Source organism: Kitasatospora sp. NPDC001159 (assembly GCF_053598235.1).
Window position 1 is genome coordinate 1 of the sequence record NZ_JBSFJV010000069.1, and the last position, 44,938, is coordinate 44,938.

General features: G+C 73.9%; 36 protein-coding genes and 1 rRNA gene. 30 read left to right on the plus strand and 7 right to left on the minus strand.

The features are described 5' to 3' along the window. The 10 genes from rrf to ACWC9T_RS28795 form a co-directional block, all read left to right on the plus strand. Window positions 1-70, plus strand: a 5S ribosomal RNA gene (rrf, locus tag ACWC9T_RS28750); the annotation flags it as partial. A gap of 197 nt (window positions 71-267) precedes the next feature. Next, the gene (locus ACWC9T_RS28755) at window positions 268-1,677 is read left to right on the plus strand and encodes a sensor histidine kinase (protein WP_449823958.1); all 1,410 of its coding nucleotides are present in this window, start codon (window positions 268-270) and stop codon (window positions 1,675-1,677) included. Further along, window positions 1,629-2,294, plus strand: coding sequence for a response regulator transcription factor (locus ACWC9T_RS28760; RefSeq protein WP_449823959.1), 666 nt, complete (start codon window positions 1,629-1,631; stop codon window positions 2,292-2,294). Before ACWC9T_RS28755 ends, ACWC9T_RS28760 begins: the two co-directional genes overlap by 49 nt. A 195-nt stretch (window positions 2,295-2,489) precedes the next feature. Then, complete coding sequence (locus ACWC9T_RS28765; RefSeq protein WP_449823960.1) at window positions 2,490-4,043, plus strand: DUF2637 domain-containing protein; 1,554 nt, start codon at window positions 2,490-2,492, stop codon at window positions 4,041-4,043. Window positions 4,044-4,157: 114 nt separating this feature from the next. After that, window positions 4,158-5,447 carry a DUF6986 family protein gene (locus ACWC9T_RS28770; RefSeq protein WP_449823961.1) on the plus strand — a complete coding sequence of 430 codons (1,290 nt, stop codon included), beginning with the start codon at window positions 4,158-4,160 and terminating at the stop codon, window positions 5,445-5,447. 157 nt (window positions 5,448-5,604) lie between these two features. Beyond that, complete coding sequence (locus ACWC9T_RS28775) at window positions 5,605-6,261, plus strand: YigZ family protein (RefSeq protein ID WP_449823962.1); 657 nt, start codon at window positions 5,605-5,607, stop codon at window positions 6,259-6,261. Between the two features lie 151 nt (window positions 6,262-6,412). After that, window positions 6,413-6,727, plus strand: coding sequence for a cupin domain-containing protein (locus tag ACWC9T_RS28780; protein WP_449823963.1), 315 nt, complete (start codon window positions 6,413-6,415; stop codon window positions 6,725-6,727). Between the two features lie 219 nt (window positions 6,728-6,946). Further along, a complete protein-coding gene (locus ACWC9T_RS28785; RefSeq protein WP_449823964.1) occupies window positions 6,947-8,731 on the plus strand; it encodes a hypothetical protein in 1,785 nt (594 codons plus the stop codon). A gap of 113 nt (window positions 8,732-8,844) precedes the next feature. Next, window positions 8,845-10,587 (plus strand): restriction endonuclease, encoded by a 1,743-nt coding sequence (locus ACWC9T_RS28790; RefSeq protein WP_449823965.1) that lies wholly within the window; start codon window positions 8,845-8,847, stop codon window positions 10,585-10,587. A 292-nt stretch (window positions 10,588-10,879) separates the two neighbouring features. Beyond that, entirely contained in the window at window positions 10,880-11,644 is a 765-nt protein-coding gene (locus ACWC9T_RS28795; RefSeq protein WP_449823966.1) for a ZIP family metal transporter, read from the plus strand. Here ACWC9T_RS28795 and ACWC9T_RS28800 read toward each other — a convergent pair. Continuing rightward, the gene (locus ACWC9T_RS28800; RefSeq protein ID WP_449823967.1) at window positions 11,641-12,546 is read right to left on the minus strand and encodes a LysR family transcriptional regulator; all 906 of its coding nucleotides are present in this window, start codon (window positions 12,544-12,546) and stop codon (window positions 11,641-11,643) included. The genes ACWC9T_RS28795 and ACWC9T_RS28800 overlap by 4 nt on opposite strands. Window positions 12,547-12,649: 103 nt before the next feature. Between ACWC9T_RS28800 and ACWC9T_RS28805 the strand changes: the two genes are divergently transcribed. Further along, entirely contained in the window at window positions 12,650-13,591 is a 942-nt protein-coding gene (locus ACWC9T_RS28805) for an EamA family transporter (protein ID WP_449823990.1), read from the plus strand. Here the strand turns inward: ACWC9T_RS28805 and ACWC9T_RS28810 are convergent. Next, window positions 13,482-14,027: a MarR family winged helix-turn-helix transcriptional regulator gene (locus ACWC9T_RS28810; protein ID WP_449823968.1), complete on the minus strand. Its 546-nt coding sequence runs from the start codon at window positions 14,025-14,027 to the stop codon at window positions 13,482-13,484. The two genes, ACWC9T_RS28805 and ACWC9T_RS28810, sit on opposite strands and share 110 nt — an antisense overlap. A gap of 166 nt (window positions 14,028-14,193) precedes the next feature. On the opposite strand from ACWC9T_RS28810, the gene ACWC9T_RS28815 reads away from it, so the two are divergent. After that, window positions 14,194-14,526, plus strand: a complete 333-nt coding sequence (locus ACWC9T_RS28815) for a DUF2218 domain-containing protein (RefSeq protein WP_449823969.1) — start codon at window positions 14,194-14,196, stop codon at window positions 14,524-14,526. Here the strand turns inward: ACWC9T_RS28815 and ACWC9T_RS28820 are convergent. Further along, entirely contained in the window at window positions 14,499-15,137 is a 639-nt protein-coding gene (locus tag ACWC9T_RS28820) for a phosphatase PAP2 family protein (protein WP_449823970.1), read from the minus strand. The two genes, ACWC9T_RS28815 and ACWC9T_RS28820, sit on opposite strands and share 28 nt — an antisense overlap. Window positions 15,138-15,619: 482 nt before the next feature. Continuing rightward, window positions 15,620-16,975, minus strand: a complete 1,356-nt coding sequence (gene gabT / locus ACWC9T_RS28825) for a 4-aminobutyrate--2-oxoglutarate transaminase (RefSeq protein WP_449823971.1) — start codon at window positions 16,973-16,975, stop codon at window positions 15,620-15,622. 245 nt (window positions 16,976-17,220) lie between these two features. Here gabT and ACWC9T_RS28830 point away from each other — a divergent pair, with 245 nt between their 5' ends. The 3 genes from ACWC9T_RS28830 to ACWC9T_RS28840 all read left to right on the plus strand — a co-directional run bounded on the left by ACWC9T_RS28830 (window position 17,221) and on the right by ACWC9T_RS28840 (window position 22,602). Further along, complete coding sequence (locus ACWC9T_RS28830; RefSeq protein ID WP_449823972.1) at window positions 17,221-19,284, plus strand: ATP-binding protein; 2,064 nt, start codon at window positions 17,221-17,223, stop codon at window positions 19,282-19,284. 165 nt (window positions 19,285-19,449) lie between these two features. After that, window positions 19,450-21,015, plus strand: coding sequence for a PucR family transcriptional regulator (locus tag ACWC9T_RS28835; protein WP_449823973.1), 1,566 nt, complete (start codon window positions 19,450-19,452; stop codon window positions 21,013-21,015). 144 nt (window positions 21,016-21,159) lie between these two features. Continuing rightward, the gene (locus tag ACWC9T_RS28840) at window positions 21,160-22,602 is read left to right on the plus strand and encodes an aldehyde dehydrogenase family protein (RefSeq protein ID WP_449823974.1); all 1,443 of its coding nucleotides are present in this window, start codon (window positions 21,160-21,162) and stop codon (window positions 22,600-22,602) included. Window positions 22,603-22,703: 101 nt separating this feature from the next. Here ACWC9T_RS28840 and ACWC9T_RS28845 read toward each other — a convergent pair whose 3' ends face one another. After that, window positions 22,704-23,372: an NAD(P)-binding oxidoreductase gene (locus ACWC9T_RS28845; protein WP_449823975.1), complete on the minus strand. Its 669-nt coding sequence runs from the start codon at window positions 23,370-23,372 to the stop codon at window positions 22,704-22,706. 69 nt (window positions 23,373-23,441) lie between these two features. On the opposite strand from ACWC9T_RS28845, the gene dxr reads away from it, so the two are divergent. The 5 genes from dxr (at window position 23,442) to ACWC9T_RS28870 (ending at window position 29,108) form a co-directional block, all read left to right on the plus strand. After that, complete coding sequence (dxr, locus tag ACWC9T_RS28850; RefSeq protein WP_449823976.1) at window positions 23,442-24,671, plus strand: 1-deoxy-D-xylulose-5-phosphate reductoisomerase; 1,230 nt, start codon at window positions 23,442-23,444, stop codon at window positions 24,669-24,671. A gap of 93 nt (window positions 24,672-24,764) precedes the next feature. Then, window positions 24,765-26,069, plus strand: a complete 1,305-nt coding sequence (locus ACWC9T_RS28855) for a M50 family metallopeptidase (RefSeq protein WP_449823977.1) — start codon at window positions 24,765-24,767, stop codon at window positions 26,067-26,069. Window positions 26,070-26,213: 144 nt separating this feature from the next. Next, a complete protein-coding gene (gene ispG / locus ACWC9T_RS28860; RefSeq protein WP_449823978.1) occupies window positions 26,214-27,374 on the plus strand; it encodes a flavodoxin-dependent (E)-4-hydroxy-3-methylbut-2-enyl-diphosphate synthase in 1,161 nt (386 codons plus the stop codon). A 151-nt stretch (window positions 27,375-27,525) separates the two neighbouring features. Continuing rightward, on the plus strand, window positions 27,526-28,419 hold the full coding sequence (locus tag ACWC9T_RS28865; RefSeq protein ID WP_449823979.1) for a GNAT family N-acetyltransferase: 894 nt from the start codon (window positions 27,526-27,528) through the stop codon (window positions 28,417-28,419). A gap of 131 nt (window positions 28,420-28,550) precedes the next feature. Beyond that, window positions 28,551-29,108, plus strand: coding sequence for a GNAT family N-acetyltransferase (locus ACWC9T_RS28870; RefSeq protein WP_449823980.1), 558 nt, complete (start codon window positions 28,551-28,553; stop codon window positions 29,106-29,108). Window positions 29,109-29,147: 39 nt separating this feature from the next. Here ACWC9T_RS28870 and ACWC9T_RS28875 read toward each other — a convergent pair whose 3' ends face one another. Continuing rightward, on the minus strand, window positions 29,148-30,074 hold the full coding sequence (locus ACWC9T_RS28875) for an aminoglycoside phosphotransferase family protein (protein WP_449823981.1): 927 nt from the start codon (window positions 30,072-30,074) through the stop codon (window positions 29,148-29,150). Window positions 30,075-30,269: 195 nt separating this feature from the next. Continuing rightward, window positions 30,270-31,274: a ferritin-like domain-containing protein gene (locus ACWC9T_RS28880; RefSeq protein ID WP_449823982.1), complete on the minus strand. Its 1,005-nt coding sequence runs from the start codon at window positions 31,272-31,274 to the stop codon at window positions 30,270-30,272. Between the two features lie 284 nt (window positions 31,275-31,558). On the opposite strand from ACWC9T_RS28880, the gene rimP reads away from it, so the two are divergent. The 10 genes from rimP to ACWC9T_RS28930 all read left to right on the plus strand — a co-directional run bounded on the left by rimP (window position 31,559) and on the right by ACWC9T_RS28930 (window position 44,866). Further along, on the plus strand, window positions 31,559-32,098 hold the full coding sequence (rimP, locus tag ACWC9T_RS28885) for a ribosome maturation factor RimP (RefSeq protein ID WP_449823983.1): 540 nt from the start codon (window positions 31,559-31,561) through the stop codon (window positions 32,096-32,098). A gap of 53 nt (window positions 32,099-32,151) precedes the next feature. Next, window positions 32,152-33,156 carry a transcription termination factor NusA gene (nusA, locus tag ACWC9T_RS28890; protein ID WP_355674583.1) on the plus strand — a complete coding sequence of 335 codons (1,005 nt, stop codon included), beginning with the start codon at window positions 32,152-32,154 and terminating at the stop codon, window positions 33,154-33,156. Between the two features lie 102 nt (window positions 33,157-33,258). Then, complete coding sequence (locus ACWC9T_RS28895; RefSeq protein WP_449823984.1) at window positions 33,259-33,552, plus strand: YlxR family protein; 294 nt, start codon at window positions 33,259-33,261, stop codon at window positions 33,550-33,552. Between the two features lie 230 nt (window positions 33,553-33,782). Further along, window positions 33,783-36,911: a translation initiation factor IF-2 gene (infB, locus tag ACWC9T_RS28900; protein WP_449823985.1), complete on the plus strand. Its 3,129-nt coding sequence runs from the start codon at window positions 33,783-33,785 to the stop codon at window positions 36,909-36,911. A gap of 153 nt (window positions 36,912-37,064) precedes the next feature. Then, window positions 37,065-37,361, plus strand: a complete 297-nt coding sequence (locus tag ACWC9T_RS28905; protein WP_196949803.1) for a DUF503 domain-containing protein — start codon at window positions 37,065-37,067, stop codon at window positions 37,359-37,361. 153 nt (window positions 37,362-37,514) lie between these two features. After that, window positions 37,515-37,958 carry a 30S ribosome-binding factor RbfA gene (rbfA, locus tag ACWC9T_RS28910; protein WP_396253426.1) on the plus strand — a complete coding sequence of 148 codons (444 nt, stop codon included), beginning with the start codon at window positions 37,515-37,517 and terminating at the stop codon, window positions 37,956-37,958. A 2-nt stretch (window positions 37,959-37,960) separates the two neighbouring features. After that, window positions 37,961-39,064: a DHH family phosphoesterase gene (locus ACWC9T_RS28915; protein WP_449823986.1), complete on the plus strand. Its 1,104-nt coding sequence runs from the start codon at window positions 37,961-37,963 to the stop codon at window positions 39,062-39,064. A 78-nt stretch (window positions 39,065-39,142) separates the two neighbouring features. Continuing rightward, a complete protein-coding gene (gene truB, locus ACWC9T_RS28920) occupies window positions 39,143-40,072 on the plus strand; it encodes a tRNA pseudouridine(55) synthase TruB (protein ID WP_449823987.1) in 930 nt (309 codons plus the stop codon). 211 nt (window positions 40,073-40,283) lie between these two features. Further along, complete coding sequence (locus ACWC9T_RS28925) at window positions 40,284-43,856, plus strand: serine protease (protein ID WP_449823988.1); 3,573 nt, start codon at window positions 40,284-40,286, stop codon at window positions 43,854-43,856. A gap of 65 nt (window positions 43,857-43,921) precedes the next feature. Next, on the plus strand, window positions 43,922-44,866 hold the full coding sequence (locus ACWC9T_RS28930) for a bifunctional riboflavin kinase/FAD synthetase (RefSeq protein WP_449823989.1): 945 nt from the start codon (window positions 43,922-43,924) through the stop codon (window positions 44,864-44,866). The last annotated feature ends 72 nt before the right edge of the window (window positions 44,867-44,938 follow it).

Below are 44,938 nucleotides of genomic sequence, written 5' to 3' on the forward strand. Positions count from 1 at the left end.
GGAAGCTAAGCCTCACAGCGCCGATGGTACTGCAGGGGGGACCCTGTGGGAGAGTAGGACGCCGCCGAACAATTCTTCAGAAAAGCCCCTGATCCTCGGATCAGGGGCTTTTCGTATTTCCGGACTCTCCCGATCGGCAGGTGTCGCTCAGACCACCGGCAGGTAGTCCTAGGTCCACCTCGGATTTGGGGTGCCATGGCCAGTGTCCCGAGCGGGTCGTTCGTGAACACTGATGAAGGACGATCGGTACCGGCATCAGGAGCTTGCGTGACCACAGTGACTCGTACGAGCGGCACGTCCGTACGTGCGCAGACCCGGGCGGCCTTCGAGGCCGGTGGCCAGGGGCTGGCCCGGCTGGCTCAGGTGGTGCTGGCCGCGATCCCGGGGTTCGTGCTGCCGGTCGCGGCGGCCATCCTCACCGGGGTGCTCACGGCCCAGTTCCTGGAGTACTACTACGCGGTGTCGCTGGTCGCGCTCGCGGCCGGCGCGGTGGCCGGCTCGGTGGTGGCCACCGTCTACGTCCGCAGGACCGCGGACCGTACGCGCGGGTTCCTGGAGCGCTGGTACGGCATACGCCTTCCGGTGGCCTACGAGCCGCGGCCGGAGCTCGAGTTGGACGACCGCGGCCACTGGTGGACGGGGTACTCGTATCACCGCTCACGGGTGGTCGCGAAGTACGCGCAGCTGGTCCACTGGGGCCTGCGGGACCGCACCACCCGCGCTGAGCTGGCCTGGCTGGTGGTGAACCCCGTCCTCGCCGTCGCTCTGGCCGGCCCGGTGGCCCTGCTGCTGGTGCTGGGTACGGCCTACACCCTGGCGGGGCCGGTTCCGGGGGGCGGCTACGGCCCGCTGAGCCCGCGCATCACGTCGATCCTGCTGAGCAGCGTGGTCGGCATCGGCGTGATCGTCGCGGGGATACTCGTGGCACCGTACGCGGTGCGCGGGTACGCGGAGGCGGCCCGCCGCGTGCTGGACCAGGACGGCCGGGCGACGCACGCCCAGCTGACCAAGCGGGTGGCCGAGTTGACCGAGACCCGGGCGGACGCGGTGGGCGACCAGGCGGCCGAGTTGCGGCGGATCGAGCGCGACCTGCACGACGGCGCCCAGGCTCGGTTGGTCGCGATCGGGATGACGTTGGGCACCATCGAGCACCTGATGGACACCGACCAGGTGGCCGCACGGGAACTCCTCTCCGAGGCGCGGCAGTCCTCGGCCCGGGCGCTGCAGGAACTGCGCGACCTCGTCCGCGGTATTCACCCGCCGGTGCTCGCCGAGCGCGGACTGGGCGACGCCGTCCGGGCGTTGGCGCTGGACAGCGCGTTGCCGACCGAGGTGTTCGTCAGCCTGCCGGACCGGCCGGCGGCCCCGGTGGAGGCGGCCGTGTACTTCAGCATCTGCGAGCTGCTGGCCAATGCGGCCAAGCACTCGGGGGCGGACCAGGTGTGGGTGGACATCCTGTACCGGGCCGGGTTCCTGCGGGTCACGGTGACGGACGACGGCGTGGGCGTGGCGGACCCTTCGCGGGGCACGGGCCTGCGCGGGATCGAGCGTCGATTGGGTACCTTCGACGGTGTTCTCGCCATCGACAGCACGTTCGGCGGTCCGACCACCATCACCTTGGAGTTGCCGTGCGAGTTGTCCTCGCCGAGGACCTCTACCTCCTTCGCGAAGGCCTGATCCGTCTGCTGGAAGCGCACGGCTTCACCATCGCGGCTGCCGTGGAGACCGGCCCCGAACTGCTGGAGGCGCTGCTGATCCACCGCCCGGACGTCGCCGTGGTCGACGTCCGGCTGCCCCCGACGCTCACCGACGAGGGACTGCAGGCCGCGCTCAAGGCACGCCAGGAGATTCGGGGCCTGCCGGTGCTGGTGCTGTCCCAGCACGTCCAGCAGCTGTACGCGCGGGAGTTGCTGGCCGACGGCACGGGCGGGATCGGCTACCTGCTGAAGGACCGGGTGTTCAATGCCGGGCAGTTCATTGACGCGGTCCGCCGGGTGGCGGCGGGCGGGACGGCGATGGACCCGGACGTGATCGCCAAGCTGATGCAGACCACCTCGCGCCGACCCGGCCCGCTGCTCGGGCTGTCCCCGCGCGAGCGCGAGGTGCTGGAGCTGATGGCCGAGGGCTGTTCCAACTCGGCGATCGCCGCCCGGCTCTCGGTGAGCGACGGCGCCGTGGCCAAGCACATCGCCAACATCTTCAGCAAGCTCGAGCTCGCCCCGGACGAGGACGCCAACCGCCGGGTGATGGCCGTGCTTGCCTACCTCAACGGTACGGCGGGACAGAGTCACTGACGGTCCGCCCGACCCCGGTGGGCGGGGTGCTCCACACAGTGACACTCCAGCCTGCGGAAACGCTGAAACATGCGTACGAGTAAACTCCGATGGGCCGAGCCCGGAGGTTGCTCAGCCGTCCGGCGGCCCGACTGGCGGGACCCGGCAGCCGAGGCGCGTACGGCAGCAGCCGACATCCAGGGGTTGATAGACGTAATGGCACGCCCAACGCTCACCAAGGCCCATCGCGGCCTGCTCGGCCTGGTCGCGGCCGGCGCCTGCATCATCTCGGGCATCGGTTTCGCTGGCTCGTACAACGCGGTGCGCGAGCTGGCCCAGGAGAAAGGTTTCGGTGCCTTCGCCTACGCCTTCCCGATCGGCGTCGACGCGGGCATCGTGGTGCTCCTCGCCCTCGACCTGGTGCTGACCTGGCTGCGGATCCCCTTCCCGATGCTGCGTCAGACGGCGTGGCTGCTGACCGTCGCCACCATCGCCTTCAACGCGGCCGCCTCCTGGGGCGACCCGCTCGGCATGGGGATGCACGCCGTCATCCCGGTGCTGTTCGTCGTCGTGGTCGAGGCCTCCCGGCATGCGGTCGGCCGGATCGCGGCGATCACGGCGGACCGCCACATGGAGTCGGTCCGGGTGATGCGCTGGCTGCTCTCCCCGGTGCCGACCTTCCGGCTCTGGCGGCGGATGAAGCTCTGGGAGCTCCGCTCCTACGAGGAGGTCATCAGGCTGGAGCAGAACCGCCTGGTCTACCGCGCGCAGCTGCGCTTCCGGTACGGCCGCGGCTGGCGCCGCTCGGCGCCGATCCAGGCGCTGCTGCCGCTCAAGCTCGCCAAGTTCGGCGTTCCGCTGGACCCGTCGCTGCTCGATCGGTTGGACGAGGAGGCCCGCGAGCGCGAGGCCGAGGAGGTCCAGGCGGAGAAGGAGGCCAAGGAGCTCGAACTCCAGCTCCGGCAGAGCCGCACCGCCGCGGCGATCGCCCCGGTGGTCCCCGCCGTCGGCACCCCGGCTCCGGCCCCCGCCGCCACCGCGAGCTCGCGGCAGCGACCCCAGCACCCGCAGCAGGCTCAGCATCCTCAGCCCGAACCGGCCCAGGCTCAGGCCCAGCCGCAGGCCTCCGCCGAGGCCCCCGCGCCTGCCGCGCCGATGTCGCCCGATGTCGCCGCGCCGATGTCGCCCGAGGTCGCCGCGCCGATGCTGGCCAAGCTGCACGCCGTCCGGCTGCGTGCCGCCCAGGAGCCGGAGGAGGCGGCCGAGGCTGCCCCGCAGCCGCGCGGCGAGGAGCTGAACGTCTGGACCGAGCGCCCGGTCCGCACCACCGGCCATTCGGCCGACCCCGCCCCGGGCGGGCGGGTGCCCGGCCAGGCATCGCCGTGGTTCAAGCCGCCGCGCCCGGTCGCCGAGGAGCCCGTGCCCGCCCCGGCGCCCCGGCCGCAGGCCCAGCGCCCGGCCACCCAGCACGCCCAGGCCGAGCGGTCGACCCAGCCCGAGCAGCCCGCTGCGGCCGAGGAGCCTGTCCAAGCCGAGCAGCCCGAACACCGCCCGGCGACCGCGCCCCTCGACCAGGACATCGCCTACGACGCGCTGGTCTCGTACATGGACAACCACGGCCACCAGCCCGACCCGCAGCGCCTCGCCGCCTGGCTGACCACCGAGTACGGCATCACCGGCAAGGGGCCGAACGGCTCTGTCCACCCCAAGGAGGTCGCCGAGCTCTACCCGCTGCTGCGCGACCGTTACGCCGCCGCCGGGAGGGACTGAGCCCGCGCCGACACGGCCCGTCCACCGCTCGGTTGGCCATTGACGCCCGACCCCGCCGGAGCTACCTTCGCGTCAACAAATTGTTGAAGCGCTGGTTCGTGCGGAGGAGTGCGGATGTCGCAGGTCGAGGTCGACGGAACCGGGCCGACGGGCGGGGCCTCCTTCTCCGCCGCCGCCCGCGCCGCCGTAGAGGCGCTGCTCGCCCCGGTGGACGCCGATCTGGCGCGCCGCTACCCGGGCGACATCGGCACCCGGCAGCCGGTGCACACCGTCTACGTCCCGGCCGACGCCTTCGGCGCCGACACCGTACGGGACTGGGGCCGTCAGGCTCTGGAGGCCTTCGACATCCACGCCGGCACCCCCGCCGAGCTGGCCCTCGCCCTCGGAGTCGCCGACGACGAACTGCTCGCCGACGTGCACGCCCGGGTCCGCGCCAAGCTGCAGCGCGAGCCGATCGAGGACCTGCGGATCGACTTCGAGGACGGCTACGGCCCCCGCCCGGACGCCGAGGAGGACACCGCCGCCGTCCGCGCCGCCGAACTGGTCGCCGCCGCGGTGGCCGAGGGCAGCGCGCCGCCGTACATCGGCATCCGGGTCAAGTGCATGGAGGCGCCCGTCCGCGCCCGCGGCATCCGCACCCTGGAACTCTTCCTCGCCACCCTGCTGGCGAACGGCGGCCTGCCGGACGGCCTGGTGCTGACGCTACCCAAGGTCACCTACGCCGAGCAGGTCACCGCCCTGGTCCGGCTGCTGGAGGACTTCGAGCGCCGTGCCGGGCTGCCGGCCAACCGGATCGGCTTCGAGATCCAGATCGAGACCACCCAGGCCGTCCTCGGCCCGGACGGCCGGGCCACCGTCGCACTGATGATCGAGGCCGCCAAGGGCCGCGCCACCGGCCTGCACTACGGCACCTTCGACTACAGCGCCTCCTGCGGGGTCAGCGCGGCCTACCAGAGCATGGACCACCCGGCCGCCGACCACGCCAAGGCGGTCATGCAGGTGGCTGCGGCCGGTACCGGGGTCCGGCTCTCCGACGGCTCGACCAACATCATCCCCACCGGCTCCACCGAGCAGGTGCACGCCGCCTGGAAGCTCCACCACGACCTGGTCCGCCGCTCGCTGGCCCGCGCCTACTACCAGGGCTGGGACATGCACCCGGCGCACCTGCCGACGCGCTACGTCGCGGTGTACTCCTTCTACCGCGAGGGCCTGGCGGCCGCCGCCGCCCGGCTGGCCGCGTACGTCACCAAGGCGGGCGGGGACGTGATGGACGAGCCGGCCACCGCCCGGGCGCTCAGCGGCTACCTGCTGCGCGGCCTGGACTGCGGCGCCGTCGACCCGTCCGAGGTCACCGCGCTGACCGGCCTCGACCGCGCGCAGCTGGACGCCCTGGCCGGCCGCTGACCCCCGGGCCACCAACCCTTCGGCCACTGACTCACTGGCCACCGGACTCACTGGCCACTGACCCTTCAGCCGTGCGCCAACTAGGCTTGCGGTGCCGCCCCGGACGCCCGGGGTGCGCGCCGCCAGCCGTCGCCGTTCCCGGGAGAACCACCGCGCCATGTCCGCCACGCCGGAACCGACCACCAGGCCGTACCTCACCATCCGGCGGGCCGGCAGCCACGAGATCGAGATCAAGAAGTCGCGCTTCATCTGCCACCTGGCCCGGGTCGCCGACGAGGACGAGGCGCAGGCCTTCATCGCCGGCATCCGCAAGCAGTACTGGGACGCCCGGCACAACTGCACCGCCTTCGTGGTCGGCGACGAGCAGCGCCGCGAGCGCTCCAACGACGACGGCGAGCCCGGCGGCACGGCCGGCGTGCCGATGCTGGAGGTGCTGCGTCGGCGCGGTCTGACCGACACCGTCGCCGTGGTGACCAGGTACTTCGGCGGGATCAAGCTCGGCGCCGGCGGCCTGGTGCGGGCGTACGGGAACGCGGTGTCGGAGGCGGTCGACGAGATCGGCCTGCTGGAGCGGCGGCCGGTGGCGCTGCTCGCGGTGACGACGGACCACGTGCGGGCCGGGCGGGTGGAGAACGACCTGCGGGCCGCTGGGTACGCGGTGAGCGACCTCGCCTACGAGGCCGCCGGCGTGCGGATCGAGGTGGGCGTGCCGGAGCCGGAGGTGGCCGGTTTCCACACCTGGCTGGCCGAGGCGACCGGCGGTACCTCGGTGGCGGTCCCGGCCGGCCGGACCTATGTCGAGGTGCCGGTCTGACCCATGGCTCCCGCAGGTCCCACAGGTCCCACGGATCCCATCGGGTGCACTGCCTTCCGGACACATATTCGGCCAGATCGCGCCCGGTCCGTTTCGGTGCCCGGACGGCCTGCCTAGCCTGATCCGGCCGTCGATCAGGAAGCCGCCCTCGATGCCCCTCGTCCGGACCATCACCCTGCCCCCAGGCGCCAGCACCGGCTGGCACTACCACCCGGGCCGTGTCGAGGTGGTGGTGCTTTCCGGGACGCTGACCCGCACCCTGCACGACGGGCGGGTCGAGGTCAGCCGGGCCGGGGACTCGCTGGTCGAGGAGGGCGGACCGGTCCACATCCACGAAGGCCGCAACCTCGGCACCGAACCCGTGGTACTGATCGCGAGCTACGCCGCCCCCGAGGGCCGCCCGCTGGCCGTACCGGTCGCGGAGCCCGCCTGGAACCGCAGCGGCGCCGGAACCGCCGAGGCCTGAGGCCGCCCCGGACACCCCCTTCCCCGTCGCCTCCCGTAGCCGAGCAGTCGCGCCACGCGGAAGGCGGCTTGAGCAGATTCACTCGAACGTAGTGTCGTGTCCCGGAGTTGGAACTTCCGCTCCGGGCCGTGGCGTTTCCTGGGCTAGGATCCGGCCGAACCGGACGAAAACCATCGATGGAGGACACCAGACCCCACCCCGCACCACGGAGGTATGCGCATGACCTCAGACCGCTCGCTGTCGCCCGCCGGTGCCGACCTACCCGGCCCCCGCGGCCCGGCGACGCCCTACCGGATGACCGTCACCACCGCTCTCCCGCACGCCGAGGCCGTCGCCCTGGCCGACGAGCAGCTCGCCTCCTGGTTGAAGCAGGAGGGCTGCGAGGAACCCCCGTCGGCCCTCCGCGCCCTCGGCGGGCCGGACTCCGACGGAAGGCCCCCCGTCGGGACATCCCTCGCCGCCGAACGCCTCCGCCTGGGCGACCGCGTCCTGCTGGACCGGGACCACGGCCCGCTGCGCGGCCCGTCGAGCGCTGGCCGCTACGACCGCCGCCGCCTGCGCACCCCGGCCCCGCACGGCACCCGGCAGCTCACCCTCACCGTCGCCACCGGTGCAGAGGGCCGCACCTGGTTCCGGCTGGAGGCCGAAACCCACAGCACCGGCAGCGGTGTCCGCACCCCCTGCCGGGTGCCGGTGCCCGAACTCGCCCGCACCCTGCTCCCGCTGCTCGACGCCACCGACGGCCCGGCCGCCGTCCACCCCGCACCCCGGGTGATCACGGCCGACGAGGTCGACGGCCTGATCGACGAGCTGTGCGACCCGGAGCGCCGACTGCCCACCGTGGTCGCCACCGTGCCGGTGAACCTCCCGCTCGACCGCTGGGTCGAGGACGTGGTCCGTCCGCTCTGCCAGCAGCTTCCCGGCCTCGCCACCGCCTACGTACTGGACCCCGGAGCCCGCACCGGCTTCAACGTCGCGCTGGAGTACCACACCGTGTACGGCGGGGCGGTGCGCACCTACCTGCCCGAGGTCGACCCGGCCTCCCGGCAGGACGGCGTCCGACATCCGGTACTCGCCCGGGGCCGAATAGAACAGGACCTCCGCCGCGCCGCCGGCCTGCTCGCCCGCGAGCCGCGCCGCCTCGCTGCCGACCAGCCGTTGCCGCCGCCGCTCGCGGCCGTCCCGGTGCTGCGGGTCCCGTTGCCGCAGTTCTGCCCGGCCGCCGACCAGTCCATGGCCGCGACCGCCGATGTCACCGCCGACACAGTCGCCGAACTGTCCGCGCTCGCCCGCGAGGAGCAGCAGGACCGCGCCGAGCAGCAGGCCAGGGCCGACGAACTGGAGCGGGTCCGGCACACCCTGCGCCTGGAGCGCCGCGACCGCGGCCAGCCCCGGGACAGCCACGAGGGCCGCCTCCGCACCGGCGCCCGCGGCCTGACCGGCCGCCACTGCACCACCGCGGGCACCGGCCCGGCCGTCGGCCGGCGCCCCGCCCAGCCCACCGGGCGGATCGGCAAGCCCGAGACCTTCACCGAACTCATGGCCAGGCTCGGCGAGTTCCCGCTGCTCACCTTCACCGGCGACCAGAAGTCCGCGCTCGCCCTGGACGGCCTCCAGTGCGCCGGCGCCGGCTGGGCCCGGCTCGCCTGGGACGGTCTGACGGCCCTGCAGGAGTACGCCGAGGCGGCCGTGCGCGGCGCGGCCGGCGGGGACTTCAAGCAGTGGTGCGAGCACACCCCGGACGGCTGCCACCGCTTCCCGCCCCGCAAGGCGGTGCGCGGGGAGTCCCGGACGGTGTTCAGCCACACCAAGTGGAAACGCGAACGGATGCTGCCGGTCCCGGAATGCGTGGACGCCTCCCGGCGCGCGTTCATGGGCGCGCACCTGCGGATCGGCGGCGGCCGCACCGCGCCCCGGCTGCACTACCTGGACGACTGCTCCGGCAGTGGCCGGATCTACGTCGGCTACATCGGCCTGCACCTGACCAACACCCGGACCAACTGACCGGCTTGGCTGACCGCTGCGTCCGTTCGGTGGACAATGTCCGGCAGGGGGCGGCCGAGGGCCGGCAGTGCGCCCCGGGCAGGTGCCGGACGAGCATGGGGGAACGACGACCGATGCAGTACTCAGCAGACGGCCAGTCCGACGGCGCCGCCACCGTCCAGTTCCCCCAACCGGGCTTCCTTGCTTCGGTCTTCCGCGACCTCGGCGCCGACCAGGGCCCGGAGCCGGACGACGCCGCCTCCCCGCCCGGCCCCGGCCGTCCGGGTGGGGAGGCGGCAGCTGAGGGTCCGTCCGTCCCCGGTCGGCCTACCGGCACTCCGGCCGACGATCCGGGCGGCGATCCGGTCGATGGCCCGTCCGCCTCCGGCTCCGCCGACCCTGACCCCTCCACCCCCGGGGATGGCGTCGCCGCGCACGGCCGGGCCGCCGCCCTGACCCACCACCGCACGCTCACCGTCCAGGCCGAGCACGACCGGCTGACCGACCTGCTGCGGCGGGCCGCGCTGCCCGTCTCGGCCATGGACTTCGAGAGCCAGCTGCGCCACTACGAACCCCGCCCCTACCCGGCCGACGGTCCAACCGTCGTCGACGAGCCCGAGCCCCGCTGGGAGGACTTCGCCCCCGCCGAGCCGCCCGCTGCCGACCCGGAGAGCGGTCCGTCCCGCCGCCTGCTCGACTCCGGCTACCAGCGCGAACTGGCCCAGGCCCGGCTGACGCACCAGCGCACCCTGCGCGAGTGGCGCACCCGACGGGCCGAGGCCGGCAGCCCGGCCGCCGACGAGTCCCGGCGCGCCCACGAGGCGGCCGAGGAGGCCCGCGCCCGCGCCGTGCGCGAGTACAACGAGAGCCTGGAGGAGTGCCGGCGCGCCTACCGGTTGGCCGAGCCGGCCGCCGTGGAGTCGCTGCTGGAGCGGGCCCTGGCCGCCGCCGAGACCGCCACCCAGGACCTCCCCGCCCCCTGCCGGGCGGTCTTCCGCCCGCTCACCCGCACCGCCGTGCTGGACCTCGACCTGCCCCCGCTCGATCTGGTGCCCTCGCTCAGCGGCTACCGGCTCGCCCCCGACGGAGACATCGTCCCGGTGCCGCGCCCGCCCGTGGACCGGGCCACCGACTACCTGCGGCTGGTCGCCCGGCTCGCCCTGCGCGCCCTGCAGGCCGCCGACGCCGTCGACACCGACGAGATACTCGCCGGCGTCGTCCTCAACGGCTGGCTGCGCGAGCCCGGTGCGGCCGAGCCGCTCTGCCTGCTCAGTGTGGACGCCGACCGCGACGCGCTGGCCCGCACCCGGCTGCTGCCGCCGGAGACCCCCTACGAGGAGCGCGACGACGAGGGCGTCTACGCCGACGCGGAGCGGGACGAGGCCTTGGTCCGGCTGCGCCAGCTCGGCGCCGCCGTCACCCCGGATCCGTACGCCCGGGCGGTCGTCCAGCCGGCCGCCCAGGCCGGCGCCACCGTCCCGGCCGCGCCCGACCTGTCCGCGAACGAGTTCGCCCAGCTGGTGCGCGACCTGCTCACCCGGGGCGGGCTGGCCGAGTGGAGCGTCCGGCTGCGCGGCCCGGCCGGGCTGGTCGCCACCGGCGAGGGAGCCCCCGGCAGCGCGCTGCCCGGCCGCTGGGTGGTCTGGGCCTCCCGGGGTGCAACGCCGGTGACCGCCGAGCAGATCGCGACCCTGGCCGAGGCCGTCACCGAGGAGTCCGCCGAGCGCGGCCTGCGGCTGACCACCGGCGGCTTCACCGACGAGGCCGTGGACCTCACCGCTGAGGAGAGTCACCGGCACATCCACCTGATCGACGGCGACGGCGTCCGCGAACTCGCCCGCACCCATCTCGGTCTGCCGCTCGCCGCCGGCCTCTGAGCGGCCGGACGGACCTGACGGATCCAACGGACCGGACAGGCCTGACGGACCCGGCCGCGGAGCTCCCTCCGACGGCCCACCCGGCGGGCGTCCGGTCGGCCCCGGACCGAGGCTGAGGACCGGACCCCGCTGGCACCGGCCCCCCGGGCGACCATCCTCGAACGGCCGTCCGGTACGGTCGGCGGTCGGCCCGGCCACGGGCGGACCCCAGGGGGAGAGGAATGGGCAGAGCGCTCGGCAGTTCACACGGCGGCACCGGCCATTCGGCGGACCCAGCGCGGGAGGCGGCCCGATGACCGCCGTCCTGGTCGCCGCCGGGGCGTTCCTGATGACGCTGATCGGCGGCTTCGCCGCGCAGCGCACCGGCGACCGTCGTCACTTGGTACTCGGTTTCGCGGCCGGCCTGATGCTCGGCGTGGTCGCCTTCGACCTGCTGCCCGAGGCCATCCACCAGGCGCCGGGCGAGGTGCACGGTGTGCCGCAGGCACTGCTGATGTTCGCGGGCGGCTTCCTCACCATCCACGTGGTCGAGCGCGCGGTCGCCATCCACCGCGGCCACGAGGGCGAGTACGCCGAGCACACCCACGGCCACCACCACGCCCACGCCCACCACGCCGGGGCCCAGGGCATCGGGCTGACCGCCGCGCTGGCCCTGGTCGGGCACAGCGTGATGGACGGCTTCGCGATCGGCGCCGCCTTCCAGGCCGGGACCACGGTCGGCACGGTGGTGGCCATCGCGGTGGTCGCGCACGACTTCGCCGACGGCTTCAACACGTACACGATCACCCGGTTGTACGGGAACAACCGGCGCCGGGCGCTGACCCTGCTCGCGGCCGACGCGCTGGCCCCGGTCTCCGGCGCCGCGATCACCCTGGCCTTCACCATTCCGGAGCACCTGCTCGGCCTCTACCTGGGCTTCTTCTCCGGCTTCCTGCTCTACCTGGCCACCTCCGACATCCTCCCGGAGGCACACAGCCCGCACCCCTCGCGCAGTACCCTGCTGTGCACCGTCGCCGGGGTCGGCTTCATGTGGCTGGTCATCGGCTTCGCCAGCTAAGCCGGAAGGTGGCTCCAGCACTCCCGCATCGCCGCCAGCGCCTCGGTGATCGCCGGCCGCCGGGAGGCCTGGGCCCGCCAGAGCGCGAACACCCGTCGGTGCGGCTGCGAGGCCACCGGGCGGGCCGCCACCCCGGGCGGCAGCGGGCCACGGCCGAGCCGGGGCACCACGGCCATCCCCAGACCGGCCGCGACCAGCGCGATCTGGGTCTCGAAGTCGCCGACCTGGTAATGCACGTCCGGCTCCTCACCGGCCTCGCGCAGGGTGCGGACCAGCCAGTCGTGGCAGATGTTGCCCGGTGGCACGCTGATCCAGCGCTGCCCGCACAGCCGCTCCACCGGCACCGCGTCCAGCGCCGCCAGCTCGTCCCCGTCCGGCAGTAGCAGGTCCACCGGGTCCGTCCCGAGGTCCAGCCGGGCCAGCCCCTCCTGCACGGGCAGCGGCACGCTCGGCCAGTCCTGCACCAGCGCCAGGTCCACCTCGCCCCGGGCCACCAGCTCCGCCGCCGGGTACGGGTCGCTCTCCAGCAGCCGTACGTCCAGCTCCGGGCAGCGCCGCCGCAGCTCGGCCAGCACCCCGGGCATGAGCCCGCGCGCGCCGGTCGCGAAGGCGGCGACCAGCAGCCGCCCGACCGCCCGGCCGCGCTGCTCCTCCAGCCGCACCTGGGCCTGTTCCACCAGCCCGAGCACCGCCTGCGCGGTGGCGGCCAGCTCGCGCGCCGCGTCGGTCAGCACCACGCCCCGGCCCTGCTTCTCCAGCAGCACCGTCCGGGTCTCCCGCTCCAGCTTGGCGATCTGCTGCGAGACCGCCGAGGGCGTGAACCCGAGCGCGACGGCCGCCCCGCCGACCGAACCGTGCACCGCCACCGCGTGCAGCGCCCGCAGACGCCCCAGATCCATCATGCAGCGATCCTAAAGTGTTTCCTTCAGAATTCATCGCTGGTGCTACACGTTCCACTGCCGCCATGCTCGACCCATGACCGCAGCACCCGCCGCCCGGAACGGCATGCCTCCCCGTCACATCGCCCTGGCCGTCCTGGTGGCCGCCGTGTGGGGCCTCAACTTCGTCCTCATCCGCGTCGGCCTGGACAGCTTCCCGCCGCTGCTCTTCTGCGCCCTGCGGTTCGCCGTGGTCGCCGTGCCCGCGGTCTTCTTCGTCGGCCCGCCCAAGGTGGCCTGGCGCTGGGTGCTGGCGGTCGGCCTGGTCCTCGGGGTGGTCAAGTTCGGGCTGCTCTTCCTGGGCATGCACGCCGGGATGCCGGCTGGCCTCTCCTCCCTGGTGCTCCAGGGCCAGGCCGGCTTCACCGCCCTGTTCGCGGCCGCCCTGCTGCGCGAGCGCCCGGGCGGGCAGCGGCTGCTCGGCCTGGCGATCGCCTTCGTGGGCATCGCGCTGAGCGCGTTCGACCAGGGCCTCGGCGGCCCGCTCGGCGCCTTCGTCCTGGTGGTGCTGGCCGCCGTCGCCTGGGGCCTGTCCAACGTGCTGACCCGCAAGGCCGCGCCACCGGACGCGCTGCGCTGGATGGTCTGGGTCAGCGCCGTCCCGCCGCTGCCGCTGCTGGGCCTGTCCCTGCTGGTCGAGGGCCCGGACGCGGATCTGCGCGCGCTGCGCGGGATCACCCTCGGCGGGCTCGGCGCGATCGGCTACGTCGGGCTGGTCTCCACCCTGTTCGGCTTCGTCGCCTGGAGCTACCTGCTGCGCAGCTACGACGCCACCGCCGTCGCGCCCTACTCGCTGCTGGTGCCGGTGTTCGGGATGTCCTCGGCCTGGCTGCTGCTCGGCGAGCGGATCACCCCGCAGGCCGGTGCGGCCGCGCTGCTGGTGATCGCCGGGATCGGGATCACCGCGCTGCGCCCGGGTCTGCCGAGCGCCGTGGCGGCCCAGCTGCGAGGAAGCGGGCCTCGGCGGAGCGCAGCACTCGCAGCAGCACCTCCTCGTCCTCGGGGTTGACCTCACCGAAGTACTCCTGCGCCACCTCGTCCCGGACCTGCACGATCCGCTCCACCGCCGCGCGGCCGGCCTCGGTCAGCAGCAGCCGTAGGGCCCGCCGGTCGGCCGGGTCGGGGCTGCGCTCGACCAGTCCGGCCTCCTGCAGGGCGTCGACCACGGTGGTGGCCGAGCGCGGGGCGATGTGCAGCTTCTCGGCGAGGTCGCTCAGCCGCATCGCGTGATCCGGGGTCTCGCAGCCGGGCACGTGGGCGAGCGTGCGCAGTGCCCGGGCCTGGCCCGGGGTGATCCCGTAGGGCTCCAGCCGCCAGCCGGTCTGGCGGCGGATCCGCTTGATAGCCCTGGTCATCGCGTCCGCCAGCTCGGCCGCGCTGCCCGGGGCGTCCGGTCCCGGGCCGGGGGAGGGGGCCGCCGGGTCGTCGGTCGGCGTGGTGGTCATCGGCGGTCTCCTCGGCTGGCGTCCGGCCAAGCGTATCGGCCGGTCGGGGGCCTGCGGCGGGCGGCGGAGGGCGATCGGGGAAATATATTGAGCTTAGCTCAGCATCGGGGCTAGTGTAGCCCCGAGTGAGGGGGACCTAAGTTCCCTCCCAGACCCTGGAGGGCCCATGCCCCGTTCCGAGGCGCGCGTCGCCACCGACCGCCCCGCCCGCTACGCCAAGCAGCTCGCCGCCCACATGAGCCGCAGGATCGAGACGTCCTTCTCCCCGGAGACCGGCCGCGGCACTCTGGCCTTCGCCGCTGGCACCGCCACCCTGGAGGCGCAGGCCGACGCGCTGCTGCTGACCGTCGAGGGCGAGCGCGAGAACCTGCCCGGCCTGGAGGACGTGGTCGGCCGCCACCTCGTCCGCTTCGGCGCCCGTGACGAACTCGTCGTCGAATGGCACCGCGACAACGGCGAGGCCGGCCTCGTTCACCGCAACGAGGAGTCCGAGGCCTGAGGCCTTCGAGCGCCCGGCCGGGGCAGCCACCGGTCGAGCGCCCACAGCACCAGGACGGCCAGGCACCAGCTGGCCACCACGTCCAGCACCCAGTGGAAGTCGCTCCACACCAGCCCCGCGCCCACCCCGAGCGCCAGCAGCACCGCCCCCGACGTCAGCCCCCGGGCCACCCACGGGTCAGCCACCCGGGCCAGCAGCAAGGCCGCCACCCCGTACGAGAGCGTCGCGGTCGCGGTGTGCCCGGACGGGTACCAGCCCCACTGCTCCGGCGTCAGCGGATCCCCGAGCGGGCCCGGCCGGGCGAACGCCGCCTTCGCCGGGACCACCAGCAGCGGGATCAGCCCCGAGGCCAGCACCGCCACCGGCAACGGCAGCCACCAGCGCGCCGCCCCCGCCCGACACCACCACCAGGCGGCCAGCGCCCCGGCCGCCAGCAGCACCGGGACGGCGGGGACGGCGCTGCCCAGGTCCGACAGCAGGTGGCCGAGGGGGTCGAGCAGCGAGTTCGGGTGGGCCGCCCGCACCGCCCGGCGGACCGAGCGGTCCAGCCCCAGCAGCGGCCCGTCCACCGCCACCTGCCAGGACACCAGCAGCAGCACGATCGCCGCCACCACCGGCACCGCCACCGCCCGGGCCGCCCGGCCCAGGACGGCGGACAGCCGCCCCGGAGCAGGGGGGAGAGCTCCGGGGCGGCTCTGATGATCGCCGTTCCGTGCGCCCCGGGGGGTGTGGGTCGGACGGTCGGTCGATCGGCCTTCGGTATGCGCCGACCCTCGCGGGGCGGCCTGGTTGTCCTCGCGGCGCCCACGCGGACCCGCCCCTGGGGGTGGCTCCGCCGACGGCTCCGCCAATGGCTGAGGCTCGCTGTCCATCTGCGATCACACTACGTCACCCGCCCTTCCTCGCCGAGCGCCTTCAGCGATTCCGCACATCATCTTCACCCCGCCCCGGGCAACCTCCCGGCCGCCCCGTCGACCACGCCCGGCCGCCGAACCCCACCCGGTACAAACCGAACGGCCCGTGCGGACCAGAGGTCCCCACGGGCCGTTCAGCGCTGTCCGGACAACCCTCCGGCGGGCAGGTGGCGCCTGGATCAGGCGGCGGTGACACCCTGGAGCGCGAAGGCGCCCTCGATGATGTCCAGACCCTCGTTGAGCAGGTGCTCCGGCATGACCAGCGGCGGCAGGAAGCGCAGCACGTTGCCGTAGGTGCCGGCGGTCAGCACGACCAGGCCCTCGGCGTGGCAGGCCTTGGCGATGGCTGCGGTGGCCTCCGCGTTCGGCTCCTTGCCGCCCGGCTTCACCAGCTCGACGGCGATCATCGCGCCGCGGCCGCGGACCTCGCCGATGATGTCGAACTTCTCCTGCATCGAGCGCAGGCGGCCCAGCATGACCTCGCCGATCCGCTGCGCCTTGCCGACGAGGTCCTGCTCCTTCATGGTCTCGATGGCGCCCAGCGCGGCCGCGCAGGCCACCGGGTTGCCGCCGTAGGTGCCGCCCAGGCCGCCCGCGTGCGCGGCGTCCATGATCTCGGCGCGGCCGGTCACCGCGGCCAGCGGCAGACCGCCGGCGATGCCCTTGGCGGTGGTGATCAGGTCCGGGACGATGCCCTCGTCCTCGCAGGCGAACCACTGGCCGGTGCGGCAGAAGCCGGTCTGGATCTCGTCGGCGACGAACACGATGCCGTTCGCCTTCGCGTACTCCACGACGGCCGGCAGGAAGCCCTTGGCCGGCTCGATGAAGCCGCCCTCGCCCTGGATCGGCTCGATGATGATCGCCGCGACGTTCTCGGCGCCGATCTGCTTGTTGATGATGTCGATCGCCTGCGCGGCGGCCTCGGCGGCGCAGTTCTCCCCACCGGTCAGCCAGCGGTACGGGTAGGCCACCGGCACCCGGTAGATCTCCGGGGCGAACGGACCGAAGCCCTGCTTGTACGGCATGTTCTTCGCCGTCAGGCCCATGGTCAGGTTGGTGCGGCCGTGGTAGCCGTGGTCGAACACCACGACCGCGGTGCGCTTGGTGTAGGCGCGGGCGATCTTCACCGCGTTCTCGACCGCCTCGGCGCCCGAGTTGAACAGCGCCGTGCGCTTCTCGTGGTCGCCCGGGGTCAGCTCGTTCAGCTGCTCGGCGACGGCCACGTAACCCTCGTACGGGGTCACCATGAAGCAGGTGTGGGTGAAGGCGGCCAGCTGCTCGCTCGCCTTGGCCACCACGGCCTCGGCGCTGTTGCCGACGTTGGTCACGGCGATGCCGGAGCCGAAGTCGATCAGCGAGTTGCCGTCCACGTCCTCCAGCACACCGCCGTTGGCACGGGTGACGTACACCGGCAGGGTGGTGCCGACGCCAGCCGCCACCGCACCCAGCTTGCGGGCCTGCAGCTCCTGCGACTTCGGACCGGGGATCGCGGTGACCAGGCGGCGCTCCTGCGGGAGCGGCGTTACGGCGCTCATGGGCATCTCCAGACTTTCTCGGCTCGGTGCTTCGCAGGCTACGGCCGCCCTCCCCGACCAGGCATGCGCCACTCGGTAGCACTGCGCCGTCCGACTTGTCCGGTGCGGCCAGCGCGGGTGGCGCGACTACCCGCAGAGCTCGCTCCACTACCCTGAGCGCGGGCGTGTCGCCGGTACGGCGGCATGGGTATGGCGGCACCGACGGCGGTCGGGCCGGGCGGGCGGGCGAGGGAGCGGGGCCGTACATGGCACAGGACGGGGCACACCACCACGGCGAGCACACCACCACCAGACCCCCCACCCCCCTTCCCCACCAACGGCCCGCCGCGCCCGCCTTCGACCTCGCCGACTGGGCCACCGCCCCGCGCCCCGACGCCGAACCCGGCGTCTACCGGCTCGGCTACCGCCGCATCGACCCGGAGCGCGCCGAGGCGGCCAAGGTTCCGACCTGGCCGCTGCTGCTGCGGGCGGGGCTCAACGCGGTGGTGGGGTGGTTGGCCTTTGTCTACGGCACCCAGCTGGTGCTCCGCCTGATCGTGATGACCGTCTGGGTCGAGCACCCCACCGAGACGCAGGTGACCGTCGTCGGGTTGTCGGTGAATGTCATCGTGGCCGTGGCCGTCATCAAGGTCTTCGGCCGGATGGGCCGCTGGCCCGAGGTGTGGCGCCGCTACGTCGCCCCGCTGCTGTCCCGCACGGTGACCCAGGAGGCGCCCGGCGAGGAGGACGGTGCGGCGGCGGAGGCCACCCGTCGGCGGGACCCCTGGGACGGGCTGCGCCAGGGCGGGGCGACCGAGGCGGCGGCGCGGCTGGACGCCGAGGCGGTCGGCGACGTCGACTACGTGCGGATCCAGCGGGCCTGGGAGTCCGCCCAGGCGGATCCGGTGTTCGTGCCCGCCTTCACCGAGCAGGTGGCCGCCCGCGGTGCGGCGGCGTTCGCCCACCCCTCAGAGTCGCGTGAGCTGCCCGGCCGGGCCCGGCGGCATGATCTGCTGCTCGGTCAGGTCTGCCTCGGCGTTGCCCAGGACGTGCCGAAGAACCCGCTGAGCCACCGGGCGGCCGGCTTCGCGTTGGATCCGGCGGTGCTGGGCACCTCGCTGCTGGCGGTCGGTCCGGCTGGCACTGGGAAGACCGCGCGGCTGGCCCGGCCGGTGGCCGAGGCGCTGTGCCTGCAGGCGCTGGCCGGCACCGCGTGCGCGGTGGTGGTCGGGGCGGCGGACGCCGACCTCGGCCCGGACGCCTGGTACGACGTGGTGATCGCCCCCGGAGACCCGGCCTCGGTGTACGGGCTGGACCTCTACGGTGCGGCGCAGGACCCGGACGAGGCGGCCGCCCGACTGGCCGACGCCCTGCTGCCGGACGAGCTGACGGCCCGCGCCGAGAACGCCCGGACGGCGCTGCAGCAGGTGGTCGGCCCGTTCCACGCCGCGTTCCGCCGCTACCCGGGGGTGCGCGAGCTGCGGGCGCTGCTGAGCGGTGACCCGGACGCGCTGGCGGCGCTGGCGAAGGGGCTCGGTGCGGCCGATCGGCTGGCCGTGTACGAGCGGGACCTGGAGCACCGGGAGCGCCAGCGCGGCCGGGCGGACGACCCCGGGGCGCTGCTCGCGGACCGGCTGGCACTGCTGGACCGGCCCGCCTTCGAGGGCGCCTTCGCGACCGACGGCGCCGGCCGCCCCCCGTTCGCGATGCGGGTGCTGGACCACCCGCTGCGGGTCCGGGTGAAGCTGCCGGAGCGCAGCCACCCGGAGGTCGCCCGGATGCTGTCCCGGCTGGTGGTGGGTCAGTTCGTGCAGGCGGCCGGCTCCCGCGAGGACCGCTCGCTGTTCGCCGGGCTGGTGGTGGACGACGCCTCCGCCGCGCTGGACGCCGGTTCCGTCCGCGGCCTGCAGCGGATGCGCGGCGCGAACGCGGGCACGGTGCTGCTGCTGCGGACGCTGGTGGAGCTGCCGGAGGCGCTGAGGGCGCCGCTGTTCGGTGCGGTCGGCTGCCGGATGGCCTTCCCGGGCATCGCGCCGTGGGACGGTCGGCTGTTCTCGGAGGCCTGGGGGACGCACCTGGTGCAGGAGACCGCGGTGACCCACACCCCCGACACCTCCGGCGGAGTGATAAGGCGCGCCGGCCGTTTCGGACGGAAGGCCCTGTCGGGTACGACGGCGCAGACTGAGTCCGTGACGACGCGGGATGTGGAGCGGTTGCGGTGGTCGCCGTCGGATCTGGCGCACGCGTTGCCGGCGGGGCATGCGGTGGTGTCGCTGACGGCGGTGTCGGGGGAGCAGGTGCCGCCGTTGTTGGTGGACCTGCGGGGGTGAGTCGGGGGCCGCGGAGGGGGTGGGAGGGAAGCCGCCTTCGAGGTGGATTCGGCAGTGCTGGTTGTCCGGGGCGTCCATAATGAAGGGGAGAGACCCTCACCAGTCCCACGTCCCTCTCCTCGCCCGGCCGCAACGGCGCGGTCAGGTCGATCCCCCGAAGGTGCCATGCCCCCCACACTCGCCTCCGTCGTCCGCAACAGTTCGCTCCATCTGACGGTGCTCGCCGGCGCGGACCACCTGGAGCGGCCGGTCCGCTGGGTGCACACCAGTGAGCTGGACGACCCGACGCCGTTCCTGGAGGGTGGCGAGCTGCTGCTCACCACCGGTATCAAGCTGGGTCGGACGGCGGCGCAGCTGCAGGCGTACGTGCACCGGCTGGCCGACGCCGGGGTGGTCGGGCTGGGGCTGGGGGTGGGGCTGTCGCACACCGAGGTGCCGCAGCCGCTGGTGGACGCGGCGGCGCAGCGGGGGCTGCCGCTGCTGAGGGTGCCGGAGCCGACGCCGTTCATCGCGATCAGCAAGGTGGTGTCGGCGGCGCTGGCCGCGGAGCAGTACGAGGCCGTGACGACGAGTTTCGAGGCGCAGGAGGAGCTGACCCGGGCGGCGCTCGGCAAGGACGGTACGACGGCCGTGGTGCGCCGGTTGGCGGCGCGGCTGGGGGGCTGGGCGGCGCTGTACGACGGATCGGGCGCGCTGTCGGTGGTGGCGCCGGACTGGGCGGCCCGCCGGGCGGGGCGGCTGGCGGCGGAGGTGGACCGGCTGCGTCGGCGGCCGGCGCCGTCGAGTGCCGCGCTGCAGGGGCGTGCGCCGGGGATAGACACGGCGGACGAGGACTACGTGGTGGTCCAGTCGCTGGGAGCGGACCGGCGGGCCCGGGGTTTCCTGGCGGTCGGGACCGAGGACCGGATCACGCCGACCGAGCGGTACGTGCTGAACGCGGCGGTGGCGCTGCTGACCCTCACCCTGGAGCGCTCGCGCGAGCTGCGGCAGGCGGAGGAGCGGATGGGTGCGGCGCTGCTGCGGATGGTGCTGGCGGGCGAGGTGGCGACGGCCCGTCAGGTGGCGGTGGGGCTGTTCGGGGGCCTGCCGGAGGGGACGATACGGGTCCTGGTGGCCGGGGCCGGGCCGAACGCTGACGCCGCGGAGGCGCTCGCCGAGCTGGGTGACCGGGCCGAGCAGGCGGGGTCCCGGGTGGGCGAGAAGCTGCTGGTGGCGCGGGAGGACGGTGTGCACGGGCCGCGGTTGATGGTGCTGGCGCTGGACAACGGCGCGGTGCACCGGGCGTGCCTGGGCGCGGTGGAGGAGCACGAGGTCCTGTCGCTGGGCGTCTCGGCGCCGGCGTCCCTGGAGGAGGCCGGTACGGCGCACGCGCAGGCGGAGCGGGCGTTGGCGGTGGCGCTGCGCGGTGGCCGGCGGTCGGTGGACCACGAGGAGGTCGGCGCGGGCTCGCTGCTGCCGCTGCTCGGGGAGGACGCGGTGACGGCGTTCGCGGAGGGGTTGCTGCGGCCGCTGCGCGAGCACGACCGGACGGCCCGCGGTGACCTGGTGGCCTCGCTGCGGGCGTGGCTGTCCCGGCACGGCCAGTGGGACGCGGCGGCCGCCGACCTCGGGGTGCACCGGCACACGCTGCGCTACCGGATGCGCCGGGTCGAGGAGCTGCTGGGCCGTTCGCTGGACGACACCGATGTGCGGATGGAGCTGTGGCTGGCGCTCCGCTCCGGGGAGGAATAGAACACCAGCCTGGACGCGGTGGAGTAGCCCCGGAGTCGAATGCTCCTAGTCGGCCAATCCGATCGGTGTGCCCTCGCACCTACCCTCGGGTTCGGGTCCCACGCCCGTGGGCCGTACGACGACGAGGAGAGGGCCGGTACCACGGTGACCACCACGTACGATTTCTGGCTCGCCGGCCGCCGGGCGAGCGGTGACGCCGACTTCGAGGTGCACAACAGCTGGGACGGCCGTCTGGTCGGCAAGGTCAGCATCCCGACCGAGGCGCAGGTCGAGGAGGCGCTGGACGCCGCCGTCGCCGCGCTGCCGGTGTTCGCCGCGACCCCGGCGCACCAGCGGGCCGCCGCCCTGGACCACGTGGCCAAGCGGCTGACCGAGCGCACCGAGGAGCTCGCCCAGCTGATCACCGCCGAGAACGGCAAGCCGATCAAGTGGGCCCGCGGCGAGGTCGGCCGCGCGGTGTCGGTCTTCCGCTGGGCCGCCGAGGAGGCGCGCCGCACCAACGGCGAGACGATGCGGCTGGACACCGACCCGGGCGGCGTGGGCCGTTTCGCGCTGGTGCGCCGCTTCCCCCGCGGTGTGGTGCTGGGGATCGCCCCGTTCAACTTCCCGCTGAACCTGGTCGCCCACAAGGTCGCCCCGGCGCTCGCGGTCGGTGCCCCGATCATCCTCAAGCCGGCCCCGGCGACCCCGCTGTCGGCGATGGTGCTGGGCGAGATCCTGGCCGAGACCGACCTGCCGGTCGGCTCCTGGTCGATCCTGACCGTGCCGAACGACCGGATGCCGGCCCTGGTGCAGGACCAGCGCCTGCCGGTGATCTCCTTCACCGGTTCGGACAGGGTCGGCTACCAGATCATGGACTCGGTGCCGCGCAAGCACACCACTCTGGAGCTGGGCGGCAACGCCGCGGCCGTGGTGCTCGCCGACTGGTCCTCGGAGGCCGACCTGGACTGGGCGGCCACCCGGATCGCGATGTTCGCCAACTACCAGGGCGGCCAGTCCTGCATCTCGGTGCAGCGGGTGATCGCCGACGCGTCGGTGTACGACGCGCTGGTGGAGAAGGTCGTGGCCAAGGTCAGGGCCCAGGTCACCGGTGACCCGAACGACGACGCGACGGACGTCGGCCCGCTGGTCGACGAGAACGCCGCCAAGCGGGTCGAGTCCTGGGTGGAGGACGCTGTCGCCAAGGGCGCCAAGGTGCTCACCGGCGGCACCCGCGAGGGCGCGACCTACGCCCCGACCGTGCTGGCCGAGCTGCCCGCCGACGCGATCCTGGCCAAGGCCGAGGTGTTCGGCCCGGTGCTGTCGCTGCACAAGGTGGACGGTGTGGCCGAGGCCTTCGCGGCCGTCAACGACTCGCCGTTCGGCCTGCAGGCGGGCGTGTTCACGCACGACCTGCAGACCGCCTTCCGCGCCCACCGGGAGCTGGAGGTCGGCGGCGTGGTCATCGGTGACGCGCCGTCCTACCGTGCCGACCAGATGCCGTACGGCGGCGTCAAGGACTCCGGCGTCGGCCGTGAGGGCGTCAAGTACGCGATGGACGACTACACCGTCGAGAAGGTCATGGTCCTGACCGGCCTCGACCTCTGACCGGTCTAGGCTTCTGACCCGCCTCGACCTCTGACAGGGCCGACCGACGCAGGGCCCGGTTCGTCTCGGACCGGGCCCTGCGTCGCGTTCAGCCGTGGTGTTCAGCCGTCGTGTCCGGCCGCGGCGGCGACCGCCTCGGCGATCGTGGCGTTCCCGGCGACCAGCTCCAGGGTCTGCCCGGCGGTGCCGGGCTCGCGCAGCAGCGCGGCCAGCACGGCGGCCACGTCGGCCCGGTCGACCGCGCCGCGGGCCACCGAGGGGGCGAGCCGGACCAGCCCGGCGCCGGGGCCGTCGGTGAGCTGCCCGGGGCGCAGCACCGTCCAGTCGAGGGTGGTGCGGGAGCGGACGGCGTCGTCGGCGGCGCCCTTGGCCCGCAGGTAGGTCTCGAAGACCGCGTCGGCGGGGTGGTGGGCGGCCGCGTCGGCGCCCATCGAGGAGACCATCAGGTACCGCCGTACGCCCGCGAGCTCGGCGGCGTCGGCGAGCAGGACGGCCGCGTCGCGGTCGACGGTGTTCTTGCGGGCGGCGCCGCTGCCCGGCCCGGCGCCGGCGGCGAAGACCACCGCGTCGGTGTCGGCGAGCAGGGCGGCGAGTTGCGGGGCGGTGGCGGACTCCAGGTCGAGCAGCAGCGGCTCGGCGCCGACGTCGACGAGGTCCTGGGCCTGTTCGGGGCGGCGGATGATCCCGGCCGGGCGGTCGCCGCGGTCGGCGAGCAGCCGTTCCAGCTTCAGCGCGATCTGTCCGTGGCCCCCGGCGATGACGGTACGCATGGCTTCGACGGTAGTCCGAAGGGTCGGCGGTCGTCTTGGGGAGTCCCGCGAACAGGACACAATGGGCGCATGACTTCGCTCGCCCACCCGCAGCTGCGTTTCACGCCCACCGTGGCGGACCCCTCCGGCCCCCGGGAGCTGGTGATCCTCGGTTCCACCGGTTCGATCGGCACCCAGGCCATCGACGTGGTGCTCCGCAACCCGGACCGCTTCCGGGTGGTCGCCCTGTCGGCGGCCGGCGGCCGGGTGGAGCTGCTCGCCGAGCAGGCGCTGCGGCTGGGCGTGCACACCGTGGCGGTGGCCGATCCGGCGGCCGAGTCGGCGCTGCGCGAGGCGCTGGCCGCGAAGGCGGCGGGCCGTGCGCTGCCGGCCGTGCTGGTGGGGCCGGACGCGGCGACCGAGCTGGCCGGGATGGAGTGCCACTCGGTCCTGAACGGCATCACCGGTTCGATCGGCCTGCGGCCGACGCTGGCCGCGCTGACGGCGGGCCGGGTGCTGGTGCTGGCGAACAAGGAGTCGCTGATCGTCGGCGGCCCGCTGGTGAAGGCGGTGGCGAAGCCGGGCCAGATCGTGCCGGTGGACTCCGAGCACGCGGCGCTGTTCCAGGCGCTGGCCGGCGGCACCCGGGCCGAGGTCCGCAAGCTGGTGGTGACCGCGAGCGGAGGCCCGTTCCGCACCCGGACCCGCGAGCAGCTGGCCGGGGTGACCCCGCAGGACGCGCTGGCGCACCCGACCTGGGCGATGGGCCCGGTCGTGACGATCAACTCGGCCACCCTGGTCAACAAGGGCCTGGAGGTGATCGAGGCGCACCTGCTGTACGACGTGCCGTTCGACCGGATCGAGGTCGTGGTCCATCCGCAGTCGGTGGTGCACTCGATGGTGGAGTTCACCGACGGTTCGACCCTGGCGCAGGCCAGCCCGCCGGACATGCGGATGCCGATCGCGCTGGGGATCGGCTGGCCGGACCGGGTGCCGGACTCCGCCCCGGCCTGTGACTGGACCAAGGCCGCGACCTGGGAGTTCTTCCCGCTGGACAACGAGGCCTTCCCGGCGGTCGAGCTGGCCCGTGAGGTGGGCGCGCTGGGCGGTACGGCGCCGGCGGTGTTCAACGCGGCCAATGAGGAGTGTGTGGAGGCCTTCCTGAAGGGCCGCCTCGCCTTCACCGGGATCGTGGACACTGTTGCCAAGGTCGTGGCGGAGCACGGTGCGCCGGCGGCGGGAACTTCCCTGACGGTGGAGGACGTCCTGAACGCGGAAGACTGGGCGCGAGCCCGGGCCCGCGAGCTGGCGGCGGGCTGACGGACCGGCCCGTGGCACCGGCGGCATTCCCGTCGCGGCACGAAACGCGGTACGACGAGACGATGAGCGGAGCGGCATGACGGAGGGCCAGCGGTGGCAACGGTTTTGACGGTGGTCGGCATCCTGGTCTTCGTGGTCGGGCTGCTCATCTCGATCGCCTGGCACGAGCTCGGCCACCTCTCCACGGCCAAGCTGTTCGGCATCCGGGTGCCGCAGTACATGGTCGGCTTCGGCCCGACCATCTGGTCCCGCCGGAAGGGCGAGACCGAGTACGGCATCAAGGCGATCCCGTTCGGCGGGTACATCCGGATGATCGGGATGTTCCCGCCGGGCGAGGACGGCCGGATCACCAAGCGCAGCAGTTCGCCCTGGCGGACCATGATCGAGGACGCCCGTGAGGCCTCCTACGAGGAGCTCCAGGAGGGTGACGAGAACCGGCTGTTCTACACCCGCAAGCCCTGGAAGCGGATCATCGTCATGTTCGCCGGGCCGTTCATGAACCTGATCCTGGCGTTCGGGCTGTTCCTGACCGTCATGATGGGCTTCGGCGTCTCGATGCCGGTGCCGACCATCGGCTCGGTCGCCGCGTGCGTCGTCAAGGCCGGCCAGCCCACCGACGTGTGCCCCGCCGACGCGCCCAAGACCCCGGCCAACGAGGTGGGCCTGCGGCAGGGGGACAAGGTGCTCTCCTTCGACGGCGACCGGATCCGCGACTACGACCAGCTCCAGGCGGACATCCGGAAGTCGGCCGGCAAGAAGGTGGAGATCGTCGTGGAGCGCGGCGGTCAGCGGGTCACCTTCACGCCCACCATCGCCGTCAACGACGTGCAGAAGTACGACGGCAACGGCGTGCCGGTGAAGGGCCAGACCGTCCAGGCGGGGTTCCTCGGATTCACCCCCAAGAGGGAAACCGTCCAGCAGACCTTCGGACAGTCCGTCGACCGGATGGTCGACATGGCGGAGAACGGCGTGAAGTCGCTGGCCGCCCTGCCCGGCAAGATCCCCGGCCTGTGGAACGCCGTCGTGGGCGACGCCCCGCGCGACCCGGACTCGCCGATCGGCATGGTCGGCGCGGCCCGGGTCAGCGGCGAGGTCTTCTCCCTCGACGAGTCGGCCACCCAGCGGATCGCGATCTTCGTGAACCTGCTGGCCGGCATCAACCTGTCGCTCTTCCTGTTCAACATGCTGCCGCTGCTCCCGCTGGACGGCGGCCACATCGCCGGCGCCGCCTGGGAGGCCGTCCGCCGCCGGTTCGCACAGATGTTCCGCCGGCCCGACCCGGGCCCCTTCGACGTCGCCAAGCTGATGCCGGTCGCGTACGTCGTGGCCAGCATCTTCATCGGCTTCACCGTGCTGGTGATGGTCGCCGACCTGGTGAACCCGGTGAAGATCGGCTAGGGCCATCGGGTACGGCGGGTGTGCTGGGCGCCCGGACCGTGCCGTACCGTGGAGGCCGGGTGCGCGATCGTCAGCGCGCCCGGCCTCGGCCGTCCCAACGGCCGGGCGGTCGACCACACCTCAACCCCGGGGAACCCTGCGCACATGACCGCGATCTCGCTCGGTATTCCGTCCCTGCCGCTCAAGCCGCTGGCCAAGCGCCGCTACTCCCGGCAGATCATGGTCGGCAACGTGCCGGTCGGCGGTGACGCCCCCGTCTCGGTGCAGTCGATGACCACCACCGTCACCTCGGACATCAACGCGACGCTGCAGCAGATCGCCCAGCTCACGGCGTCCGGCTGCCAGATCGTCCGGGTCGCCGTCCCCTCCCAGGACGACGCCGACGCGCTGCCGATCATCGCCAAGAAGTCGCAGATCCCGGTCATCGCCGACATCCACTTCCAGCCGAAGTACGTCTTCGCGGCGATCGACGCCGGCTGCGCGGCCGTGCGCGTCAACCCGGGCAACATCAAGGCCTTCGACGACAAGGTCGGCGAGATCGCCAAGGCCGCCAAGGACGCCGGGGTACCGATCCGGATCGGCGTCAACGCCGGCTCGCTCGACAAGCGACTGCTGGAGAAGTACGGCAAGGCCACCCCGGAGGCGCTGGTCGAGTCCGCGCTGTGGGAGTGCTCGCTGTTCGAGGAGCACGACTTCCGCGACATCAAGATCTCGGTCAAGCACAACGACCCGGTCGTGATGATCCAGGCCTACCGGCAGCTCGCCGCCGCCTGCGACTACCCGCTGCACCTCGGCGTGACCGAGGCCGGGCCGGCCTTCCAGGGCACCGTCAAGTCCGCGGTCGCCTTCGGCGCGCTGCTCGCCGAGGGCATCGGCGACACCATCCGGGTCTCGCTGTCGGCCCCGCCGGCCGAGGAGATCAAGGTCGGCACCCAGATCCTGGAGTCCCTCGGGCTGCGCCAGCGCGGGCTGGAGATCGTCTCCTGCCCGTCCTGCGGTCGCGCCCAGGTCGACGTCTACAAGCTCGCGGAGGAGGTCACCGCCGGGCTGGAGGGCATGGAGGTGCCGCTGCGGGTCGCCGTCATGGGCTGCGTCGTGAACGGCCCGGGCGAGGCGCGCGAGGCCGACCTCGGGGTCGCCTCCGGCAACGGCAAGGGCCAGATCTTCGTCAAGGGGCAGGTGATCAAGACCGTTCCCGAGTCGAAGATCGTCGAGACCCTGATCGAGGAGGCGCTCAAGCTCGCCGAGCAGATGCAGGAGGAGGGCGTCGAGGCCGGTTCGCCGACCGTCGTCGCCGCGGAGTGACCGTCCGGGCCGGACACGTCCGGCCCGGGCGCAGCTGCAGCGCAGTTTTCCGGAAGCGGGGCCGTCCGTTCGCGGACGGCCCCGCAGCCGTAGCCGGGTGGGGCCACGGAGTAGGGTGCGGCCAGAGTCGTCTCAGTGAGGTGCGGTCTCGATGCTCGATCGAGGTGTGATTCTCCCCAGCTCCTTCCAGGCTGTCCGGGCCCTGGCCACCACCCGTGTGCTGGAGCCGCCGGATCTCGCGGACGCCCTGGAGATCCTCCACCGCGACCCGGTCGGCAACGCCTTCGTCGCCACCCGGGTCGAGGCCGTCGGGCTGGACCCGTGGCGGCTGGGCGGGGAGATGTGGGGCTGGTACGACGGGGACGGCGTGCTGGACGCCATGTGCTACGCGGGGGCGAACCTCGTCCTGGTCAACGCCGGACCGGAGGCCGTCGCCGCCTTCGCCGAGCGGGCCCGGCGGCAGGGGCGGCGCTGCTCCTCGATCGTGGGGCCGGCCGAGGCGACCGCCGCCTTCTGGGCGCTGCTGGAGCGCAGTTGGGGGCCGGCTCGTGAAGTCCGGGGCCACCAGCCGCTGTTGGCGACCTCCTCGCCGTCGGCGGAGATCGCGCCCGACCCGCTGGTGCGGAGGGTGCGGCGCGACGAGGTCGAGACGCTGATGCCCGCGTGCGTGGCGATGTTCACCGAGGAGGTGGGGGTGTCGCCGCTGGCGGGGGACGGCGGGCTCCTCTACCAGGCCCGGGTGGCCGAACTCGTCTCCACCGGGCGGTCGTTCGCACGGTTCACGGACGACGGGCAGGTGGTGTTCAAGGCGGAGATCGGGGCCGTGACGGAGGGGGCCTGCCAGATCCAGGGCGTCTGGGTGGCGCCGGAGTACCGGGGGCAGGGGCTGTCCGAGACCGGGATGGCGACGGTGCTGGACGTCGCGCTGCGGGAGGTGGCGCCGGTGGTCTCGCTGTACGTCAACGACTTCAACCTGCGGGCGCGGGCTGCCTATCGGCGGGTGGGGTTCCAGGAGGTCGGGGCGTTCATGAGCGTGCTGTTCTGAATGCTTCTCCGAGTGCTCTCCGGGTGCTTCTCCGAGCGCTTCCGGTGGGGGCGCTGTTGTGGCTCGGTTCGCCGGGGATGGGTTCCGATCTTCGGCCGCGCCACGGGGCCGCTGGTAGTAACGTCCGGAGCATGGATCAGCTGACCGGGGTGACGATCGAGGCCATCGACCTTGCGGCCTGGGCGCCGCAGGCGCTGGATGTCCAGGCGGTGGCGTTCGGCCTCACGCCCGAGGAGGTCGCGGTACGGCTGCACATCGTGGGACGGCACGCCCAGCAGCCGGGGGTGATCGCGTTCGGGGCGATGAGCGGGGGACGGCTGGTCGGGTTCGGGTACGGGATGCCGAACCAGCGGGAGCACTGGTGGAGCACGGTCATCGAGCCCTATCTGACCGCCCGGGGGTACGGGGACTGGCTGGACGGGGTCTTCGCGGTCACCGAGCTGCACGTGCTGCCGGAGTTCCAGGGGCAGGGGGTCGGGACTCGGCTGATCCGGATGCTGTGCGAGGCGTCGGGGCTGGACCGGAGCATCCTGTCGGCGATCGACGCGGAGACGCCGGCCCGGCGGCTGTACCGGGCGTTGGGGTACCAGGACTTGGCCCGGGCGGTGCGGTTTCCGGCGACGGACCGGTTGTACGCGGTGATGGGGGCGCGGTTGCCTCTGCGGGGGCTCGGGGGTGGGCGGGTTTAGCCCGGGGGCTCTTACGGGGTTCTCTTACGGGGGCGCTTTTCAGAGGTGCCCGGCGAACTCCAGGTAGAGCTCGGCGTCAGCGCGCCGGCCTGCGGTGAGGGCGCGGAGGGCCAGGTCGACGGAGCGGAAGAGGGTCCAGCCGCGGAGGCGGTCCTGGTCGACGTCGAGGGCGTCGGCGAGTTGGTGGAGCCGGCGGCGGACGGCGGCGGGGGCACCGGGGGAGCCGAGCAGGGTGTCGGCGCGGTCCAGGGCGAGGCGGGCCAGGTCGTAGGCGCGCTCGCCGGCCAGCGGGCGGGGGTCGATGGCCAGCCAGGGGGCGCGGTCGGCGGCGAGGACGTTGCCGTGGTGGAAGTCGCCGTGCAGGAGGAAGGTCTCGGTGGCGGAGGCGGCCAGGGACTCGGCGGTGGCCAGGGCCTCGGTGATCAGGGACTGCGCGGCGGTGGCTGCGGGGTCGTCGCGGTGCCGGGTGAGGCGGGTGGCGGTGTCGGTGACCCGGTCGGCGGGGGTGGGGTAGGGGGCCGGCCCGCCGGGGAGCTCCACCCAGAGGCGGTGGAGCAGGCTGGTGGCCTCCAGCATGGCCTTGGGCTCGGCGAGGGAGCGCAGCGGGATCTCGCCGTGGAGGCGCTCCAGGAGGAGAACGCCCTCGGCGGGGTCGGCGTCGAGGAGGAGGACGGCGCCTCGGCCGGCCCAGTGGGTGAGGGCGGTGTGCTCGTGGGCGGTCTCGGGGGTGACCAGGCCGGTCTTGAGGACGGCGGGGGAGAGGTCGTCGCGGTGGACGTAGCTGATCAGGCTGAGGCTGCCGCCGGGGTCCAGGGTGCGTTCGAGGGTGAGGTTCCAGCGGGCCAGATGGGCGGCCGCCGTGTCGGGGAGGGCGGCCAGCCAGCGGCGGCCTTCCTCGCCTTGGGCGGCGGTGACGCTGTTGGCCAGCCAGGTGGGGATGGTGATGTGTGGTGCGTTTCCCGACATGCCCGGCCTTCCGGTTGATGCTCCCTTGGGGGTGGCCTGTCCATTGTCGGGGATGGGGGTGAAATCGCAGGTCAGTGGCGCGGGGTGTTTGTGTGGGGGTGGGCCCTCGGGAGGGTGGGCGCGGGGCGGTTCCGGGGGCGGGGCGGTTTCTGTTGGGGGCGCGCGGGCTTCGCCCAGCGCGCCCGTTCTCCTGTGTCAGCTCTGGCGCGTGACCGTCGGGGTGGGGACGGCTTCCGGGATGCCCGGGAAGGGGGTGTCGGGGACGCCCCAGTGGTGGGCGCGGAGGGCGCAGTCGCGCAGGGCGGTGGCGGCGGTGGGGCGTTGGGGGGCGGGGAGGGCGGCGACGAGGTCGGCGTAGACGGTGGTGAGGCGGGTTTCCAGGTGGGCGGCGAGTTTGGTGGCGGTGGGGGCGTCGGTGACGGCGAAGGGCAGCCGGTAGCCGCCGGCGGCGGGGGTGGGGGTGGTGCCGAGGGCGGTGAGGAGACGCTGCCAGGCGTCGCGTTGGGATTGGTGGGCGGCGTAGAAGGTGCGGGCGTCGGCGCGCTGTTGGTCTTCGGGGAGGTGGGCGCCGACGACGCCGTAGCCGTAGACGGCGGCGTGTTCGGCGCTGAGGGCGTCCTGGAGGGCGGGGAGGGAGGTGCCGGGGGTAAGGGCGGGGGTGGGGGCGGCGGAGGGGGGCGGTGGAGTCGTCGGGGTGGGCTGGTCGTCGAGGGGGGCGCCGAGGGCGGCCGCGTGCAGGGTGTTGGAGGTGGCGACGGAGGCGAGCAGCCGGGCGAGGGGCGGCTGGACGGCACCGAGGTCGGTGAGGTGGGCCTGGGCGGTCTGGCGTTCCAGGGCGGCCAGGGTGGCGGCGGTGTGGGTGGGGGTTGCCGCCGGGGTGGTGGGGGTGGGGGCCGGGGGGACGGAGGCGGCGGGTATGCCGTAGGCGAGGGCGGCGCGGTGTTGGACGGTGTCGGCGCGGAGGGGTTGGAGCAGGGCGGTCTGGGCGCCGGGGGTGGCGAGGGCGGTGTCGTACGCGGCCAGCAGGGTGTCGGTGGCGGCGATGGCGCGCAGGCGGGCGGGGTCGTCCGGGTCGGGGCCGGGGCCCTTGTTGCCGGGCATCACGTCGCTGCGGGCGTCGAACTCCGGGGAGCTGGTGCAGGCGGTGGCGAGGGTGATCAGTCCGAGGGCCAGGAAGGTCCGTCGGCTGTGCGGCTGCATCGGGGGCACTCCGGGGCGTGTACGGGAGGACGGCCTCCCCGCCTGCCCTCGTTGGCTGAATCTTTGCAGAACCCCCACGATTGCGGGTGGGGATGGTGGGGCGGTGTGAGCTTGCTCGCAGTGGGTGGCGTCCGGCTGGTCGTGGGAGGACCGGAATCGGTGGTTGGCGGCTTCACCGGCTAGGCTTTGGGCCGAGCTGCCGTGACCCGGTGTGCGCCCGTGGGGCGCGGAGGGCGCGGGGCGACCTTCTGACAACAGCAGACGCGGCCGAGGAGTCCACCCGGATGAGCACCACCCACACCGACCGGCTGCGCGCGTTGCTTGAGCCGCTGGCCGCGCAGGCCGGACTGGACCTGGAGGACGTCAAGGTCACCAAGGCGGGCAGCCGTCGGCAGGTGCAGATCGACGTCGACACGGAGGGCGGCGTGGACATGGACACCATCGCCGAGTTCAGCCGGGTGGTCGGCGAGGCCCTGGACGCGTCGGATCTGATGGGCGAGGAGCCCTACCTGCTGGAGATCGGCTCGCCGGGTGCGGAGCGTCCGCTGGTCCTGCCCCGGCACTGGCAGCGTGCCGAGGGCCGGCTCGCCAAGATCCACCTGGTCGACGGCGGGGAGATCGTCGCCCGGGTGCTGGAGGCGGACGAGGACGGCGCGCTGGTCGAGGTGCAGCCGGTGAAGGGGCGTGGCCGTCCGAAGGAGCGCCGCCTGGAGTACGGCGAGGTGGCCCGGGCGCGGGTCCAGGTGGAGTTCAACCGCAAGGACGACGAGAAGCTCCTGGACGAGGCCGCCGACGTCGACGAGGGGGACGACGGCGCCGAGTGAGCCGGCCGCCGTACGACCATGATGAACGTGACGAAAGACGAGGAGGCGTAGCCGTGGACATCGACATGAGTGCCCTGCGTACGCTGGTCAACGAGAAGAACATCCCCTTCGACCTGCTGGTCGAGTCCATCGAGTCCGCCCTCCTCACCGCGTACCACCGCACTGAGGGCTCGCGCCGCCGGGCCCGGGTGCACCTGGACCGCAAGAGCGGCCACGTGACCGTGTGGGCCATGGAGGACCCGGCGGAGCTGGACGAGGGCGTCGAGCCGAAGGAGTTCGACGACACCCCGAACGGCTTCGGCCGGATCGCGTCCAGCATCGGCATCCAGGTGATGATGCAGCGTCTGCGCGACGCCGCCGACGACCAGACCTTCGGCGAGTACGCGGGCAAGGAGGGCGACATCGTCACCGGTGTCGTCCAGCAGGGCAACGACCCGAAGAACGTGCTGGTCGACATCGGCAAGCTGGAGGCCATCCTGCCGCCGCAGGAGCAGGTCCCGGGCGAGGACTACCGGCACGGCACCCGGCTGAAGTGCTACGTGGTGGCCGTGCGCCGCGGCGTCCGCGGGCCGTCGGTGACGCTGTCGCGCACCCACCCGAGCCTGGTGAAGAAGCTGTTCGCGCTGGAGGTCCCGGAGATCGCGGACGGCAGCGTGGAGATCGCCGCGATCGCCCGTGAGGCCGGCCACCGCACCAAGATCGCGGTCTGGTCGCGCCGCGCCGGGCTGAACGCCAAGGGCGCCTGCATCGGTCCGATGGGTTCCCGGGTGCGCGCCGTGATGGGCGAGCTGCACGGCGAGAAGATCGACATCGTCGACTGGTCCGAGGACCCGCGCGAGATGGTCGCCGCGGCGCTGTCCCCCGCACGGGTGACCAGCGTGGAGATCGTGGACGCCGCCCAGCGCTCCGCACGGGTGATCGTGCCGGACTACCAGCTGTCGCTGGCGATCGGCAAGGAGGGGCAGAACGCCCGCCTGGCCGCGCGCCTCACCGGCTGGCGGATCGACATCCGACCGGACACCGAGGGCCAGACCGAGGACAGCGGTCGCCCCGAATAGGAAAACGGGTGGCGGACGCCCAGTGGTCGGTGTTGTCGTAGTCGTCCCCGCCGGTCCTCCGGGATCTGCGGGGCGGCGCCATGTCGCTTCGGAGGGGTAGACTTGCCTTCGTCTGGCCGGACGCATGTCCGAGCACGCCCGGAACGCACCTGCGTGGGCTGCCGCAAGCGCGCGGCCAAGCACCAGCTGTTGCGTGTCACGGCGGTCGAGGGCGTCTGCGTCCCTGATCCCCGTGGTGCACTGCCGGGCCGGGGCGCATATCTGCATCCCGACTCGGCCTGCCTCGACCTCGCGGTCCGCCGTCGGGCGTTTCCTCGGGCCTTCCGGCTCCAGGGGGCGCTCGACACGGAGCGGCTCCGCGAGTTCATCGAGGAGCGGGCAGGCGGAGCCTCTTAGGCAGGCCACCTTCCGTGACGGCCGCCGCTCACCGCGGCGGAGAACCACCGCAACAAGCACAGCGTTCGGGCAGCCGCGCGCCGTGCCACCAGTCAGGTACCTCGCGATGTGGAAGTAGGTCGAGATTGCGATGAGCACTCGATGAGTACGCGATGAGTACGCGATGGGTACGCCCATGAAGTAGCGACAGTCCGGCGGACGAGACCCCCGGACTCATAGACAGGAGTGAAGTGGCTAAGGTCCGGGTTTACGAACTCGCCAAGGAGCTTGGCTTGGAGAGCAAGGCCGTCATGGCCAAGCTCACCGAGCTCGGTGAGTTCGTCCGTTCGGCGTCCTCGACGATCGAGGCGCCGGTCGTGCGCAAGCTGACTGACGCGCTTGGTGTGGCCCCCACCGGTGGTGGCGCTGCCAAGCCGGGCCCGCGGAAGACCGCGGCGCCCCAGCCCGCGGCAGGTGCCGCGGGTGCACCCAAGCCGGGTGCCCCGACCCCGGGTCCGCGCCCTGGCGCGGCCCCTGGTCCCCGTCCCACACCGACCGCAGGTCCGGCCGCCGGATCGGCTCCCGCCGCGCCGGCCGCCCCCGCCGCCCCGCGTCCGGGCGCGCCGACCCCGGGCCCGCGCCCGGCCGCGCGTCCCGCCGCTCCGGCGGCCCCGGCCGCGCCCGCGGCCGAGTTCTCCTCGCCGGCTCCGGCCGGTGACGCCCCGCGTCCGGCCGCCCAGGCCCCGCGTCCGGCCGCCCAGGCCGGCGGCGGCGCCCGTCCGGGCCCGCGTCCGGCTGGCCCGCGTCCGGGCAACAACCCGTTCACCTCGGGCAGCGCGACCGGCATGGCCCGCCCCGGCGACCGCCGTCCGGGCGCGCCGGGTGGCCGTCCGGGTGCTCCGGGCGCCCAGGGCGGCGACCGTCCGCGCCCCGGTGGCGACCGTCCGCGTCCGGGCGGTGCGCCGGGTGCCGGTGCTCCGCGTCCGGGTGGCGACCGTCCGCGTCCGGCCGGTGCGCCGGGTGCCGGTGCTCCGCGTCCGGGTGGCGACCGTCCGCGTCCGGCCGGTGCGCCGGGTGCCGGTGCTCCGCGTCCGGGTGGTGCCCCCCGTCCCGACGGCATGCCGCGTCCGGCCGCGCCGCGTCCCGGCGGCCCGACCCCGTCCGGCATGCCGCGTCCGAACCCCGGCATGATGCCGCAGCGTCCGGCTGGCCCGCGTCCGGGTCCGGGTGGCCGTGGTCCGGGTGGCCCCGGCGGTCGTCCGGGTGCTCCGGGCGGTGCCCGTCCCGGCTTCCAGGGTCGTCCGGCCGGTCCGGGCTCGCGTCCGGCCGGCGGCGGCGGCTTCGGCGGCCCGCGTCCGGGTGGCGGTGCTCCCGGTGGCGGCGGCGGCTTCGGCGGCCCGCGTCCCGGTGGCTTCGGCGGTCGTCCCGGTGGCCCGGGTGCCCGTGGTGGCACGCAGGGCGCCTTCGGTCGCGGTCCGGGTGGTCGCCCGGCTCGCGGTCGCAAGTCGAAGCGGGCGAAGCGCCAGGAGTACGAGGCCATGCAGGCCCCGTCCGTCGGCGGTGTGATGCTGCCTCGTGGCAACGGCCAGACGGTTCGCCTGTCGAGCGGCGCCTCGCTGATGGACTTCGCGGAGAAGATCAACGCCAACCCGGCCGCGCTCGTCTCCGTCATGTTCAACCTCGGTGAGATGGTCACCGCGACCCAGTCGGTCTCCGACGCGACCCTCGAGCTGCTGGCCGGCGAGATGGGCTTCCAGCTGGAGATCGTCAGCCGGGACGACGAGGACCGCGAGCTGCTGGAGTCGTTCGACATCGACTTCGGTGCGAACGAGGGCGACGAGGACCAGCTGGCCCCGCGCCCGCCGGTCGTCACCGTCATGGGTCACGTCGACCACGGTAAGACCCGCCTGCTGGACGCCATCCGCAAGTCCAACGTGGTGGCCGGCGAGGCCGGTGGCATCACCCAGCACATCGGTGCGTACCAGGTGGTCACCGAGGTGAACGGCGAGCAGCGTCCGATCACCTTCCTCGACACCCCGGGTCACGAGGCGTTCTCCGCCATGCGTGCCCGTGGTGCCAAGTCCACCGACATCGCGATCCTGGTGGTCGCGGCCAACGACGGTGTCATGCCGCAGACGGTCGAGGCGCTGAACCACGCCAAGGCCGCCGGTGTGCCGATCGTGGTCGCCGTCAACAAGATCGACGTCGAGGGCGCCGACCCGACCAAGGTCCGCGGTCAGCTGACCGAGTTCGGCCTGGTGGCCGAGGAGTACGGCGGCGACACCATGTTCGTCGACATCTCCGCGCGCCAGGGTCTGCACATCGACCAGCTGCTGGAGGCCGTGGTCCTGACCGCGGACGCCTCGCTGGACCTGCGGGCCAACCCGGAGCAGGACGCGCAGGGTATCGCCATCGAGGCGCACCTGGACAAGGGCCGCGGCGCCATGGCGACCGTGCTGGTGCAGCGCGGTACGCTCCGCGTCGGCGACTCGATCGTCGTGGGCGACGCCTACGGCCGCGTCCGCGCGATGCTGGACGAGAACGGCAACAGCCTCTCCGAGGCCGGCCCGTCCCGCCCGGTGCTGCTGCTCGGTCTGACCTCGGTGCCGCGCGCCGGCGACAGCTTCATCGTCGTCGACGAGGACCGCACCGCCCGCCAGATCGCCGAGAAGCGCTCGGCCCGCGACCGCAACGCCGCCTTCGCGCAGCGTCGGGTCCGGGTGTCCCTGGAGGACCTGGACAAGGCCATCGCCGCCGGCTCCATCGAGCAGCTCAACCTCATCATCAAGGGTGACGTCTCCGGTTCGGTCGAGGCCCTTGAGGACGCCCTGGTCAAGCTGGACGTGGGCGAGGAGGTCGAGCTCCGGGTCCTGCACCGCGGTGTGGGTGCCATCACCGAGTCCGACGTGGACCTGGCGATGGGCTCGGACGCCATCATCATCGGCTTCAACGTGCGCGCCGAAGGCCGTGCGCGTACCGCGGCCGAGAAGGAAGGCGTGGACGTCCGGTACTACTCGGTCATCTACCAGGCGATCGAGGAGATCGAGAACGCCCTCAAGGGCATGCTCAAGCCGGAGTACGAGGAGGTGCGCCTCGGCGCCGCGGAGATCCGCGAGGTCTTCCGCTCCTCCAAGTTCGGCAACATCGCCGGTGTCCTGGTCCGCGACGGCATCATCCGCCGCAACGCCAAGGCCCGCCTGCTGCGCGACGGCAAGGTCGTGGCGGAGAACCTCTCGATCGAGGGTCTGCGCCGCTTCAAGGACGACGCGACCGAGGTCCGCGAGGGCTTCGAGGCCGGTGTGACCCTGGGGTCGTTCAACGACATCAAGGTCGAGGACATCATCGAGACCTACGAGATGCGCGAGAAGCCGCGCGCGTAGTCGCTGGTCACCGGGGCCGGTCGACGGGTGGTATTTCCGTCGACCGGCCCCGGTCTCGCTGTGTAGGGTCCGGGGTAGTCAGATGTCGCGGCGTCAGCCCGGTTCCGGGCCGTACGCCCCCGAGGCCTTCCAGGTCGGCGAGACCTGTCATACATGTTCGTGGGAACACTCACCTTCGACCTGCTCCTGGGCGACGTCCACTCGCTCAAGGAGAAGCGTTCGATCGTGCGGCCCATCGTGGCCGAACTGCAGCGCAAGTACAGCGTGTGCGCTGCCGAGACCGGGAACCAGGATCTGCACCGCCGGGCCGAGATCGGCCTCGCGGTGGTGTCCGGCGACGCCGGATACGTCACCGAGATCCTGGACAGCTGTGAGCGGTTGGTCGCCGGCCGCCCCGAGGTGCAGCTCCTCTCCGCGAGGAGGAGATACCACAACGACGACGACGAATGACCGCTGTGGAGGCCGTCGACGGAAGTCGCCGTTCTCACACAGATCAGGACCCAGAGCGCCCGCAAGGCCGGGCGCGGGCCGGTACTTTGGGGCGTGGGCCCCGACGGGTGCGCAGCTCGCCCGGGTGCCGGGCCCACTGCACGAGGAGGCAACGTGACCGACACCGCAAGGGCGCGCAAGCTCGCCGACCGCATCCAGGTGGTCGTCGCCCAGACCCTGGAGCGGCGGATCAAGGACCCGCGTCTGGGGTTCGTGACCATCACCGACACCCGGGTGACCGGCGACCTGCGCGAGGCCACCGTCTTCTACACCGTCTTCGGTGACGACACCGAGCGCCAGGCCACCGCGGCCGCGCTGGAGAGCGCCAAGGGCGTGCTCCGCTCCGAGGTCGGCAAGCAGACCGGGGTGCGCTTCACCCCGTCGCTGACCTTCGTCGCGGACGCGCTGCCGGAGAACGCCCGGAACATCGACGACCTGCTCGACCGGGCCCGGACCTCCGACGCCGCCGTGCGCACCCAGGCCGCGGGGGCGACCTACGCCGGCGACGCGGACCCGTACCGGGTGCCGGCGTCCGAGCGTGACGACGAGGACGAGTAGTCATGGCGGGTGAGTCGGCTCAGGCCGCCTCGCGAGCCGGATCGACCACGGGGGCGTCCTCCACCAGCACGGTGGAGGGTGCCCTCGCGGCGCTCCCGGGGCCGCGCGCCGAGGAGAGCGGCTTCGAGCTGCTCTGGCAGCAGGTGGTGGCGGAGATCGGGCGGGCCCGTTCGATCGATCTGATCTGCCACATCTGCCCGGACGGCGACGCGCTGGGCTCCTCGCTGGCGGCGGCGCTGGCGCTGCGGGCGCTCGGCAAGCAGGTGCGGGTCTCCTTCGGCGACGACCCGCAGATCGTGCCCGAGTCGCTGGCGTTCCTGCCCGGTCAGGAGCTGATCGTGCCGGCCTCCGAGGTGCCGGACGTGCCCGAGCTGGTGCTCTGCTTCGACGTGGCCGCGCAGAGCCGACTGGGGCTTCTGCACGACAAGGCCTTCGCCGCGCCCGTCCTGGTGGTGTTCGACCACCACGCCTCCAACCCGGGCTTCGGCACCCACCAGCTGATCGACCCGACCGCGCCGGCCACCGCCGTGCTGGTCGACGAACTGCTGCGCCGGCTGGGCGTCGAGCTCGACCAGGACCTGGCCACCTGCCTGTACACCGGGGTCGCCACCGACACCGGCTCCTTCAAGTACCGGGCCACCACGCCCGCGACCCACGAGCTCGCCGGGCGGCTGCTGGCCACCGGCATCCGGCACGACCTCATCTCCCGGCAGCTGTGGGACACCTCCTCCTTCGGCTACCTCAAGGTGCTCGCGGCCGCGCTGGACCGGGCCGTCTACGAGCCGGACGCGGCCGACGGGCTGGGCCTGGTGTGGACCTGGGTGCCGTACCAGGACCTGGCGCTGTTCAGCGTCACGGTCGAGGAGATCGAGGGGCTGATCGACATCCTGCGCCGGCCGGCCGAGGCCGAGGTGGCGCTGGTGCTCAAGCAGGACCCGGACGGCACCCTGCGCGGCTCCTCGCGCTCCAAGGGCGCGGTGGACGTCGCTGCGGCCTGCGCCGAAATGGGCGGCGGGGGGCACGTCTTCGCGGCCGGGTTCAGCGCCCGGGAGGACGTGGCCGCGGTGGTCGAGCGGTTCCGGAGCGCGCTGCGACCCCCTCGTTGATCACCCTGCGTTGATCTTTCTGCATGTCGCCCCCCCAGAATCAATTGCTGGCAATCGCTGGTCTAGAGAAAGAACTCGATGAAGCGCAAAGGCACCGGCCCGGACGGCCTGGTGATCGTCGACAAGCCCGAGGGCATCACCTCCCACGGGGTCGTCGCCAAGCTGCGGTGGCTGGCCGGGACCCGGAAGGTCGGGCACGCCGGCACGCTGGACCCGATGGCCACCGGCGTCCTGGTGATCGGCGTCGAGCGGGCCACCCGGCTGCTCGGCCACCTGATGCTGACCGCCAAGACGTACGAGGCGACCATCCGGCTCGGCCAGACCACCATGACGGACGACCGGGAGGGCGAGGTCACCTCCTCGACCCCGGCCGACGCCGTCACCCGGGAGGCGATCGACGCCGGGATCGCGACGCTCACCGGCGAGATCATGCAGGTGCCGTCCAAGGTCAGCGCGATCAAGATCGACGGCAAGCGGTCGTACGCGCGGGTGCGCGAGGGCGAGGACTTCGAGCTGGAGGCCCGGCCGACCACGATCCACTCCTTCATCGTGCACGAGCAGCGCGCGGCGGTCGCCGAGGACGGCACGCCGGTGATCGACCTGGACGTGACCGTGGAGTGCTCCTCCGGCACCTACATCCGGGCGCTGGCCCGAGACCTGGGCGCCGACCTGGGCGTCGGCGGGCACCTGACCGCGCTGCGGCGCACCCGGGTCGGGCCTTACTCGGTGGAGTCGGCGCGCACCCTGGAGCAGCTCGAGGCCGCAGTCACCAGCGACTCCGCCGCGGGGCTGGAGGTGCTGCCGATCGCCGCGGCCGCGGCGGCCGCCTTCCCGCGCTGGGACCTGGACGAGGCCTCGGCGGAGAAGCTCTCGCACGGCGCGCGGCTGAAGGCGCCCGGACTGGGCGTGGACGGGCCGATCGCGGTGTTCGGGCCGGACGGGCGCTTCCTCGCCCTGGTCGAGGAGAAGGGCGGGCAGGCGAAGCCGGTGGCGGTGTTCGTCGGCTGAGTCGACTTCAAGCTTCGTGAAACCCCCGTCCTCCCGGCGGGGGTTTCACCGTCGTTTCACCCTTTGGGAGCCCTGCACTCGAACAGGGGGATCACTCCTGCGAGGGAGCGCGCGAGGTGAAAGACCGTGGTGACCGGCGCGGGAGCGGTCGGGCCGCCGCCTCGGCGGGCAGGCTCCCGGCAGCGAGTGAGCGACGGTCGAGGGGGCATTCATGCCGGGGTTTCTGGAGGGCGATCCGGGGCGGTACCTGCTGCGGATCAGGGACCTCAACGGCCGCCTGCACGGCTTAGGGTTCGTCGCCGACCCGCAGGGCGGCGTGCTGACCGCGCACGAGACCGTGGCGGGCCTGGACCGGGTCGTCCTGCACACCCCCGGCGGGCAGACCCGGATGCTCGGCCCGGACGCCGTGCTGCCGCTGCCCGAGCACGGGCTCGCTCTGCTGCGCACCGACGCGGTCGGCGGACTGCCGGTGCCGCCGCTGCCGGTGGCCGCCGTGGGGACCGGGCACGAGGTGCTGCTGCCCGCGCTCACCGGGGAGGACGAACCGGTGGTCCTGCGCTGCGGGCTGCTGGGAGTCGGCGGCGCGGGGTACGGCGGGCACCTGCTGGCCGGGGTGCTGCTGCTGGACGTGCCAGCGGTCGGCGGGGCCGCGGTGCCGGCCGGCTCGCCGGTGCTGGACACCCGCAGCGGCGCCGTGGTCGCGGTGGCCGCGCCCTGTCTGCGCGGCCCGCAGCACGGCGGGGCGCTGCCGGCCGTCCCCGCCGGGGGCGGGACGGTGGTCGGCGAGGCGCTGGCGGGGCTGCTGGCACGCAACGCGGCGGCGGTGCCCGCGTACGGCCCGGCGCTCAACCTGGCCGGGGTGCTGCGGCTGACCGGCGCCCAGCTGGCCGCCGCCGGGGCCGGGCCGGACCGGGTGGCCGGGCTCGCCGCGGACCGGGTGGACCGGTCGGACGGCCTGGCCGGGGACGAGCCGACGGCGACCGTCACCGCCCTGGTCGGCGCCCCCGGCAGCGGGCGCTCCACCGAACTGGCCGCGCTGGCCGCCCGCCGCCGCGGCGGCGCCCGGCCGCTGCCCACCCTCTGGCTGCGCGGCGCCGACCTGCGCGCCGAGGACCGCTCGCTGGCCGAACCCGTGGAGCGGGCGCTCGCCGCCGCGGCGGCCGAACTCGGCACCCCGGCGCCCGCGCCCGAGCCGGTTGCGGCGCTCTGCGCGGCGGCCGGACGCCCGCTGCTGGTGGTCCTGGACGGCCCCGAGGAGGCCCCGACCGAACTCGACCCGCGCTGGCTGCGCGGCGCCGGGCAGTGGCTGACTGGCTGCGGGGCGCGGCTGCTGACCGCCTGCGGCGAGGAGCTCTGGGAGCGGCTGGCCGCCGAGCCCTGGGGGAATGGTGCCGACGGCCCGCGGCACCTGGCGGAGCCCGGCCCGGACGGCGACCTGGCCAGCGCTCCCACCGTCCGGATGGACGGCGGTGGCCCCGGTGGGCCCAGCCTGGCCGGGCACCGGCTCGGCCCGCTGCCGGCCGAGGCGGCCGAGCGGGTGCGCCGCCGGTACGGGCTGCCGCCGGGCCGGCCGCCCGCCGCCGAGGACGCCAGGCACCCGCTGGCCGTCCGGCTGGCCGGGGAACTGTGGACGCAGGGCCTGCACGACGAACCGGTGCGCCGGAGCGAGCTGTTCGGCGCCTACCTGGACCTGCGCTGCCTGCGGGTGGCCCAGCGGCTGGCCGAGGACGGCCGACCGCGCCGCCCGGGCGCGCACCGCCGGGGCGCCGCCCGGCCCGCGGGACCGCGGCAGGGGCGGGTGCGCCGGCTCGCGGCGGCGGTGGCCGGGCGGGTGCACGAGGCGGCCCGGCGGATGCTCGGCGAGGAGCCGGGGGGCTTGGCCCGGGAGACGTTCGAGGAACTGTTCCCGGTCGACGGCGGCTGGGCCACGGCGGTGCTCGCCGAGGGGCTGTTCGTCCCCGCCGGGCCCGGATTCCGCTTCGCGCACGGGGAGTTCGCCGACTGGCTGCAGGGCCTGCACCTGGACCTGGACGCGGCGCTGCGGCTGCTGCTCGGCGAGGCCGAGGACACCCCGGCCCCGCCCGCCGTGGCGAACTCCGTCCCCCGGCACCGGATCGGCCCGGTCGCCGCCGCACTGCGCCGGGTCGCCGAGACCTGGGGCGCGCCCGCCCTGGACGCGTGGCTGCACCGGATCTGGCGCGCGCTGGACCTGCGTCCGCCGGGTAGCGAACCCGCCTGGTGGGCGGCCCGGTTGCTCACCGCCGGACTGGCCGCCAGTCCCGACCCCACCGAACACCGGGCGCTGCTGGATCAGTTGGCCGGCCGGATCGCCGAACGGGCGGCCGACGCGGGCGGCTGGGAGGCGCTGGAAGGGGCGGCCCGCTTCGGCCCGGCGTTCTGGACCGGACTCGGCCTGCCCGTTGAGGCCGAACTCGCCCTGCTGCGCCGCCTGGTGACCGCAGACGGCCCGCAGCAGCGCTTCCTCCGCGCGGTGGCCGGGCGGCTGCGCGCCGACCCGGTCGCGGTCTTCCCGCTGCTCTGCGCCTGGTTCGACGATCCGAACGGTTTGCCGAGCCGCCCCGGACGGACCGTCGCCGACCTCGCCCAGGACCTGCTGTACGCCCACCGGCGGCTCGCCCTGGACGAGTTGGCCGACGCGCTGGCCGACGCCGCGCACCCGAGGGCGGACGCGCTGCTCACCGTGCTCGCCGCCGAGGAGCCGTCCGCGCTGTGCCGCGCGGTGGACCGCTGGAGCCACGACCGGCGGCCCGAGCGGCACGTCGCGGCCGCGGTGCACGCGCTGCGGACCGCCCCGTACGCGGCCGGTGCCGGGGCCGAACTGCTGCGGTTCACCGCGCTGACCCTGCTCGCCCGCGAGGACGAACCGGGTCTGCACGGCGCCGCCCTGGCCCTGCTGGTCGGGGACCCGTCGACCAGGGCCGAGCACCTGGCTGCCGCGCTCGCCCTGCACCGGGTCGGCGGGGACGCCTTCCTCACCCCGCGGGCGCTGGCGCCGGCCCTGGAGAGCGACCCGGAGCCCGTGCTGGCCGCGCTCGCCGACCGGCTGGCGGCCCCCGGCGCGGCCCCCGCCGAGACCCTGCGGGTGCTCGCCGACGCCCGCACCCCGGTGGCCGCCCGGTGCGGCGCCGAACTGGCCGCCCGGCTGCTGCGAGGGCACCCGGCGCTGGCCGGGCCGGTCGCCGTCGACTACCTGGGCCGCAAGCTCGCGCAGGCCGCGATCGACGGCCCGGCCGCCCGGCTGGAGCTGCGGGTGCTGCTGGGCGCCGCGCTGGCCGCCCGTACGGCGGTGGTCCGCCGGCCCTTCGCCGAGGTGCTCTCCGTCCCGGTGATCGACCCGGCGGCGGACGCGCTGCGCTGCGAGCTGCTGGACACCCTGCTCGCCACCGAGACCGACCCGGCGGTGCTGACCGCCTCCGTCGAGCACCTGGCCGAGCACTGCGCGGCCGAGAAGCCCGCCCGGGCCCGCGCGGTGCTGGCCCGGGTGACCCCCGGGCTGGCGGACGCGGACGAACTGCTGGTGCGCTGCGCCGGGCGCTCGGCGGCCTTCGCCCAGCTGCTCGCCCGGTGGCCGCGGGACGTCGCGCCGACCGCCCCGGACGGCCCCCGACTCGCCCGGATGCGGGCCCTGGTGACGGCCGGGCGCGACCCGCAGTACGCCGCCGCCGAGGCCGAGCGGACCGTACCCGCACGGGCTCTGCGTGCGCCGGTGCGCTCAACCCCCATTCCGGTGCCTGAGCCGGGGCAGGCGCATGGCACGCTATAGGGGTTCGGGTTTTGAGCGTTTGAGCGTACCGAGGGTACGCGCCGTACGGAACAAGGAGCGGTCGGGTGCAGCGCTGGCGTGGCCTGGAGGAGATCCCCGGTGACTGGGGACGCAGCGTCGTCACCATCGGCTCGTTCGACGGGGTGCACCGTGGACATCAGCTGATCATCGGGCGGGCGGTCGAGCGGGCCCGCGAACTCGGCATCCCCGCGGTCGTGGTGACCTTCGACCCGCACCCGCGCGAGGTGATCCGCCCGGGCAGCCACCCGCCGCTGCTCGCGCCGCACCCGCGCCGGGCCGAGCTGATCGCCGAACTCGGCGTGGACGCGGTGCTGGTGCTGCCCTTCACCACCGAGTTCTCCCAGGAGTCCCCGGAGACCTTCGCCGAGCAGGTGCTGGTCGACGCGCTGCACGCCCGGGTCGTCATCGAGGGCCCCAACTTCCGCTTCGGGCACCGGGCCGCCGGGGACGTCGCGCTGCTCACCGAGCTGGGCCGGGCGGACGACTTCGAGGTCGAGGTGGTCGACCTGCAGGTGTGCGGCACCGCCGGGGACGGTGAGCCGTTCTCCTCCAGCCTGACCCGTCGGCTGGTCGAGACCGGCGACATGGCCGGGGCGAACGAGGTGCTGGGCCGCCCGCACCGGGTCGAGGGCGAGGTGGTGCGGGGCGCGCAGCGCGGCCGCGAGCTGGGCTACCCGACCGCCAACGTGGAGACCGTGCCGCACAGCGCGATCCCGGCCGACGGGGTGTACGCGGGCTGGCTGACCGCCGAGGGCGAGCGGATGGCGGCGGCGATCTCGGTCGGCACCAACCCGACCTTCGACGGCACCGCCCGCACCGTCGAGGCGTACGCCATCGACCGGGTCGGCCTGGACCTGTACGGACTGCACGTGGCCGTGGACTTCCTGGCCTACCTGCGCGGGATGGAGAAGTTCGACTCCGTCGACGCGCTGCTGGACCGGATGGCCGACGACGTCAAGCGCGCGCGTGAGCTGACGGACGGGGCCTGACCCCTCCCGACGCCGACATCGAGGCGCAGGCCGGCAAGCCCATCCCGGAGATCTTCATCGACGAGGGCGAGC

What these genes read in the sequence shown, in the direction of transcription:
- ACWC9T_RS28765 (WP_449823960.1), top strand. Translation starts at nt 2,490, where the DNA reads ATGGCACGCCCAACGCTCACCAAGGCCCATCGCGGCCTGCTCGGCCTG.
- ACWC9T_RS28770 (WP_449823961.1), top strand. Translation starts at nt 4,158, where the DNA reads ATGTCGCAGGTCGAGGTCGACGGAACCGGGCCGACGGGCGGGGCCTCC.
- ACWC9T_RS28775 (WP_449823962.1), top strand. Translation starts at nt 5,605, where the DNA reads ATGTCCGCCACGCCGGAACCGACCACCAGGCCGTACCTCACCATCCGG.
- ACWC9T_RS28780 (WP_449823963.1), top strand. Translation starts at nt 6,413, where the DNA reads ATGCCCCTCGTCCGGACCATCACCCTGCCCCCAGGCGCCAGCACCGGC.
- ACWC9T_RS28785 (WP_449823964.1), top strand. Translation starts at nt 6,947, where the DNA reads ATGACCTCAGACCGCTCGCTGTCGCCCGCCGGTGCCGACCTACCCGGC.
- ACWC9T_RS28790 (WP_449823965.1), top strand. Translation starts at nt 8,845, where the DNA reads ATGCAGTACTCAGCAGACGGCCAGTCCGACGGCGCCGCCACCGTCCAG.
- ACWC9T_RS28795 (WP_449823966.1), top strand. Translation starts at nt 10,880, where the DNA reads ATGACCGCCGTCCTGGTCGCCGCCGGGGCGTTCCTGATGACGCTGATC.
- ACWC9T_RS28800 (WP_449823967.1), bottom strand. Translation starts at nt 12,546, where the DNA reads ATGATGGATCTGGGGCGTCTGCGGGCGCTGCACGCGGTGGCGGTGCAC.
- ACWC9T_RS28805 (WP_449823990.1), top strand. Translation starts at nt 12,650, where the DNA reads ATGCCTCCCCGTCACATCGCCCTGGCCGTCCTGGTGGCCGCCGTGTGG.
- ACWC9T_RS28810 (WP_449823968.1), bottom strand. Translation starts at nt 14,027, where the DNA reads ATGACCACCACGCCGACCGACGACCCGGCGGCCCCCTCCCCCGGCCCG.
- ACWC9T_RS28815 (WP_449823969.1), top strand. Translation starts at nt 14,194, where the DNA reads ATGCCCCGTTCCGAGGCGCGCGTCGCCACCGACCGCCCCGCCCGCTAC.
- gabT (WP_449823971.1), bottom strand. Translation starts at nt 16,975, where the DNA reads ATGAGCGCCGTAACGCCGCTCCCGCAGGAGCGCCGCCTGGTCACCGCG.
- ACWC9T_RS28830 (WP_449823972.1), top strand. Translation starts at nt 17,221, where the DNA reads ATGGCACAGGACGGGGCACACCACCACGGCGAGCACACCACCACCAGA.
- ACWC9T_RS28835 (WP_449823973.1), top strand. Translation starts at nt 19,450, where the DNA reads ATGCCCCCCACACTCGCCTCCGTCGTCCGCAACAGTTCGCTCCATCTG.
- ACWC9T_RS28845 (WP_449823975.1), bottom strand. Translation starts at nt 23,372, where the DNA reads ATGCGTACCGTCATCGCCGGGGGCCACGGACAGATCGCGCTGAAGCTG.
- dxr (WP_449823976.1), top strand. Translation starts at nt 23,442, where the DNA reads ATGACTTCGCTCGCCCACCCGCAGCTGCGTTTCACGCCCACCGTGGCG.
- ispG (WP_449823978.1), top strand. Translation starts at nt 26,214, where the DNA reads ATGACCGCGATCTCGCTCGGTATTCCGTCCCTGCCGCTCAAGCCGCTG.
- ACWC9T_RS28865 (WP_449823979.1), top strand. Translation starts at nt 27,526, where the DNA reads ATGCTCGATCGAGGTGTGATTCTCCCCAGCTCCTTCCAGGCTGTCCGG.
- ACWC9T_RS28870 (WP_449823980.1), top strand. Translation starts at nt 28,551, where the DNA reads ATGGATCAGCTGACCGGGGTGACGATCGAGGCCATCGACCTTGCGGCC.
- ACWC9T_RS28875 (WP_449823981.1), bottom strand. Translation starts at nt 30,074, where the DNA reads ATGTCGGGAAACGCACCACACATCACCATCCCCACCTGGCTGGCCAAC.
- ACWC9T_RS28880 (WP_449823982.1), bottom strand. Translation starts at nt 31,274, where the DNA reads ATGCAGCCGCACAGCCGACGGACCTTCCTGGCCCTCGGACTGATCACC.
- rimP (WP_449823983.1), top strand. Translation starts at nt 31,559, where the DNA reads ATGAGCACCACCCACACCGACCGGCTGCGCGCGTTGCTTGAGCCGCTG.
- ACWC9T_RS28905 (WP_196949803.1), top strand. Translation starts at nt 37,065, where the DNA reads ATGTTCGTGGGAACACTCACCTTCGACCTGCTCCTGGGCGACGTCCAC.
- ACWC9T_RS28915 (WP_449823986.1), top strand. Translation starts at nt 37,961, where the DNA reads ATGGCGGGTGAGTCGGCTCAGGCCGCCTCGCGAGCCGGATCGACCACG.
- truB (WP_449823987.1), top strand. Translation starts at nt 39,143, where the DNA reads ATGAAGCGCAAAGGCACCGGCCCGGACGGCCTGGTGATCGTCGACAAG.
- ACWC9T_RS28925 (WP_449823988.1), top strand. Translation starts at nt 40,284, where the DNA reads ATGCCGGGGTTTCTGGAGGGCGATCCGGGGCGGTACCTGCTGCGGATC.